53 protein-coding genes and 2 pseudogenes (2 of these 55 cut by a window edge) are annotated in these 56400 nt (G+C 59.5%); 32 read left to right on the top strand and 23 right to left on the bottom strand.

Annotated features, from left to right (window positions below; all coding sequences use genetic code 11):
• On the top strand, positions 1–804 hold the 3' portion of the coding sequence (gene amaA / locus BLT86_RS12800) for an L-pipecolate oxidase (protein ID WP_092377154.1). Its footprint begins 483 nt before the window's first position; 804 of the gene's 1287 nt are visible here — the last part of the coding sequence; its start codon lies beyond the left edge, outside the window; the stop codon is at positions 802–804.
• Between the two features lie 284 nt (positions 805–1088).
• Here the strand turns inward: amaA and BLT86_RS12795 are convergent.
• Positions 1089–1358 (bottom strand): annotated as a pseudogene (locus BLT86_RS12795) (hypothetical protein); the annotation flags it as partial.
• 4 nt (positions 1359–1362) lie between these two features.
• Here BLT86_RS12795 and BLT86_RS12790 point away from each other — a divergent pair.
• Positions 1363–1884 (top strand): annotated as a pseudogene (locus BLT86_RS12790) (LysR substrate-binding domain-containing protein); the annotation flags it as partial.
• Between the two features lie 452 nt (positions 1885–2336).
• Here BLT86_RS12790 and BLT86_RS12785 read toward each other — a convergent pair.
• Both BLT86_RS12785 and BLT86_RS12780 read right to left on the bottom strand, forming a co-directional pair.
• On the bottom strand, positions 2337–3767 hold the full coding sequence (locus tag BLT86_RS12785; protein ID WP_023108662.1) for an IS1182 family transposase: 1431 nt from the start codon (positions 3765–3767) through the stop codon (positions 2337–2339).
• 113 nt (positions 3768–3880) lie between these two features.
• Positions 3881–7231, bottom strand: a complete 3351-nt coding sequence (locus BLT86_RS12780; protein WP_231976597.1) for a VPA1262 family protein — start codon at positions 7229–7231, stop codon at positions 3881–3883.
• 317 nt (positions 7232–7548) lie between these two features.
• On the opposite strand from BLT86_RS12780, the gene BLT86_RS12775 reads away from it, so the two are divergent.
• Entirely contained in the window at positions 7549–8919 is a 1371-nt protein-coding gene (locus BLT86_RS12775; protein WP_092374357.1) for a transposase, read from the top strand.
• 207 nt (positions 8920–9126) lie between these two features.
• Positions 9127–10872, top strand: coding sequence for a methyl-accepting chemotaxis protein (locus BLT86_RS12770; RefSeq protein WP_017678244.1), 1746 nt, complete (start codon positions 9127–9129; stop codon positions 10870–10872).
• A gap of 44 nt (positions 10873–10916) precedes the next feature.
• Here the strand turns inward: BLT86_RS12770 and BLT86_RS12765 are convergent, their stop codons facing one another.
• Complete coding sequence (locus BLT86_RS12765; protein ID WP_026088704.1) at positions 10917–11579, bottom strand: GntR family transcriptional regulator; 663 nt, start codon at positions 11577–11579, stop codon at positions 10917–10919.
• 387 nt (positions 11580–11966) lie between these two features.
• Here BLT86_RS12765 and BLT86_RS12760 point away from each other — a divergent pair, with 387 nt between their 5' ends.
• Both BLT86_RS12760 and BLT86_RS12755 read left to right on the top strand, forming a co-directional pair.
• The gene (locus BLT86_RS12760; protein ID WP_092377148.1) at positions 11967–13313 is read left to right on the top strand and encodes a nucleobase:cation symporter-2 family protein; all 1347 of its coding nucleotides are present in this window, start codon (positions 11967–11969) and stop codon (positions 13311–13313) included.
• 318 nt (positions 13314–13631) lie between these two features.
• A complete protein-coding gene (locus BLT86_RS12755; RefSeq protein ID WP_048330399.1) occupies positions 13632–14429 on the top strand; it encodes an outer membrane protein OmpK in 798 nt (265 codons plus the stop codon).
• Positions 14430–14523: 94 nt separating this feature from the next.
• Here BLT86_RS12755 and BLT86_RS12750 read toward each other — a convergent pair whose 3' ends face one another.
• The 6 genes from BLT86_RS12750 to BLT86_RS12725 all read right to left on the bottom strand — a co-directional run bounded on the left by BLT86_RS12750 (position 14524) and on the right by BLT86_RS12725 (position 21188).
• Positions 14524–15513: an isopenicillin N synthase family dioxygenase gene (locus BLT86_RS12750; RefSeq protein ID WP_017678248.1), complete on the bottom strand. Its 990-nt coding sequence runs from the start codon at positions 15511–15513 to the stop codon at positions 14524–14526.
• A 133-nt stretch (positions 15514–15646) separates the two neighbouring features.
• Positions 15647–16285, bottom strand: a complete 639-nt coding sequence (locus tag BLT86_RS12745) for a glutathione S-transferase family protein (RefSeq protein WP_017678249.1) — start codon at positions 16283–16285, stop codon at positions 15647–15649.
• Positions 16286–16295: 10 nt separating this feature from the next.
• Complete coding sequence (locus BLT86_RS12740; protein ID WP_033377565.1) at positions 16296–18053, bottom strand: Rieske 2Fe-2S domain-containing protein; 1758 nt, start codon at positions 18051–18053, stop codon at positions 16296–16298.
• A 23-nt stretch (positions 18054–18076) separates the two neighbouring features.
• A complete protein-coding gene (locus tag BLT86_RS12735; protein ID WP_017678251.1) occupies positions 18077–18922 on the bottom strand; it encodes an aromatic ring-hydroxylating oxygenase subunit alpha in 846 nt (281 codons plus the stop codon).
• Between the two features lie 58 nt (positions 18923–18980).
• On the bottom strand, positions 18981–20063 hold the full coding sequence (locus BLT86_RS12730; protein ID WP_017678252.1) for a TIM barrel protein: 1083 nt from the start codon (positions 20061–20063) through the stop codon (positions 18981–18983).
• Positions 20064–20120: 57 nt separating this feature from the next.
• The gene (locus BLT86_RS12725) at positions 20121–21188 is read right to left on the bottom strand and encodes an aromatic ring-hydroxylating oxygenase subunit alpha (protein ID WP_017678253.1); all 1068 of its coding nucleotides are present in this window, start codon (positions 21186–21188) and stop codon (positions 20121–20123) included.
• A gap of 292 nt (positions 21189–21480) precedes the next feature.
• Between BLT86_RS12725 and BLT86_RS12720 the strand changes: the two genes are divergently transcribed.
• The 3 genes from BLT86_RS12720 to BLT86_RS12710 all read left to right on the top strand — a co-directional run bounded on the left by BLT86_RS12720 (position 21481) and on the right by BLT86_RS12710 (position 24696).
• On the top strand, positions 21481–22428 hold the full coding sequence (locus BLT86_RS12720) for a LysR family transcriptional regulator (RefSeq protein WP_026088706.1): 948 nt from the start codon (positions 21481–21483) through the stop codon (positions 22426–22428).
• 97 nt (positions 22429–22525) lie between these two features.
• Entirely contained in the window at positions 22526–23521 is a 996-nt protein-coding gene (locus tag BLT86_RS12715) for an isopenicillin N synthase family dioxygenase (RefSeq protein WP_017678255.1), read from the top strand.
• An 89-nt stretch (positions 23522–23610) separates the two neighbouring features.
• On the top strand, positions 23611–24696 hold the full coding sequence (locus BLT86_RS12710) for a BMP family ABC transporter substrate-binding protein (protein ID WP_079456520.1): 1086 nt from the start codon (positions 23611–23613) through the stop codon (positions 24694–24696).
• Between the two features lie 109 nt (positions 24697–24805).
• Here BLT86_RS12710 and BLT86_RS12705 read toward each other — a convergent pair whose 3' ends face one another.
• The 4 genes from BLT86_RS12705 to BLT86_RS12690 form a co-directional block, all read right to left on the bottom strand.
• Positions 24806–25096 carry an AMP-binding enzyme gene (locus BLT86_RS12705; RefSeq protein WP_017678257.1) on the bottom strand — a complete coding sequence of 97 codons (291 nt, stop codon included), beginning with the start codon at positions 25094–25096 and terminating at the stop codon, positions 24806–24808.
• A gap of 74 nt (positions 25097–25170) precedes the next feature.
• Positions 25171–25428, bottom strand: coding sequence for a hypothetical protein (locus BLT86_RS12700; protein ID WP_017678258.1), 258 nt, complete (start codon positions 25426–25428; stop codon positions 25171–25173).
• Between the two features lie 517 nt (positions 25429–25945).
• Positions 25946–26206, bottom strand: a complete 261-nt coding sequence (locus BLT86_RS25940; protein ID WP_092377145.1) for a LasR-specific antiactivator QslA — start codon at positions 26204–26206, stop codon at positions 25946–25948.
• Complete coding sequence (locus tag BLT86_RS12690) at positions 26203–26472, bottom strand: hypothetical protein (RefSeq protein WP_092377142.1); 270 nt, start codon at positions 26470–26472, stop codon at positions 26203–26205. Before BLT86_RS12690 ends, BLT86_RS25940 begins: the two co-directional genes overlap by 4 nt.
• Positions 26473–27256: 784 nt before the next feature.
• On the opposite strand from BLT86_RS12690, the gene BLT86_RS12685 reads away from it, so the two are divergent.
• On the top strand, positions 27257–27883 hold the full coding sequence (locus BLT86_RS12685; RefSeq protein WP_092377140.1) for a hypothetical protein: 627 nt from the start codon (positions 27257–27259) through the stop codon (positions 27881–27883).
• A gap of 521 nt (positions 27884–28404) precedes the next feature.
• Positions 28405–30528 (top strand): TonB-dependent siderophore receptor, encoded by a 2124-nt coding sequence (locus BLT86_RS12680; RefSeq protein ID WP_092377137.1) that lies wholly within the window; start codon positions 28405–28407, stop codon positions 30526–30528.
• Positions 30529–30618: 90 nt separating this feature from the next.
• On the opposite strand, the gene BLT86_RS12675 is transcribed toward BLT86_RS12680, so the two are convergent.
• Both BLT86_RS12675 and BLT86_RS12670 read right to left on the bottom strand, forming a co-directional pair.
• Positions 30619–31128, bottom strand: a complete 510-nt coding sequence (locus tag BLT86_RS12675) for a hypothetical protein (protein ID WP_092377134.1) — start codon at positions 31126–31128, stop codon at positions 30619–30621.
• 2 nt (positions 31129–31130) lie between these two features.
• Entirely contained in the window at positions 31131–31595 is a 465-nt protein-coding gene (locus tag BLT86_RS12670; RefSeq protein ID WP_157719679.1) for a hypothetical protein, read from the bottom strand.
• 195 nt (positions 31596–31790) lie between these two features.
• On the opposite strand from BLT86_RS12670, the gene BLT86_RS12665 reads away from it, so the two are divergent.
• From BLT86_RS12665 to BLT86_RS12655, 3 genes are read left to right on the top strand one after another with little or no spacing between them, the layout of a single operon-like run.
• Entirely contained in the window at positions 31791–33164 is a 1374-nt protein-coding gene (locus tag BLT86_RS12665; protein WP_092380410.1) for a multicopper oxidase family protein, read from the top strand.
• Between the two features lie 55 nt (positions 33165–33219).
• Entirely contained in the window at positions 33220–33696 is a 477-nt protein-coding gene (gene tadA / locus BLT86_RS12660; RefSeq protein ID WP_092377128.1) for a tRNA adenosine(34) deaminase TadA, read from the top strand.
• Between the two features lie 33 nt (positions 33697–33729).
• Positions 33730–34185 carry a hypothetical protein gene (locus BLT86_RS12655; RefSeq protein WP_092377125.1) on the top strand — a complete coding sequence of 152 codons (456 nt, stop codon included), beginning with the start codon at positions 33730–33732 and terminating at the stop codon, positions 34183–34185.
• A gap of 4 nt (positions 34186–34189) precedes the next feature.
• Here BLT86_RS12655 and mltF read toward each other — a convergent pair whose 3' ends face one another.
• Positions 34190–35656: a membrane-bound lytic murein transglycosylase MltF gene (gene mltF / locus BLT86_RS12650; RefSeq protein WP_167377323.1), complete on the bottom strand. Its 1467-nt coding sequence runs from the start codon at positions 35654–35656 to the stop codon at positions 34190–34192.
• Positions 35657–35823: 167 nt separating this feature from the next.
• Between mltF and purL the strand changes: the two genes are divergently transcribed.
• The 3 genes from purL to BLT86_RS12635 all read left to right on the top strand — a co-directional run bounded on the left by purL (position 35824) and on the right by BLT86_RS12635 (position 40764).
• Positions 35824–39720, top strand: a complete 3897-nt coding sequence (gene purL, locus BLT86_RS12645) for a phosphoribosylformylglycinamidine synthase (RefSeq protein ID WP_092377119.1) — start codon at positions 35824–35826, stop codon at positions 39718–39720.
• Positions 39721–40020: 300 nt separating this feature from the next.
• Positions 40021–40290 carry a CDGSH iron-sulfur domain-containing protein gene (locus BLT86_RS12640; RefSeq protein ID WP_164676935.1) on the top strand — a complete coding sequence of 90 codons (270 nt, stop codon included), beginning with the start codon at positions 40021–40023 and terminating at the stop codon, positions 40288–40290.
• 156 nt (positions 40291–40446) lie between these two features.
• Positions 40447–40764 (top strand): Nif3-like dinuclear metal center hexameric protein, encoded by a 318-nt coding sequence (locus BLT86_RS12635; RefSeq protein ID WP_064495709.1) that lies wholly within the window; start codon positions 40447–40449, stop codon positions 40762–40764.
• Positions 40765–40894: 130 nt separating this feature from the next.
• Here BLT86_RS12635 and BLT86_RS12630 read toward each other — a convergent pair whose 3' ends face one another.
• A complete protein-coding gene (locus BLT86_RS12630; RefSeq protein ID WP_092377117.1) occupies positions 40895–41398 on the bottom strand; it encodes a L,D-transpeptidase family protein in 504 nt (167 codons plus the stop codon).
• Between the two features lie 17 nt (positions 41399–41415).
• Positions 41416–41970 (bottom strand): NUDIX hydrolase, encoded by a 555-nt coding sequence (locus tag BLT86_RS12625; RefSeq protein WP_064495710.1) that lies wholly within the window; start codon positions 41968–41970, stop codon positions 41416–41418.
• Positions 41971–42119: 149 nt separating this feature from the next.
• Here BLT86_RS12625 and BLT86_RS12620 point away from each other — a divergent pair, with 149 nt between their 5' ends.
• Genes BLT86_RS12620 through BLT86_RS12600 form a run of 5 tightly spaced genes read left to right on the top strand, consistent with a single transcriptional unit; the run spans position 42120 to position 45401 of the window.
• The gene (locus BLT86_RS12620) at positions 42120–42725 is read left to right on the top strand and encodes a CoA pyrophosphatase (protein ID WP_021488833.1); all 606 of its coding nucleotides are present in this window, start codon (positions 42120–42122) and stop codon (positions 42723–42725) included.
• 21 nt (positions 42726–42746) lie between these two features.
• Positions 42747–43274 (top strand): gamma carbonic anhydrase family protein, encoded by a 528-nt coding sequence (locus tag BLT86_RS12615; protein ID WP_017675140.1) that lies wholly within the window; start codon positions 42747–42749, stop codon positions 43272–43274.
• The gene (locus tag BLT86_RS12610; protein ID WP_092377114.1) at positions 43267–43467 is read left to right on the top strand and encodes a DUF1289 domain-containing protein; all 201 of its coding nucleotides are present in this window, start codon (positions 43267–43269) and stop codon (positions 43465–43467) included. Before BLT86_RS12615 ends, BLT86_RS12610 begins: the two co-directional genes overlap by 8 nt.
• Positions 43468–43488: 21 nt before the next feature.
• Positions 43489–44670 carry a formate-dependent phosphoribosylglycinamide formyltransferase gene (gene purT, locus BLT86_RS12605; RefSeq protein WP_021488832.1) on the top strand — a complete coding sequence of 394 codons (1182 nt, stop codon included), beginning with the start codon at positions 43489–43491 and terminating at the stop codon, positions 44668–44670.
• Entirely contained in the window at positions 44667–45401 is a 735-nt protein-coding gene (locus BLT86_RS12600; RefSeq protein ID WP_092377111.1) for an SGNH/GDSL hydrolase family protein, read from the top strand. The genes purT and BLT86_RS12600 overlap by 4 nt, the downstream gene beginning before the upstream one ends.
• Here BLT86_RS12600 and BLT86_RS12595 read toward each other — a convergent pair.
• Both BLT86_RS12595 and BLT86_RS12590 read right to left on the bottom strand, forming a co-directional pair.
• Positions 45373–46659, bottom strand: a complete 1287-nt coding sequence (locus BLT86_RS12595; protein WP_092377109.1) for an HlyC/CorC family transporter — start codon at positions 46657–46659, stop codon at positions 45373–45375. The two genes, BLT86_RS12600 and BLT86_RS12595, sit on opposite strands and share 29 nt — an antisense overlap.
• Positions 46660–46669: 10 nt before the next feature.
• Complete coding sequence (locus tag BLT86_RS12590) at positions 46670–47470, bottom strand: cytochrome C assembly family protein (RefSeq protein ID WP_092377105.1); 801 nt, start codon at positions 47468–47470, stop codon at positions 46670–46672.
• A gap of 157 nt (positions 47471–47627) precedes the next feature.
• Between BLT86_RS12590 and ffh the strand changes: the two genes are divergently transcribed.
• The 7 genes from ffh (at position 47628) to xerD (ending at position 52585) form a co-directional block, all read left to right on the top strand.
• Entirely contained in the window at positions 47628–49007 is a 1380-nt protein-coding gene (ffh, locus tag BLT86_RS12585) for a signal recognition particle protein (RefSeq protein ID WP_017675134.1), read from the top strand.
• 141 nt (positions 49008–49148) lie between these two features.
• Positions 49149–49400, top strand: a complete 252-nt coding sequence (gene rpsP, locus BLT86_RS12580; RefSeq protein WP_003246162.1) for a 30S ribosomal protein S16 — start codon at positions 49149–49151, stop codon at positions 49398–49400.
• Between the two features lie 8 nt (positions 49401–49408).
• Positions 49409–49945, top strand: coding sequence for a ribosome maturation factor RimM (gene rimM, locus BLT86_RS12575; protein WP_003462707.1), 537 nt, complete (start codon positions 49409–49411; stop codon positions 49943–49945).
• Positions 49946–49950: 5 nt separating this feature from the next.
• On the top strand, positions 49951–50694 hold the full coding sequence (gene trmD / locus BLT86_RS12570; RefSeq protein WP_092377102.1) for a tRNA (guanosine(37)-N1)-methyltransferase TrmD: 744 nt from the start codon (positions 49951–49953) through the stop codon (positions 50692–50694).
• 42 nt (positions 50695–50736) lie between these two features.
• Positions 50737–51087, top strand: coding sequence for a 50S ribosomal protein L19 (gene rplS / locus BLT86_RS12565; RefSeq protein ID WP_045734872.1), 351 nt, complete (start codon positions 50737–50739; stop codon positions 51085–51087).
• Between the two features lie 81 nt (positions 51088–51168).
• Positions 51169–51582, top strand: a complete 414-nt coding sequence (locus tag BLT86_RS12560) for an acyl-CoA thioesterase (RefSeq protein ID WP_092377099.1) — start codon at positions 51169–51171, stop codon at positions 51580–51582.
• Between the two features lie 106 nt (positions 51583–51688).
• On the top strand, positions 51689–52585 hold the full coding sequence (gene xerD / locus BLT86_RS12555; RefSeq protein ID WP_092377096.1) for a site-specific tyrosine recombinase XerD: 897 nt from the start codon (positions 51689–51691) through the stop codon (positions 52583–52585).
• 85 nt (positions 52586–52670) lie between these two features.
• Here the strand turns inward: xerD and BLT86_RS12550 are convergent, their stop codons facing one another.
• Both BLT86_RS12550 and BLT86_RS12545 read right to left on the bottom strand, forming a co-directional pair.
• Entirely contained in the window at positions 52671–52931 is a 261-nt protein-coding gene (locus BLT86_RS12550) for a DUF2790 domain-containing protein (protein ID WP_092377093.1), read from the bottom strand.
• Positions 52932–52990: 59 nt separating this feature from the next.
• Entirely contained in the window at positions 52991–53416 is a 426-nt protein-coding gene (locus BLT86_RS12545) for an organic hydroperoxide resistance protein (RefSeq protein WP_092377090.1), read from the bottom strand.
• A gap of 313 nt (positions 53417–53729) precedes the next feature.
• On the opposite strand from BLT86_RS12545, the gene dsbC reads away from it, so the two are divergent.
• The 3 genes from dsbC to thrC form a co-directional block, all read left to right on the top strand.
• Entirely contained in the window at positions 53730–54458 is a 729-nt protein-coding gene (gene dsbC, locus BLT86_RS12540) for a bifunctional protein-disulfide isomerase/oxidoreductase DsbC (protein WP_092377087.1), read from the top strand.
• Positions 54459–54560: 102 nt separating this feature from the next.
• Positions 54561–55865 (top strand): homoserine dehydrogenase, encoded by a 1305-nt coding sequence (locus BLT86_RS12535; protein WP_092377084.1) that lies wholly within the window; start codon positions 54561–54563, stop codon positions 55863–55865.
• A 57-nt stretch (positions 55866–55922) separates the two neighbouring features.
• Positions 55923–56400, top strand: the start of a protein-coding gene (gene thrC / locus BLT86_RS12530) for a threonine synthase (protein WP_092377077.1). The gene runs 932 nt beyond the window's last position; only the first 478 of its 1410 coding nucleotides appear in the window; it begins with the start codon at positions 55923–55925; the stop codon falls past the right edge of the window.

Raw genomic sequence — 56400 nt, 5'->3', positions numbered from 1 at the left:
ATCGATCATTGCGGTACCGACAAGGTCACTGGCGCGCTGCTCGACCGCCGTGCCGGCGTCATTAACCCAATGGCCTACACTGTCGGCCTGGCGCAGGCCTTGCAACGCCTAGGCGGCGCGTTGTACCAGCATTCGCCTGTCAGCCAACTGCAGCGGCAGGGCGGTGACTGGCTAGTGCGCACCGAGAATGGCGAAGTCCGCGCCAGCCAAGTGGTAATCTCTACTGGTGCCTACACCGAAGGTGAGTGGACCGAGCAGCGTCGTAGTTTTTTCCGTGGCTACTACTACCAGGTGGCCTCAGTACCTCTGAGTGGCGCGGCGGCTGACGATATTCTCAGGCACGGCCAGGGCTCTTGGGACACCCGTACGGTACTCAGCAGCATCCGCCGTGATGCCGAAGGTCGCCTGCTGCTGGGCAGCCTGGGCAAGGCGAGCAACAAGCCTGACTGGTTTATCCGGCGCTGGGCCGACCGCATCCAGCAGCACTACTTCCCTGCATTGGGTCGCGTGGAGTGGCAGATGCACTGGACCGGCTGCATTGACTTCACGCCGGATCACCTGATGCGCGTATTCCAGCCAGCGGCTGGCCTGGTGGCTGTGGCTGGCTATAACGGTCGGGGCAATACTACCGGAACGATAATTGGTAGGGCATTAGCAGACTTCCTGCTTACGGATAATTCCGAATCGCTTCCGCTGCCTTTCGAGCCGTTTCAGAAAGTATCGATGCCGGCGTTGCGCAGTTACTTTTACGAGACGGGTTTTTCTCTCTATCACGCCGGGCAGTGTTTGAAAGTGGTGCTTTGAGCTGCTTGCTAGACTCGTGCCTGCTTCAGTCATCAGTACAGACTTGGTCGGATGACCGAGCTCAGGCGCCACGCAAGACGGAAATTTGTAGATCTGATCGATCGATTAGATCGAACGTTGTTGTACAAGGCTCTACATATGACCTAACGAGCTCGACCTTTAGGGGCCGTACTTCTTGGTTTGATGGAGCGTATTGATGTAATGCGTCCTACCTGTCAAAAACCGGCGCCCAGTAGGGCGCTCGGATACGTTGGCTGAGGCTACCGCCTTAAAAGAGCAGTAGCTCAGCTATCCCCGGCAGGATCTACAATCGGTACACTGAGATCGTAGACATCAAGCATTGAAGCGTCGCGATGTCCACTCGCTTCCTGCTTTTCTGCCCGGTTGCCAGCAGTGTCCGTAATTCCTCGTCTTTTGAAGTCATGAAGGCCGAAGCGCTGCTCGGTAGTCATTATTCCGTTCTCAAGAGCCTGGTGCACCAGACGCTGCCAGGCGGTATCCAAACTCGACTTCTGTAGTGCGCCTCCGTGGGCTGCCACGATAATTCTGCGCTGTACCCCCATCGAGGCAGTCAGGCTGCATTCGGACAGCATGGCGGTATGCGAACAGATGCTGACTCATGGTCAGGTGCAATTCTTGCTCTGTCACCGCCATCCTGAGGTCCCCCCCCGTTTACCCCTGGATCAGTTCGTCAGCAAGAAAATCGGTGAAGACATTCTGTTGCCTCTTGCGGGCACATCCGCTGAATTCGGATCGTCTCCGGCATCCCTTCCCTATCTCGCTTACACAGACGAGTCGGGGCTAGGTCGAATTGTTTCTCACCGTCTTCAGGGCAGGGCTGACTACCTTCACTTAAAGCCTCTCTTCAGCAGCCACCTGGCAGCCGTGCTGATGTCGATGGCCTTGGAAAATAAAGGTATAGCCTGGCTACCCAAAAGCCTCAGTGAGCAAGAGGTGGTCGACTTAAGGCTCAGTCGGACCCTGGACGAGAGCTGGGATATACCTTTGGAAATTCATCTGACACGGCCGATTGCCCCGTTAAGTCCGTTCGCAGAAGCCTTTTGGGCAAACCTATACTAGCGGGTAGCCTCTTAAAGATCACAAACTCGGCCTGTATTGACTGGTCTTAACGTCAATGAGTCATTAGCGAAAGACCGCTACTGACTAATTCTGTTGAAAAAGTCGGCTGCTGAGAGAGCGGCTTAACGACAGCGCAAAAAAACGCTCGATTTCGGCGTTGCTCCGTAAAAATCAACGCAGCTCTGTCTTATGAACGCACCAGACGTCGCTCACGCTCTTTCATGGGGAAAAATCGCGACGGGACTTTTTCAACAGAATCGACCGATACCAGATTCTTACTACGTCCACTTCCGGCACAGAGTGTGTAAAAACTCTTTCTTATCGTGCGTGCTTCAGCCCATTGCTCCTGGGCGTGGCGACTTCCCGATTATTTACCAGGATCAGCGCCGGTAACGCTTCAGAGCGCGTATGAAGCGCTTTGGCACCTCTTTGGGGCAGTAAAAGCCGGGCTTTTACGCCGCCATCGCCTTCAACAAGCCTTCGGTGCCGATGATTTTCATCACCCGCTTCAAGTTATAGGCGAGCACATTCAAGCTCATTTCTGCGCTCACCCCGTTCAGTTTTCGAGTCAGGAAGTGCGTTGCCCCCATCCATTGTTTGAGCGTCCCGAATGGATGCTCAACAGTCCGCTTTCGAACCCGCATCATCTCCGGTGCTTGGTTCAGCCGGCGTTGCATTTCCTCCAGCACAGCTTCATGTTCCCAGCGCCTTACTCGACGATTTGTGCTTGGCGTGCACTGGGTTTTCAGCGTGCAACTCTGGCACTTTGAACTCCAGTAGCAGTGCATATTCATGCCTTTCTCAACGCTGGAGAATCGCCAGATCAGTGCCTCTCCCGCCGGGCAGGTGTATTCGTTTTTCGTCGAGTCATACACGAAGGCATCTTTGTTGAATCGGCCATCAGCCTTGGCGCTTGAAGTCATTGGCTTAGGCACGTAGGCCGTGATGTTTGCGTCGTGACAGGCAAGGATTTCTTCACCCTTGAAGTAGCCTCGGTCAGCCACCACGGACAGCGTTTCTGCGCCGACAGCTTCACGAGCCTGCTTCGCCATTGAACTGAGTTGGTCACGGTCTGAACCGCTGTTGGTGACCTCATGAGCAACTATTAAATGGTGCTGCGTATCGACAGCCGTCTGCACGTTGTAGCCAACGATACCGCTGCCGCGCGTCATCATCGAACGGGCATCCGGGTCGGTCAGCGAAACCTGTTTGTCAGGGGAATCGTTGAGCTGAGTTTCGATCCCCTCAAGCTCTTTCATCTGCGATTTGAGCTTGGCGATTTTATCTTCCAGGCTGGCAATGTCTGGCGCGGAGGCGCTAGGAATCTGTCGATCAGCCGCATCGAGCGCAGCCAAATAACGGCTGATGCTCGCCTCGATTTCTTCCATGCGCCGCTTCAGTTTGGCGCTGGTGAAATTGCGGTCACGGTTGTTCACTGCCTTGAATTTGCTGCCGTCGATGGCAACCAGGTTTTCGTCAAACAACCCCAACTGCTGGCAGAGCAAAACGAACTGGCGGCAGACGCCGCGAATGGCCTTGCTGTTGTCTTTTCGGAAGTTGGCGATGGTCTTGAAATCGGGCGTCAAGCGCCCGGTCAGCCACATCAGTTCAACGTTGCGCTGAGCTTCTCGCTCAAGACGGCGACTCGATTGGATGCGGTTCAGGTAGCCGTAGATATAGATCTTTAGCAGGACAGCGGGATGGTAAGCAGGTCTGCCGGTTTCGGCTGGAATGACGCCATCAAAACCTAGCTTGGCCAAGTCGAGTTCATCGACGAAAACGTCAACCACCCGAACCGGATTGGTATCGCTGACGTAGTCGTCGAGGCTTTCGGGAAGTAAGGTGCTTTGACCTCGGTGTTCACCCTGGATAAACCGTTTCATGGGCATCCCTTGCGATGAGACTCTTGGAAATTATAGCAAGGGTTTACCGGGGGCGTTTTTACACACTCTGGGCCAGAAGCGGACAGCCTGATTACAGGTAATCCTCCCGTTTCTTACTTGGCACTTGAGGCTAAAAGTTCCTCCACTTGATCAAGGAACAAAGCAAGATTGCCGTCGCCGGCCCCCCCCGACCGCCATTCGTCCATCGGTCTAACCATCGCTAACTCGCGGGTGCCCAACGACAGTCGTTCAAGTTCGTTATCAGTAATACCGCGCTCACGCAAGTAGTACTCACTCCAACGGGCAAAGGTCAGTATCCACATCGATACCACTAAAGCATCGTGCCATCTTGTCCAATCGGAAGTGCTAGCGAGAGGCTGCCGCACGATCCGTTGCTGCCGCCTCAAGATGTTCCACATCTCTTTCAGACAGCCCTGCTGCTGCTCGTGGCCGCTATAAGCAAAGAGAAAAGCAGCTGTGTTGGTCATCTGGCCCTCACGTGAAAGCTCAAATAGCCTTGACTGATTTTTAAGCTTTGGCTCCAGTAAACTCGTCAGTTCCTGAACCCAGATACCGCAGGCATCGTCGGTATTGGCGCGATCATTTTGCAGCAAGGGGAAAATTACATCCTGAGGGAGCCACGGCTCGGCCCAAGTTAGGTGCCGCATATGTCCGCGCATGGAGTCAACTATATGCCTTAGTTCTTTTCCAGAGATGTTCGCTGCCAGTACCCCATCGAGCGCCGCGATTAGGCCTTTGTATATCTCACCTCTATCTCGTCTCCCGGCCGCGTGGCAAATCATCCAGCCTAGAGCTCGCACCTGTTCGTCGTAAGGAAAATCGGACACCAACTGCAGTACGCTGTCGAGCCCCCCAGAGTTTTCCAACTTCATCTCAATTGCGTTAAGTCCCATCCATTGCAGCAGACCGCTACTGCTATGGACGAGCCGACGCTGTTGTGCCTCACTGATTTGGAACTGCAGTGACAGTGCAATTTCGTTGATGACCTGGCTTAAGAGGGACAGTCTCACTGCATCAGACTCTTGCGGCTCCATCGGTACGTCGACCATCTGCGTCTCGACAATTTCCAGCAGAGCGTCTGAGGCATACCGCCAAAGAAATTTAATGGTGAAATACTCTGCCCAGGTTAGAGCTGCATACTTTGTTGCATGAAAAAAGTGGTGTGGTTGATAAGAGCCGCGTAGAAAGGTCTCAATCGGCTCCTGAAAGAACCGAGTGTCTGCCACAGCCAATTCCTCATCCACCCGCTCATGCGTTCGGTTGAACGATGAATTAAGGAACTGTACCAAGCGCTCCAGAATGCCGCGCTCGGATTCGAGTTCATGAAAGTGGCTGTTCTCAGTGCGTGAATGTGCAAGCAACTCGCCGAGCACCTCCCAAGTTGCTGTGAAGCTTTCTAAATCGTCAGCTTGCCGATGCAGGCAATTACGCAGGCTTTCCGTCTCAGGCAGGGCGAGCGAGTTCCCCTTGAGTATGTTCAGTGTCACCATCCGTTCCCTCAACGGATCGCCACTCAACCCTTGTAGTGATGGTTCTCCGGCCCATACGCTGAGTACGTCACCTGCCTGAGGCTTTTCTAAGAAGCGCAGTGGTTCATAACGGCGCGGTGCCAATGGCAACGCTGAGGAGTCGAATAGAATCCGCATGGAAGGATTCCCGGTTTCGCCCTCAGACAGTACGGTCTCCGCTTCCCGTAACAGTACGGACTTGTATTGTTCAACCTGCAGCAGGACATCCGCTGGAATTGGAGTAACCAGTAAGGGGTAGTTTTCGGCGGCGTTCTGAAATGAGTTGGATAGATTGAAGCCCGCGACCGGTAGCCCATCTGATCCCATGACTAAAATGTAGCGGTCATGCAGCCGGCCTTCCTTAAGCCCGTAGATACGTAGCTTGACGCGCGCCATGAGATGGCGGTTCTGTTCGCAGTTTGCCAGCAAGTTATTAACACCTTCCTGGCCTGTCTTATCGGACTTACGACGTAGGGGTTTATCTTCCTTGACGGGCTTTGGAAGGGATCTGAAGACGATGCAGTCAGTCTGCTGTGCTGCACAGATCAATACCAATCCCAAACCGGCGGAGTCGAAATACGGATCGAAGATAATCACCTGATGCCGCTGGTATTTGGTTAGCAGCGTCTTGAACCACTCTACAAACTGCAGCCGTCCCTCGCCACTGCCTTGGCTAAAACGTTGGAAAAAACGCCCCTCTGACTTAGGTGGATGGAGCCGCGTAAACAAAGATGCGAGGTCGCGGTTAGCCGGGACCCAAGGATCCGCCTCGCGTCCGCCTACACGGCTGGCGATATCCATATTTCCGCGGCTGATCGTCAGGGCAGCTTTCACCCGGGGTGACGTGGCGGGGCGAGTAGTTCTTTCTAGCCAATCGAACTTGACTGGGTTGGCTCCTTGACCCACCGCATGCCCCTGAAAATGAATCTCTCTAACGTATCCGGTTCCCCATCGGCAACACAGCGTGCTCCCGCGAAGAGGGTCATCATGAAAGCCGAAAACCTCTAGCTCTGTGCCGTCGACCCTGGCATGCAACTGGTCGCCCAGAACGAACTTGCACTCAAATATTCCTTCTGCATCACGTTCCGCAGTGATGATATTTGAGTAGACAATTTGGTCGCCGTTCGTGACTTTCAGGTGGAATTGGAAGCTTTTGAAGTGCGGTATCTGAGTCGGATTGAAGCGGGCAATCAAGGCACGAGGTGTATCAACCCAGGTCACGCTCAGTAAGCACCGCTCTAGGTCGTCCAGCGCAGGAAAAACTAGCAGCTCAAGATCGCCAAACCTGACGGTATCAGCCCCTCCAAAGTCGAGGCCTGTATCTGCGCTCAGGTGATTAACTACTAATTCGGTCAAGGCGACATCGTAACCCTGCCCCAGATAAAACAGCGCCCCCTTGTCTCTCTGAGAGATCGATGCACTGAAAGCGCCAGAGCCACCGTGAGGGCTGGAGAGTGAATGGCGGTCATGCGCATCTCTATTGAGCAAATAGGCTACGGGTCGATAAACCAGATTATCTGCAGCGAGTGTGGTCGTGCCGAACCGCGCTTTTAATTGGTCCGCTAGCCCAATATTCAGGTTTTCGCTGATTGTTGAGATGGAGTGGCCGACGCTTAGTTGTCGTAAAAGCTCCGCACAGTGGACGCTGCTTACGTACAGGTTGAGCCGGACAACCTGAGCCTGGAACAACCCGAAGTCCTGAAATTTATTGTCGTCGCTGTATGACCAGCTATTACTGGAGTAACTGTAGGGGAGCAAGCGGCCGTAGACGATGCGATTTTCGATCTGTTGCTCGGACCTGATCTGCAAGATCCACAGCTGCAAGGCGCAGTGGCGAGCATCCGTTGAAAACAGCCGCGCCAGCCGATCATCGTTGAGCAGGTCATCTAGCGTAGGAGCCATTGATTCCTTTCGAGTATCTTTCCGTATTCTCATGTGAACTCCAACGCTGGAATAAGCCACCTTGAGGGAGACTTATCGACGTCCGCGAGCATTGAGCTCAATCCCGCATGTTTGTAGAGGCCGCGCACATATCAGATGACTCACAGATTGTCGGCGCGGAGACTCAAAGCTGAGTCGTGCCAACAGTATACTGTTGGCCTCAGGTCGGCACCGGCTATAAGTAGATGTCCGCTTCTGGCCGATAGCTGCCTGTCACCATCGTCCGCTACCGGCCGACTCTGTTGAAAAAGTAGCTGTCACCCCATGCCGTTGGCAAAATTGCTCTGTCAGCGAGCGTGGGGGCAAACAGCATGATGGGACAGTTACCGGGAGGACAGCATCGCCTGTTCTACTCGTTCAACCTGGAAGATCACGTCCCAGCCCAGCATCTCCTGCGTAGCATCGATCAGTGCCTGGATCTCAGTGATCTGCGCGCCTACCTGGCGGATTTCTATAGCCCCATCGGGCGACCCTCGATTGACCCGGAATTAATGGTGCGCATGCTGGTCGTTGGCTACTGCTATGGCATCCGTTCCGAGCGGCGATTGTGCGAAGAGGTGCACCTGAACTTGGCCTATCGCTGGTTCTGCCGGTTGGGTCTGGAAGACGAAGTACCCAATCACTCCACCTTCTCAAAGAATCGCCATGGACGTTTCCGCGACAGCGATCTGTTCCGCTGGTTGTTCAATGAAGTGCTGCGCCGCTGCATGGCGACCGGACTGGTCAAAGGCGAAGGCTTCGCTGTGGACGCCAGCATCATCAAGGCCGACGCTAGCCGCCAACGTGGCGTGGCGGGTGATGAGGTCGATTGGAACGATCCAAAGCTCAGCAGCCGCGCAGTGCGCGAGTACCTCGAAGCCCTTGATGAAGAGGCGCTGGCAGAAACTCTTCCCAAGAAAATTTCGCTCACCGATCCTCTGTCCCGTTGGACAGCAGCGCCAGGTGGGCCGGCCTTTTTTGCCTACTCCACGAATTACCTGATCGACACTGAGCACGGTGTGATCATGGACGTGGAAGCTACCCCGGCGCACCGTACCGCCGAAGTCGATTCGACCAGGACGATGGTCGAACGTGTCGAAGCGCAGTTCGATCTCACACCGGAACGCCTTATCGGCGATACCGCTTATGGCACCGCCCCGATGCTGGCCTGGATGGTCGAAGAAAAGGACATCGAGCCGCATGTGCCGGTGTGGGACAAGACCGAGCGCAAGGACGACAGCCTCTCCAGTAACGACTTTCACTGGAATCAGGAAGCCAATGAATACCGCTGCCCAGCCGGTAAACCACTACGCAGTGAATGGCGCGCCTTCACCCATAAAAGATCGCGGGTGACCAAGGCCAACACCATCATTTATCGCTCCAGCCAAACCGACTGCGCCACCTGCCCGTTGAAAGCGAAATGCTGTCCCAACACGCCAAGTCGGAAGATCGTCCGCAGCATCCATGAGGCTGCCCGCGACGTGGCTCGACGCATCGCCAAGACACCGGAGTACCTCGTCTCTCGCTGCGAACGAAAGAAGGTGGAGATGCTTTTCGCCCACCTCAAACGGATCATGAAACTCGACCGTTTACGACTGCGTGGCCTGACAGGTGCCACTGACGAATTCACTTTGGCGGCGACGGTGCAGAACCTGCGACGCATGGCCAAGCTTTTGCCTCAAGGGCCACCATTAACGGGATAGGTACGCCTGCTGCAAGCAGAAACCCTCAAATTACCCCCCAAACCTGAGCAAGGACGCTCAGCGAAACGCCGGAAGACAACTTGAAGTGGCTTGCAGCCACTTCGACAGCAGGCACACGTGATCGGCAGGCTGCCGCTGAAGCTACTTTTTCAACAGAATCGGCCAGAAGCGGACGCTTGGAATTATCGAAAACCTGAGCGAATTCTGATGCAACCGCTGACGGCAGCGGACGATATTGCCAGCAACACAATGGTGCGCGACTGGTTGGCGGAGAGCGAAAATGGTGCCGATCTACCACGCTTTGTCAGCTACCTGAGTGGAGTGTTGGAGCAGCACAAGGCCGCCACGGCTTTCGTGATTTCTTCGGCAACCAGTCGCCATTACAGTGAAAAGGGGCTGGAGCGCACGCTGAGCCGCGCTAACGCCCAAGACGCCTGGTATTACCGTTTCCTCGACAGTGCGCAGCGCCGCGTCGTCGAAATTGGTACCGACGGCAATACCGGCGCCCTCACGCTGTTTATCGATCTGCGCGTGGAAAAAGCTGGTCAGTTGCTGGGCGTTGCCGGCCTCGGTTTGCGCATGGACGAGCTCTCAACTCTGATCAAAAACTTCAGTTTCGGCGAGCGCGGCAAGGTGTACCTGGTGCGCAACGACGGCCTGATTCAGATCCATCCGCAAACCGATTTGAACGGTGATCGCCAACTCGCCGAGCAGATTGGCGCACCGGCAGCACGGGCCGTACTGGGCAAGTCTGCGCTGTCATCGGCGGCTTTCGAGCGCGAGGGCGAGCCCTATCTGGCGATCAGCTTGCCATTGCGCGATTTGAATTGGACGTTAGTTGCTGAGGTGCCGGAAGCACAAATCTATGCGCAAGCGCACCAGGCGCTGTGGTTGACCAGCCTGATCGGTGCGGGTGTGGCGCTGGTGTGTCTGGCATTGGTGGTTTGGTTGGCGCAGAGCCTGGTCAAGCCTATCCAGCAGGTTACCCGTGCCTTGGTGGCAATTGGCAGCGGCGGCGGTGACCTTACCCATCGCCTGGATGACAGCCGTGCTGATGAGTTGGGGGATCTGGCCCGTGGCTTCAACCGCTTTTTGCTCAGCCAGCGCGAGATGATCGCGGACGTGCTGAATACCAGCGAGCGGCTGCGCTCCACGGTTGGCCAAGTGGCGAAGGTGGTGGACAACACCGCCACGCGTGCCGACCGCCAACAGGAAATGACTGAGATGGTGGCCACTGCAGTTCATGAAATGGGGCTGACGGTGCAGGAGATTGCGCGCAACGCCGGCAGTGCGGCTTCTGCGTCGCATGGCGCTCGGGAGGAGGCGTTGCAGGCCCGAGAGGTGGTGCGCGGCTCCATTTCCCATATTGAAAGCATGTCTGACGATATCGGCACGGCTTCGGGCGCGGTGGGCGAGCTGGCCCGGCAAGTGGCCTCCATCGACCAAGTGCTGGCAGTGATCCGTGGCGTCTCCGAACAGACTAATCTGCTCGCCCTGAACGCAGCGATTGAAGCGGCGCGGGCCGGCGAAATGGGCCGCGGCTTTGCAGTGGTGGCGGATGAAGTACGCACATTGGCGCGTCGTACGCAGCTGTCCACCGACGAGATTCAGAGCATGATCGCCGGCCTTAAGCAGGGCGCGGAAAACGCTGTGGCTTCGATGCACAAGGGGCAGGCGGCTACCGGGACAGGGGTTGCCTCCAGCCAGCGCACGGGACGTTCACTTGAGGCGATCACCGAGCAGGTGAACCGCATCAGCGACATGAACCATCAGGTGGCGGCCGCTACCGAGGAACAGTCGGCGGTGACCGAGGAGATCAACCGCAACGTACAAGGCATTTCCGATCTGGCGCGTGCTACCGCGGGGGAGGTGAATGATTGTCGTCAGGAGTGCCGCACCTTGAGCGGCCTGGCCGACGACCTGGCGCGGCAGATGGGCGGGTTCAAGCTGTAGGCAGCGCGGGCGGGAGAGGCAGTTAAGGCTTCTCCCGCGTCGGGTTACAGACCCAGCACCGCTTTAAGGTCGATATCCGGCGGCACCGCCGTGTTGAACTTGTAACCCTTGATCACCAGGTTGTAGTGCGAGGCCAGCAGGTTCTTGGCAGACGCCGCGTCGCGGCGCTCGAAGCAATCCACCAGGCGGGTGTGCTCGTCACGCAGCTGGCAGTAATCGAAGCCCGAGCGGTATAGCGCGTTGATCAGCGCTTCCTGCCGGCGCAGCTGGTTGTGGATGTTGTTGAGAATGTCGTTCTTCAGGAACGAGATCAGCAGCGAGTGAAACTCACGGCCCAGTTTGTCGCCCAGATCATGGTCGTGGGCTTGGTGCGCGGCCTGCTCCTTGAGGGTGTGGGCACGCAATATCTCCAGCTCGTTCTGGGTGATCGACTTGGTCAATTGGTCAATCACACCGCTCTCCAGTACCAGGAGCATCTGGTAGAGCTGGTACGCATCGTCGAAGGTCGGGCAGGCCACGGATGACGAGCGTTTGGGTGACACCTCCACCAGGCGATCCTGCGAAAGCCGGATCAGCGCCTGCCGGACCACCGTCCGGCTTACATCGAACAACTCCGCAATATCCCGCTCATTTAGCTTTGTGCCTGGCGGCAAGCGCCGGTGGTAGATCGCATCCGATATGGCAGAGACAATTTTCTGGGTGAGCATGGCACCAGCTATCAATAGACGTTCGCAGCCGCGAAGCCTACCACAGGCCTTTATCCGCCTTCACTGAGCACCATCTTGGGGATGGGTAGCGGTCTGGCGATCGTATGTGGGGCATATTCCCCGTGGTGGGTCACGCCTTTTCAGAAAATTCACCGCGAGTAACCTGACCAATAAGACAAATTGTCGATCTGGCATGGAGAATGCTTTTTGTCATCGCTCTGGTATACCAGTTGCTCAATATTGGTACTCCAGTAATGAAAACTGGTCATATTTCAGGATTCGACCAACGACCTTTGTGATGACGGATCAGGCCGCGAGGCGGGGGCACCCCGCCGACGTTCGCAGGAAGCGCGGACTGCTCCGTCCCAGCCACCAGTGCAGGGTTTTATGAAGACAATCTCGGCTCCAAACAAGGCGCAATACCTGCGCATGCTTCTGCTGGCGTGCCAGCATGTGATGGTGATGTATGCCGGGGCAGTGGCCATTCCCCTGGTGCTTGGCGCGGCGCTGGGTCTGTCCAAGACCGACATCGCCTTTCTGATCAATGCCGACCTTTTCGCCTGCGGGATCGTGACCATCATCCAGGCCATCGGTATCGGGCCGGTCGGTATCCGCATGCCGGTGATGATGGGCGTGACCTTCACGGCCATCGGCCCAATGATCGCCATCGGCTCCGATCCCAGCGCTGGTTTGTCGGCTATTTTTGGGGCCACCATCGCTGCCGGCTTGTTCGGCCTGGCCATGGCACCTCTAGTGGGCAAGCTGCTGCGATTCTTTCCGCCGGTGGTCACAGGTACCGAGATTGTCGCGGTGGGGCTGTCGCTGATGTCAGTTGCCGCGGCATGGTCCGCCGGTGGTTTTGGCAACGCCGAATTCGGCCGCCCGCTGTACCTGGCAATCGCCTGTGCGGTACTGCTGTGCATCTTGCTGATCGTTCGTTTCACCAAGGGTTTCCTCAACAACATCTCGGTGTTGCTGGGCCTGATATTCGGTTTTGCCCTGTCGGCTGGCGCAGGTTTGGTCAGCCTGGACGGCATCGAGGACGCCCCGGTGTTCGGTGTGATCCTGCCGTTCCATTTCGGTATGCCGACGTTCCATTTGTGGCCCATGGCGGCCATGTGCATCGTGATGCTGGTGACCTTTATCGAGTCGACAGGCATGTTCATGGCCTTGGGCGAGATCGTCGACAAGCCCATGGATGAACGCACCCTGGTTCGTGGCTTTCGTGCCGATGCCCTCGGCACGGCGGTGGGTGGCATCTTCAATACCTTCCCGTACACCTCGTATGCGCAAAATATCGGTCTGGTCAGCATCACGGGCGTGCGCAGCCCCTGGGTGTGCGCGTTGGCCGGGGCGATTCTGATTGTGCTGGGTCTGTTTCCCAAGGTGGCCTACTTCGTGGCGTCGATTCCGCCCTATGTGCTGGGCGGTGCCGGCATCGTAATGTTCGGCATGGTTACGGCCAGTGGCATGAAGGTGCTCGGCCGGGTGGATTTCAAGAATGTCGGCAATCTTTATATCGTCGCCATAAGCCTGGCGGTGGGCATGTTGCCCGTGGTCTCGCCGCACTTTTTCAGCAAGTTGCCTTCCTCGTTGGGGCCGATCCTGGAAAGCCCGATTCTGCTCACGGCAATTGTCGCGATCACCTTGAATATCTTTTTCAACGGTATCGGTTTGAGAAAACCGCAGAACGACGCCGCGACTGGCGAGGGTATTGGTCAACACTCCAACTGATATCTCTGATTGTTTGGTGATAATTAAGTGAAACGCTACCTGTCTTGATAGCTACCAGGGGGCAGGTAATACACTAGAGCGACCTTATAGGTCGCTTTTTTTTGCGCTGATAGTTACCTTGGTAAGTGCATTTAATAATACAAAAAAACACGCACTAAATTACTTGACCACACCAAAAACCGCCCCCAATAGCAGCAAAAATGCATTTCAAGAGCTTGTAAACTCCTGCAAAGTCTGCGCAATTCGTGCATTTATTGGCCCATTACTTGCTATATGTAAATGCTGACTATTCGATCAGCTTTATATATGGGGGATAAGATGAAAGTTAACAATAAGTCCACTGTTTTTGCAGCAAGCTTTTTGGGGTTTTCGTGTTTGCCATCGGTATCGCATGCCGATATGAATTGGCACAGCGAAAGTCTCACTTATCAATACGGCAAAGAGTTCAAGGTGGATGCACGCACCGTACAAACCATTACCTTCGAACATGCCAGCGACTGGTCGTGGGGCGATGTGTATTTATTTATGGACAACAATTGGTACCCAGGCGGTGGTACTTACAATGATGGACACCATTCCATTTACAGTGAATTGGCGCCGCGACTTTCGTTGGGCAAAGTGTTTGATAGCAAACTGTCGTTCGGTCCCGTCAAGGACGTATTGATTGCGTCGAGTTTTGAATGGGATAAAAACGAAAAGCATGGAACGCACGATCAGGTTAACTATTTGCTCGGCCCGGGCTTTGATCTCGATCTACCGGGTTTCGATTATTTCCAGCTTAACTTCTACTACCGCAAACCAGACGGCGGTGTAGCACCTAGTGGGCAATGGCAAATCACGCCGGTCTGGTCGTATACCATTCCGATCGGCCGCTCCGACGTGGTGATCGATGGTTATATGGACTGGGTGGTCAATAATAAAGGCACGTATCACAGTAATCTGCTGTTCAACCCGCAGATCAAATATGACCTGGGCAAGCACTTTGGTTATGAGCCCAAGCGCTTCTACGCCGGGGTCGAGTACAACAACTGGACAAACAAATACGCGATCAAAGACACCCGCGCATTCGACACCGATCAGAATGTGACCAGTCTGATTGTGAAGGTGTACTTCTAAAACAACACCGGGCGGTTATCCGCCCGGTTCAGCCTTGCCAAAAGCGAGGCATGAAAAAGGCCACTCGCTAGTGGCCTTTTCCGCTGTCGGCGCGTTATGCCGTGGCTTTCTTGACCCCGAAGGTCTTGTCGAACATAGCCGCGATATGACCGCCGACAGTGATGGGCGCCGGATAGACCTCATCGGCCTTGCGCAGCGTGGGCACCACCGAGGCTTCGTAGTAGTAATCCAGGTCGAAAAAAGTTGGCACCGAGTAGCGCGGGGTGTCTTTTTTGGAGTTGAACACGCGGTGCATGGTCGAGTGATAGAGGCCATTGGTGAGCACCGGCACCATATCGCCGAGGTTCACCACAAAGGTGTTCTCGATAAACGGCGCTTTCAGCCACTCACCGTCGGCATTGCGCACCTCGAGACCGCCGACTTCATCCTGCAGCAGCAAGGTAATCAGGCCCCAGTCGGTATGGGCACCGGCGCCAATCTGGTTTTCACGGGCATCGGCCGGCTGGCTGGGGTAGTGCAGCATGCGGGTAATGATCATCGGCTCTTTGAGGCCCTGGTCGAAAAAGTCTTCGGGCAACTGCAGCGACAGGGCAAGCAAGCGGACGATCTTGCGACCGAGCAGATCCATGTAGCGCATATAGTCTTCGGTCTGCTGGCGGAAACGGGGGTTGCCCGCTGGCCATTGGTTCGGGCCGTGATAGGGTGTTTTGCGAATAACGTGCGGATGTGCGTCGTCCAACTCGCGACCCAGCAGAAACCCTTCTTTCAGATCGGGCGGCGAACCTTCATCGAGAATTTGCGCCGCAATCGGTTCATACCCTCGCAGGCAACTGGAGTTTTTCGAGTTGACCAACATTTTTTCGTGCAGCGGCGTTTTGAAATATTCCTTGGCTACATCAAACTGCGCTTTCTGCAGTTCTACCGGTACGCCATGGTTTTTAATATAAAAGAAACCGGTCTGCCGTGCCGCCTTATGAATTTCCCAGGCTACTGCCTTGCGCTTCTCGATATCGTGGGAAAAGCTGTCCGCCAGATCGATAACCGGAATGTTTTTGGCCACTGAAGGCGGGGTATATATGACCATCTGCAAAACTCCTGTTGATTACTAAGTGGTGTAACAAGGCAGAGTGGTAGGGCAACGTGCTGTCAGAACCGCTGTTATGGTTATAGTGCGGGGCAAGTAGCCACGTCTTTTGATGTTCTGACGATAAGAGTAATCAGGGTTTGCCGGCCGGGAATATGCCGGCCATTACGGTAAAGCCTGGAATACGTCTGACTTCATCCAGCCAGAGACGCACCGAGGGATAATCCTGCAACGAAAGCCCGGCTTCATCGGCCATGGCCACATAGGGAAAGCAGGCAATATCGGCAATAGTCGCGTGCGCCAGTGGACAGAGAAACTTGAAATCCTGTTGGCGATTGATCCACAGATGTTTATCCATCACCTCCAATAATGTTTGAGCACGCGCGCGACAGGCGTCGGCGTCGAAGTCATACATGAACAACTCATGTAAACGTGCGGCAGAAAGTGATCCGGTCAGACTATCGGCAAATGCCAGCCACACCTGGATATCACCCAACACCTCCGGTTGATCCAGCGGATACCATTTGCGACTCGGATCAAATATTGATGCCAGATAAACCAGAATGGCCTGGGAGTCGCGAATGATCTTTTCGCCATTCTGCAAAACTGGTAATTGACCCATAGGATTGATGCGCAGAAATGCAGGGCGCTTATGTTCACGCCCCGGGTGGAACTCGACCACTTCGGTTTCGTATTGCACGCCCAGAATCGATAGCAGCAAACGCACCTTGAAGCAGTTTCCGGATAACTCGTAATCGTAAAGTTTCAACATCAGACACCCATTAGATATCCAGAATCAGCGTTTCAGAGCGGCAACCCGATACACACGGCATGATCAACGTGCCGCTGTCTTTTTCTTTGGCCGAAAGATAAACATCGCCGTGCTGCAGTTCGCCGCTGACCACCTTGGTCATGCAGGCGCCGCATACCCCTTGCTCGCAGGAGTAATCGATGGCTACCCCGTGATCGAGGCAGGCTTGCAGCAGGGTCTGCCCGGGGCTGACGGTGAAGGCTTTGCCGCTGGACTTGATGGTCACTTGGTAACTGCCCGACTCGGCAGCCGGCGGCTTGCTGCTGGGGGCCAGCGCAAAGTACTCGAAGTGAATCTGCTCGCTGGCAAAGCCAGCTTCGCGTGCCAGCTCGACGACCAGATCAATCATCGGCTGCGGCCCGCAGACATAGACGTCATGCCGTGCCGGTTCCCGGTCCTGGAGCAATTCACGCAATGTCTGCTGCGTGCCTTCGATATCGAGGCCCAGGTAGGTCGCCGCTTGTTTACCGAGCGCGGCAAGCCGCTGGGTAAAGGCCACATGTTCCTCACTGCGCGCCAGGTAATGAAAACTGTACGGGCGCTTGGCGCGTTGCAGATGCAGGCCCATGGCCAGAATCGGGGTGACCCCGATGCCACCGGCGATCAGCAGGGCGTGACGGCCCGGCGGCTGCAGCTGGAACTGATTGCGTGGCAGCGTCAGCTGCACCTGGGTGCCTACCTGAACATCCACGTGCATGCTGCGCGAGCCGCCGCGTGATTGCGGCTCGTGTTTGACGCCGATCACCAGTACATCCTGCTCGTCAGGCGTGTTGACGATCGAGTACTGGCGTAGGTGGCCAGAGGGCGTGGTCAGGCTCACGTGCATACCCGGTTCCAGCGCCAACAGCCGCCCGTCATCCGGTTTCAGCCAGAACGAAGCGATGTCCGGGGTTTCGTTTTGGCGCGCGATGACGGTGCACGAGAACGGCTCGCCCGGCTTATCGGCGGCGGGTGGGTTGGGAGTCTTCAGAGGCACCGCGTCCGAGGCGATAAGCCGCGCGGTCGGCGCTGGCGTGGGGCTTTGCAGTACGCGGGCAAACAGCTCGTCGAGCAGTTGGGTAAAGACGATTTTGCGTTGCAGGGGCAGGGCAGCAGCGGCGTAAAGGCGGGCATGCACCACGGCCTTGGAGTCCGATTCCGGCTGGACAAAAATCCGCACGCTGTCGAGCAGCCCGGCGCAGCTCAGGTCAATGCTCAGGCCGCTTACCAGCGTTTGCACGCGGTCGGCCTGATCTCCCAGCAGCGGCGCGAACGAGGGGGCGGCCTGCTGGATGGCCTCGACGACGGCCTTGGCGTTCATTGCCACTGGATGGCTGCGCAAATTGGTGGACAGCGCGGCACCGAGCGGACGCTGTCTCCCGGGTTTGGCGTTGCCAACCGGGGCTTCGAGCTGGGCGAACACCAGGCCGTCCACCTCGGCGCAGGGGAAGGTGCGCACACAGGCGGCGCTGGGTTTTGCCGTGCGGTGAGCGGGCACAAAGGCACAATGGCCCGAGCCGCTTTCATATTTCCAGCCATGGTATTGGCACTTCAGCTGGTTGCCGATGTTCACCCCAAGGCTCAGGCGTACACCGCGGTGCGGGCAGCGGTTTTCCCACACATTTACAACACCGTTGTCGTCACGCCAGACCGCCAGCTCCTGACCGAGCAAGCGCGTTTGGTACACGTGGCGAAACGGAAGGTCTTCGGAGCTGGCGATCACATGCCATTCCTGATGTAACGAACCCATATCTGATTACCTGCTAATACGGCTCAGCGAGCGGTGCCGAACGTGACGTTGCGTGCTTTGATCCAGCGGCGGTAGGCACTGGACAGTGCATCCGCGCGCACGGGCGTTTCGTGCCGGGGATCCAGCGGCAGGCCCTTGGGCACCTGATTGAGCAAAATCATGATGTCCTGGCCAAAGATGCGTTGCTGGAAGTCGCGCAGCTGCTTGTCGGTGTTGATGTCGTCGAGGTAGCACATGATCGCGTGGGCGATGCAGCTCTCCTCATCCACGGGCTGCACGTACAGGCCGAGCACATCCAGGCGATTGGCGTCGATGACGCAAGTCTTGTAGAGGATGGCGATAAAGGGGCGGGCGATGCGGTACACGTACTGCATCTCCACCGGTTCGCTGGCCGCCGCCGAACCCTTGGGCTGCGGAAAGCGGCAATTGACTGCCAGCACCTCATCAGCCTGTTCGTCGATCTCGACGTCATAGGCGGCCACTTCGGTGAGCGGTTCGGCGCCGAGAATATCGGTGTGCACGAACGGGAAGTGAGCCATGTCGAGGAAGTTTTCCACCACCCGCAGCCCAGAGGTGGCAACGCGGATCGAGCCGGCGCTGACGACGCGGCGGTCCGTTTCTTCGAACTCGGGAATGGCCAGAATTCGGCGTGGTTGCGCGGACAACGACACCCAGAGCAAGCCGTAGACGATCAAGGTTTTCAGCGGCTGAGAACTGTCGGCAAGGTGCGCGATCAGCCCGTCGGGGGTGCGGGTGTAGCAGATGGCCTGACCCAGAATCCGGGTATGGCATGGCTTGCCAACGACGGCCTCGGCCAGCGCACCAACCGGATGCCAGTCGTCGTAGACAAAGCTGTTTTCTTTTAACATAACGGTGGCCCGTACAAGGCTTGGCGGCGCCGTGACGACGCCAAGCGCAGAGGAGGTATTACGCCCGGTACTGAGCAACGAATTCAGCCGCCGACTTGGCGCTGCGCGCCTCGTGCACAGCCGCGCGCTCGGCGTACAACTCGCGGACGAACTGCGCGTAGGCACAGCTGTCGGCAAACATGTTGTACATCCAGCCCAGGCCGTAGGCGTTTAGGTTGATGTTGTCGATGGTCATCAGCGACAGGTTGGTAGCGGGGTTTTGCAGGTAGGCATCGATGACTTTGCGGGTGACTTCCTTGGTGCACGCCAGCTTGTGCGCATGCCACATGTCGGTATGCCATTCGCCTTCGGCAGGACGCCGGAACGGGTACTGAATGGAGCGCCCTGGACGGTCGATACCTTTGGCATCCCAAGGGCCGGTTTCAAAGCCCCACCAGTTCAGCGGGCCGTTAGGCGCGGCCGGGCGCATCTGGGCCCAGTGCACCAGGTTGCGGTTCAGCCATTCGTCCGCGTAACTGTCGTCGTTGAACGGGTCAAGTTTGGCGATGGCATCGTTGTCGCCACGCATCTGCGAGACGGCGTGCTCCACTTCGTTTTCAATCTTGAAAATGCAGTGGCTGTAGTCAATGGCCACGTTGAACTTCGCGCCGCGGGCTTCCACCAGATCGGCTACTTGCGAGACCCGGCGATAGTCTTCGGACCACATGTCCACATGGTTTTCGAAGGTGATGATCACCCCGGCTTTTTCCGCGTACTCGTACGACTCCAGGTAACACTCGGCGACCTCTTCGTTGGTCACGTAGTGGCGGTCCTTGTGCTTAGCCCAGATCATGAAATTGTGGTACTTGCCGCCGACCTCGACGGTCAGGTCGATGTTCTCTTTGATCAGGTGATCATCCAGGCCCAGGGTGTACAGGCCGCTCCCCGACAGCACCGGCAGGTCGTAAAGTTGGCTGCCCTTGATGTACTCGTCCAGCTCCTGGCGGTTGTTGGGAATGCGATCGATGAAGTCCCAGACCTCGGCTTCCTTGACCAGTTTGAATTGCTCGAGAATCGGCAACTCGGTCAGTGACACCGGGTTCTCACGCGACGACGCCTGGATACCCAACCCGGCACAGCCCAACTTGAACATCTTTTTCATGTACTGCTCCTGCAAAAACGTAGCTTCGAAAGGGCGCTTGGCCCATGGGTGTAGGCCTTAACGCTCCTCGAGCACTTCGCTGAGGAGGGCCGCTTTGAATTCGTCCTTGCCGCCCAGCGCCGCTTGCGACAGTTCGCGGTGCCATTTGCGGTACTGGATGGAGATCTTGTCGGTGCCTACCGACAGTTCGGCGCTATCGAGCTCGATAGGCCATTGGGACTGGATCACCGGGCGGTCTTCTTCCAGCACGCGTTTCTGGAAAGCCAGGTGCACGTGGTCGGGCTGCTGGTCTTCGGTACGCACGATGACCATGAAGTTGCGGCAAGTTCTGTCGTCCACCGGGCTGGCGGTGGTCCAGAGGATGAATTTGGAATCGTCCTTCCACAGTTTGATTTCCAGGTTCACCGAGTACGGCATCGAGCAGCGGTAGGTGAAGTCGCCCATGGGCGCTTCTTCCGGCAGCGTTTCGTACATCTCTTTGGGCGGCGCCAGCTGAAAGCGCAGTTCACCGTGGCTGCGATCGACGTTTACCGTGGGGTGACTGGCGAAGAAGGGGTCGTACAGAGTGCCGGGGTGAACGAAGGCGAAATGGGAGAAGTCGGTGAAGTTTTCCCAGCGGCGCTCGGCCGAGGTTTCCCACACATACGACTCCGCCACCACGACTTTCATGCCTTCGCTGTCCCAATCGCCCAGGTAAGGGATTTCGGTGCAGTCGAACGAATTGTCCAGGCGCACCCAGACGATGCCGTAGCGAATGGCGCAGTCGTATTTGGCGATTTTTGCGCGCGGCGGAATAGGGCGGTCGGGGCAGGCCGGCACCAGCGTGCATTCGCCGGCGTCGTTATAGCGCCAGCCGTGGTAGGGGCACTGCAGGGTGTCTTTGCCCTGGTGCTTGCACACGCTCCCCAGCGACAGGCGCGCCGAGCGGTGCACGCAGCGGTCATCGGCGGCCATCATCTGCCCGTCCAGACGGGCCAACACCAGGTTCTCTCCCAGCAGCTTCACCGACATCGGGCCATGCCCGGATGCGTTGGCTTTCTCGAACTCGCTCAAGGTACACACCGGGTGCCAGAAATGGCGGAGGTAACCTTTGTGTTCTATCAGGGGCTTCCATTGAGCGGACATCGCCGATCCTCATTACGGTTGATCACATTGCTGGCTTTTCAGAAATACAATCTGGTATACCAGTCTCGGCATCGCTAAAGCACGTCTTGTGCCAACGCGAAGAGGCGATCAGAAAAATGCTCGCAATGCCTCGTAGTTGACTGCCTGGACAGTTTTTAGACGAATTTTTTCAGCAGTTGGCGGGCGTGTTTTTCGCTCTGGCATGGTGCGCAGCGGCAGCTCGATGCACTTTCCTGGCGCGAAAAGAATCCGCGTTGGGCAACATTTCGAAGTGAGGAAGTCAGGTAAAACCATGGTTCGGCGGTTACGGTTTCATTCGGTGTCGGTCAGCTACTTCGACATGGTTCAGCACTGCGGCTCGATCCGCGAAGCGGCCCGGCGCCTGAACGTGGCTTCGTCGGCGGTCAATCGGCAGATCCTCAAACTGGAGGACGACATCGGTGCGCCGCTATTCGACCGGCTGAGCTCCGGACTGAAACTCACCCCCGCCGGCGAGTTGTTCGCACGCCATATCGGTGTGGTGCTCCACGACGTAGAACGGCTGCGCTCGGAACTCGAAGCCATGGAAGGAATCCGGGCAGGGCATGTCGAATTGATCGTTGCCGAGACCCTGGCTGTGGACCTGTTACCCACCGTGCTCGAACACATGCACGCGCGTTATCCACGGGTGTCTGTCGGTGTCACCGTTTCCGGCTCGCAAGGCATTCCGCAGGCGATCATCTCCGGGGCGGCGGACCTGGGTCTGGCTTTCGCGTTGCCTAAACACGAGCAGCTCCAGCAATTGGCCCTGGGGCATTTCCGGCTGGCGGCGATCGTGCCGCCCAATCACCCGTTGGCCGATAAAAGCCAGGTCAGTTTTGGCGCCTGCGCCGACTACGACCTGATCCTCAGCAAGCCGGAAATCTCGACGCGGCAACGACTCGCGCCACTGCTCAAATCCGCCCATTTTTCCGGCAGGACCCGCCTGGAAACCGCATCGCTTGAACTGGCCAAGCAGATGGTAGTGCGCGGCAGGGGCGTGGCGTTTCAAACCGCGTTCGGCATCGAGGCGCAGGTGGCCGCCGGTGAACTGAAGATGCTTCCGCTCACCGACAGCGGCGGTATTTTCTGCGACCTGGGCTTGTACATGAGCAGCGGCCGCTACATTCCGGCTGCCGTGGATGCCTTCGCCAGAATTCTCACCGACGAGATTTTGCGTCGCGAGCGGCACGAGGCCAGTCAGTTCGGGGCTCTTGGCTAGCGCTGCCAAAAAGGCATCAGGCCTGGCGATATTCGATGCTTTCCGCGCTCTGCCTGAGCAGATAACACTCCGGCCCATTCAAGTAGGAGTCGCTCACATGGCACACGCCCAACTCGCACCGTCACCTCTGGAGGCCTCGCAGGCCACCACGCTTCCAGTTATCGACATCTCGGGCCTGCGCTCGGCATCACTGATCGAACGCACCCGGGTCAGTCAGCAAATCGGCCAGGCCTGTCGTGACAAAGGTTTTTTCTACGTCATCGGTCATGGTGTACCGGCAGCTTTGCAGCAGCAGGTGATCGACCAGGCGGCCACGCTGTTTGCTCTGCCGCCCGAAGAAAAGCGCAAGGTCGACAAGTCACTCTCCATGGCCAATCGGGGCTACGAACCGTTGCGTAATCAGGTGCTCGAAGCCGGCGCGCCACCGGACGTCAAAGAAGGCTTTTACATCGGCCAGGACAAGCCGCTGGATCATCCCGATGTGCTGGCTGGCAAATTCAATCAGGGGCCGAACCTGTGGCCGGCAGACCTCCCCGAGTTTCGCCAAACCATGGAGGCCTACCAGCGGGAACTGGAGTCAGTGGCTCGCCTGCTGATGCAGGGCGTGGCTCTGTCGCTGGGCCTGCCGGAGCAGCACTTTGCCGCGTTCTGCGAGGACGCCATGACCACGCTGCGCCTGCTGCATTACCCACCGCAGCCGACCACTGCGGCACCGGGCGAGAAGGGCTGTGGTGCGCATACCGACTGGGGTGGCCTGACTCTGCTGTTGCAGGATGAAAACGCCGGGTTGCAGGTGTGGGATCAGGAGCGCAATGGCTGGATCTGGGCCACACCGGTTCCCGAGGCCTACGTGGTCAACCTCGGCGATCTGATCGCGCGCTGGACCAACGATTTGTACAAATCGACCCTGCACCGCGTGGTCAATGTCTCGGGTAACGAGCGCTATTCGGTGCCTTATTTCTACTCCGGCAACATCGCCCACGAAATCGCCTGCATCCAGGCCTGCCTGGCACCCGGCGAGTCACCCAAGTACCCGGTCATCAGCGTCGAAGACCACTACAAAAACATGTTCCGCAAAACCTATTCGATGTGATCACAGCCGCGCAGACGGAGCCTGTTTCAATGCCTGCCTTTATCCCGGGCTAACCGCCTAACCAATAACGTATGGGGAGCAATACGCGCATGAACATGCCTGGATTCAGGAAAGTACTGGCAGGGTTATTGAGTGGTATCGGTCTGGCAGCAGCCATCACCGCATACGCCGACGAGCCGCTCAAGGTCGGCTTCGTCTACACCGGTCCGATTGGCGACCACGGTTGGACATATCAACACGAGCAGGGCCGTAAGGCGTTGGAGCAGGCGCTGGGCGAGAAAGTCCAGACCACCTACGTCGAAAACGTTGCCGATGGCGCGGACTCCGAACGGGTGATCCGCAACATGGCAAAAAGCGGCTACGACCTGATCTTCGGCACCTCGTTTGGCTACATGAACCCGATGGCCAACGTGGCCAAGCAATTCCCCAAGACCGCGTTCGAACACGCCACTGGCTACAAGCGCAGCACGAACCTCGGCACCTACCTGTCGACCTCGTACGAAGGGCGCTACGTGGCCGGCTACCTGGCCGCGAAAATGACCAAGAGCAAGACCGTCGGTTATGTCGCGTCCTTTCCGATTCCTGAGGTTATCCGCGACATCAATGCTATTCAGGTCGCGTTGAACAAGTACAACCCAGGGGCGGTGGTTAAAGTGGTGTGGCTGAACACCTGGTTCGATCCCGGCAAGGAATCCGACGCCACCAACACGCTTATCGACCAGGGCGCCGATGTGATCTTCCAGCACACCGCCAGCCCAGCACCGATTCAGGCAGCCGAGCGCCGCGGGGTGTACTCGGTGGGCTATGCCTCCAACATGGCCAGCTTCGGCCCCAAGTCGGTAATTACCTCCATCGAATACAACTGGGCGCCGTTCTACATCCGCACTACTGAGTCTGTACTGAACGGCACTTGGAAATCGGCTGACTACTGGGGTGGGCTGGCCGATGACGCCCTGACCATGCCGATCAGCGATATCGTTCCCGCTGAATTTAAGGCCGAGGCGCAGCAGATCATTGCCTCGATCAAGAGCGGCACGTTCCACCCCTTCGATGGCCCGGTTGCCGACCAATCCGGCAAGGTCAGAATTGCGCCAGGAGCCACGGCCAGCAATGCGGATCTGGCAGGTATGGACTACTACGTCCAGGGCATCGCTGCGGAGTTTCCGAAGCAGTAACGTTGCGGGTCCCGCTCGCTAACCGGGCGAGCGGGGTGGCTGAATACCTGAAACGGATCGACATCCTCGATCCGCCTGTGCCGCTCCTGTGCAACAACACCTAAGAAGCTCAGGCAAGCAACTGTCTTTTCAACACCTTGCCCACAGAGCTGCGGGGCAGGGCCTCAAGCATGTGCACAGACTTCACGCATTTGAAGCCCGCCAATCGCTGGCGGCATGCCTCGACAATCGAGGCCTCGTCGGTAGCGCCTGGTTGGGTCGCGACCACAAATGCGATCGGCACCTCGCCCCAGCGCTCGTCGGCCTTGCCCACCACGGCAACCTCGGCCACGCCGGGCAGCGACGCGATCACCGCCTCCAGTTCTGCGGGATAGATGTTTTCGCCACCGCTGATGATCATGTCCTTTAAGCGATCCACCACGTAGAGGAAGCCCTGTTCGTCCAGACGGCCAATGTCGCCGGTTCTGTACCACGTCAGTGTTTTCCACCGGTGTGCTCGTCATCCTCTTCGCCATCTGCACGAGTCTTCGTTTTCAGCTGCGAGAGCGCCTGCTCATTGATGATGGGTAGAACGCCTTGCTCGGTGTCGACTACCCACATCTGCTGCTGCTCGCAGTAATACCCAGGTAGTTGGTCTTCGCCTGTACGAAGTGTGCTGGCACTTGCCAGGAAGGGCGAAATGTTCGCATGACGATGGCGGGCGCGCGCGTCCCTATCGGTGGTGTTTTCCATGCATCAAGTCCATTTAGATCGGTTTGGTGTGCAGATTGATACTACTTTGCCATCAATGACCGAACAACATAGTTTCCGCATGCTGGTGGGCGGTCGTAGCATGCTTACATCAAAGATTCGCTACTAAAAAATAAGGTTCCGCTCGCGACGACGGCAAGCAGTCAGGTTGCTTGATCTGGTAGTCGCCTGATCCACTTGCGATTTGCGTTTGCGACCTTCCTGGTAAGGCTGACAGAGCCGGTATGAGCGCCGACGCAGAGAACATCGAATCGGTGCGTTGGCGAGGCAGTAACAAAGCCCTCATAGAGCCAGCCGAGCAGGTCATCAAATAGGCCGTCATTCACTAGGACTGAATCGGCCCTAACAGTCCGCTATTGGCCGCTTTCGGCCTGTTCTAGGGTGCCCGCGTTATGGAGGAGTCCCCAAAATTTGCCGGAATGTTACGGTTAGCGAGAGCCGGCGGGGCCGGCTCACGAACATCCGCTTACAGCTGGAAGGAAAGGGGGGCTGGCTCGCCTCAGCACCTGGGTGAACATATGCGCTGGTGGACGCGGCTGAGGAAGCCCACTTCAAAGGCTCTCCGCTCTATTGCACATGGTAGTAAGTCGCGCTCGGCGATCATGACTGCCCAGAGCCAGCCGCTGCGGGCGTTGTCGAGCCAGGTCTGGGCTAGCTTCACGCCTTGGTTGAACGCTTCCCTGCAGTCGGCAGCCCAGATGATTTCGACACCTGGGTGGCCATCGTGAGGTGGCAGGCACGTCATAACGCCCTTGCTCATCTGGCACCTCCTCGTACTTCGGAGAGAGCGCGGCGATAGAGCACCACCATCTCGTCCAGCAGATCCAAGGCTGAATAGGCGGCGATCCGTACGCGTAGATCTGCCGGCTGCAGCCCATCAGGTTCAGCCAGTTGATCCAGCAGATTGCTGAGCATTACGCCGCGTAGTTCAGCCGCAGCTTCAGAGGGGTGGGGAGAGCGTTCGGATTCATGCAGCGGGCTTCGCTGCAGCGGAAAAGGTACAACGCAGGATTCGAACTCAGCCATGGCGCACCTCCAGATCAGAGGTGGACAGCAAGACCAGCAGCCCAAGGCGGAGCTCTCGGGTAAAAAGGGGGTAGCGCATTTTCCTTATGCTCCTTCGTGAGATTAAGGAGCCGCAGCCATTCGCTACCACACGAATGGAGGCGGACCGTGCAAGGGTGGTAGACCGACCCACGAAGGAAGGCCGGCCAGGCCGAAGCCTGCCTCACACGGCCCGCCATAAATGCACGAGAAAACAGCAGATCCTGAGAAGGGCCTGCTCTCGTTTATGACGCAACCGCGCCTTCGTGTGAATCGGGCTACCACACCCGGCCGTGGGATTGACCACGACGGGCGCACTCTAGCCCGAGGGTTTCACGATGGCAACCTACTGTGGCGTAGGTGAGATTGAAGACGGGTAACGCCTCGGCCTCTGATTCGGCGGCGGCATGTTCGGGCTCGTCTCGAGGGCAGGGTACGGATAATATGAGAGCTGATTGATGGTGCCGCCAGAGCCGTCGCCCCGCAAATCGATCTATCTCCCGCGTCAGCAAAAGCTCTGCGCGATTGACGGTAAAAGTGACGGTAGGGCTCCATTGCAAATACAACGAATCCCTTTAGCCAAGCGGGCTCGGGCGGCTTGTTGATGATCGAGTGGGAATGATGTCCATCCTGGCGTCGCCCGTCTGACGAAACCCCGGCCCTGGTGCCGGGGTTTTGTTTTTAGGCCTTATGTGGCGTGTTTTCTGTCGCCCGCAGAAAGCTTTGGCTAGGGTTAGGTTTTCATTTCGTTAAAAAGGAAGCCTCCATGCCCGGTAACTCGCTACCTGTCTCGTGTTCACGCACTTTGCTGACAGCGCTGCTGTTGTTCCTTGCGCCCTGCGGATTCGCTCAGGACATGATCGAGCGCTTCGGTGAGCGCCCTTACACAGGTCGAGTCGACTTCAAGGTGGCGCCTCCCTCCGGCAAACCGGTCACGCACTACGGAGGGGGAAGTGTGTTGCTGGAGCGCAGCGCACCGGGCAAGGCGGTCCTGCAGTTACGCGGCAAGGTTCCGGACAGCACCACGCAGACCGAGCTGACGATTCCCGGCATTTATGACGACGCAGGCTGGCGCAGCGAGCCGGATGACGTGCAGATGAGCATCGCAGCCGACGGGCGTGTCAGCGGTGGCGGTATCAGCGACGGGCGTACCTTTCTCTTTTCGGGCACTTTCAGCCCGGCTGAGGTGCGCCTGGAGGTGCGTGTCACGATGGCTCGTGAAGAAGGTGGTGCGCCTGCCGGAACCACCCTGACGTTTGATTACCGGGTCAAACGCGAATCGTTCGAGGCACAGGCCGGCCAGGATGTAGAGGACGGCTGCCGTCTGGTCATGCGACCCATTGCCAATTTCGGTGGGGACATGACCATGGCTCAGGTACCTGAATGCGACTGAGCAGGGAAATTTTTCCGGCGTAGATGGGTGATCCGCCCGTAAACGCCTGAGCGCTTCAGCCCTGAAGCAAAGACAGAGTCGCCAGAAGCACGAACAGGCTCGGGCTCAGACAACGCAGCAATTGGGAGTAGCCGTCGTCGCTCAATCGGCAGGTGACAGGGGGCGCAGGCAGATCGTGCGTGGGAAACGGCTCAGTTCTTCGTACCTCGATGCTTCTAGAGATATCCCGTAACCCTGCCCATGACGCTCGCCATCCAGATCAAGGTGCACTTACGAATGCTCTGTGTAGCTGCACGCTCTATCTAGCAGGTGGTCCGAGACCGCTCTGTGCTCCGAACAAGTAATTGAGATGGATTGCGCCTGGTGCATAACGGGCTCGGTATCACAAGAGATCAGTAAATCTATATGTAAGTCATTATCGTTTTGATGTGTGTTTTCTGCTATGTTGCCGCCGCCAACCAGGCGGTACCGCCACATAGAAAGGCCGCTGACACGCCTCTTAACCGATAAGGACCATGAGCATGACCGATAGTAAGAACGGGGTTCTCAATGCACGAGCGCCCTGGCGGCGCGTTACCAGCGCTGCTCTGTTTTGCACGCCGCTGGTTGCCGCGCCTCTATACGTTCACGCGCAAGAGGCAAGCTCTGCCAAAGAGGATGAACCCTTCCGCCTGGCGCCAATTATTGTCAACGCCAAGGCCTCGGCAGGTGATGACGCCAGTTCGGTGGTTGCCCAGGAGCTCTGGGTCGGCGGCAAGGTCGCCACCAGCATCCTCAATACCCCGGCCTCTGTTTCCGTGGTGACCCAGAAGGAAATCGAGCAGCGCAGCGTCAACACCACAGAAGAACTCCTGCAATACACGCCAGGCGTGATCACCGACTTCTACGGCAGCGATGACCGCAACGACTACTTCAAGATTCGTGGTTTCCAGGCCACCACCTATCGCGATGGTTTGACACTGAGTTCCATGCGTGGTGTTCGCGAAGATCCGTTCGCCTTCGAGCGCGTTGAAATTCTGCGGGGCGCCAACTCAACGCTGTTTGGCGCAGCTGACCCGGGTGGTTCGGTGAACTTTGTGACCAAGAAGCCGCGCTTCGAGAAATTCGGTCAGATCTACGGCACTTACGGTTCCTTCAACCACAAGGAAACCGGCATCGACGTTGGTGATGTACTGAATGCGGATAAGACCTTGGCTTATCGTTTCACCGGCAAGTTCCAGGACAGTGATCGTGAGTACGATCACTCTCAGGACGACAATCAGCTCCTCATGGGCGGCCTGACGTGGGCACCGACGGCCTATACCTCAGCAACGCTCGTCGTGGATCACCTCAAGACCAAGAGTACCCCCAACAGTGGCGGCTACCCGACAGACAGGGAATATGACCGCGATGAATTCTTCGGTGAACCTGGCTACAACTTCCACGATGTGGAACGCACCAATATCAGTGGTAGTTTCAGTCACGATTTCGACAACGGTTTCATCCTGCGCAGCAACCTGCGGTACAGCGAGCTGACGGATGACTTTGCATACCTGTATCTGAGTGGCACAGGAACGGGAACGCTTCGCGACCGTGATGCTTTTGGTACCGATACTGACGCCGAGCAGGTCAACGGTAATCTGATGCTGCAATACGATGCTCGTTTCGGAAATATCGATAGCAGCACCATGATGGGAGTCGAGTACGGCGATTCCACGACCGACGCCAGTTCTATCTACGCCCGAGTGACGCCCATCGATATTGCCAATCCGGTCTACAGTGGTGCTCCAGGCGGACTGTCGCCCTATCGTCACGTCAAACAGGAGTACACGACCAAGGCTGTATTCCTGCAACAGAACCTGTCCTTCTACGACCGCGTTATCGTCACTGCAGGCGTGCGTAACGATTCGATGGACCTGGCTGAAACCAACAAGCTCAACACCGTCAAAACCTCCGATAGTTTTTCTGAGACGTCTTACCGTGGCGCATTGACCTTCATCGTCACTGACGAGGTTTCGACCTACGTAAGCATGGTGGAATCCGTTTCTCCGCCCGAGATTGGCGTCACTCCGAAGCGCGGCAAGCAGTATGAAGTAGGCGCGAAATATTCACCTGCTGGTATGAACGCGCTCTTTTCCGCAGCTATCTATGACTTGACTCAGGAAAATGTCTCCATTGCCGTTGTTGTACCTGGCGGAGGTATTCAGCAGCAGACGGTTGGTGAGACAAGGGTGCGAGGCCTGGATCTGGAAGCCAAGGCTGAGTTGACCGAGAACCTGAGCTTGGTGGGTGGTTACTCCTACATGAAGTCAGATGTGCTTCGCGGCTCGCTGTGGGATGGTACGTCTCTCAAAGGTAATGAATTTGAAGTCACTCCACGGCATAGCGCTTCACTCTGGAGCTACTACAGTGTGCCGGGCACGAAGGTGAGCGTAGGCCTGGGTGCCCGTTACATTGGTGAATACTATTTTGGCGCCGCCAACACCGATAAAAGTGATGCCGCTACAGTGTTCGACGCCGCCTTCACCTACAACATCGTCAAGGGCACTGATCTGGCTCTGAACGTCAGCAATCTGCTGGATGAGCAGCATGTGGTCGGCTCCGGTACGGCTGATTACTACAACCCGGGCCGTGAGGTTACCGCCAAGCTGAGCTACAGCTGGTAAGTCGGCCCAAGTGCCCTGGGGGGCGGTCAGGTTCCATTGGTTGGCATTGGCTCCAGGGCTCAATGAAAAAACCGGCTTCGGCCGGTTTTTTCATGTCTGCAGCAGTGCCAGTAAAACGATTGTGCCAAGCGCGAGCAGTGCCGCAACCAGCATCTCGCGCTTGGCACGTACCTGGCTGGTCAGGATCGCCTCGGTTCGCCCGGGGTCGCAGGCGACTGTAATCCAGCGTCCCTGCAGCAACTGTTGCCAGTCTTCGCTGGTCATCCAGCAGGCAGCGCGATGCACCGGTTGATCGAGTGCTGCAAAAAGCTCCTGGCATGTCAGCGGGCCCAGGTTGAGCCTGAAATGCTGGCCGTGTCGTTCGCAGTCCAGTTCCAGGCGGATCAACGGTCGGGCATCTTCCGCGTCGTCTTCCTTCAGGTCCGGGGTCCAGATTTCATAGGCGGTAATCTGGGCGGTGCCAGGTCGGAGAAATGCCTGCCTCATGCTTTTCAGTATGAGGCGCCCGAGCAGGTAGTAGGCTCCCAGCGCAATGGCGATCAAGCCGAGCCATAACAGCCCTCCGACCACCAGCAGGAGCGTGAAGAAAATGATTTCCATGACTATTGCCAGAACACAAGAAAGGGCGCTGTCAGCCAGCTGCCGTAGGCCATCGCACCAACCAGTATGAGCCCGTAAATGAGTTGGCTTGGGTGGTGTTCCGCTTGCGCATGAGCAGGCCGGTCGTGGGGGACGTAAAGGTTGAAGGTACCCGCATCCTTGTCGAGCATGACCTGCGCTTCGTCTCGGACCAGGTACTCGATTTCATACGTCTGGCCAGCGTACTCATAGCGCAGCCTGTAGATGGTTCGTATGCCGATCCAGCTGATGCGGTTGCCGCGAATGCGTGTATCGATCTGACGTTGATCGATGATCCGGGCCTCGACCAGGCTATGAGGACGGCCTAGGTTGCGTGCGCCCTCGTATAGCCATTGGCCGATGCCTGCCATCAGTACCACCCAGAAGAGCAGAAGCAATGGGGTAAGCAGTGTAATTGCGAGGCTCATTGCCAATTCGAACCAATCCATGTCGTACCGATATCCCCCTTAGTGGGCGCCCATTCTACCGAGGCGTTGGCAGGAGGTGAGGGTGGTCGCGGTCGCCTGTGACATTCTGCGCATTCACCTGCGGCAATAAGCCCCTTGGCCAGGCTCGTCTCCCTCTGCATGAAAATGAGAAGATAGTGCGATTGGGTATGCCCCTTGGAAGCGTCGAGGATGAAGATGTCGTTTACCCGTAGACAGGTGCTCGCCGGTCTGGCTGGCCTGGGTGTTGCCGGTCTGGGCGCTGGTGGTGTGCGTTATTGGCTCGGGCGCCCGGAGAATGTGGCGACCCATGACTACGAGCTGATCGCCGCGCCGCTGGATCTTGAGCTGGTGCCGGGACATGTGACGCCGGCCTGGGGCTATGGCGGCCAGGCGCCCGGGTTCGAGTTGCGCTGCCGCCAGGGCGAGCGCCTGCGGGTGCGCTTCATCAACAAGCTGGAGCAGCAGAGCACCATCCACTGGCATGGCATTCGTCTGCCGCTGGAGATGGACGGCGTGCCCTACGTCTCCCAGGCGCCGGTGCTGCCGGGTGAATACTTCGACTACGACTTCATCTGCCATGACGCCGGCAGCTTCTGGTATCACCCGCACACCACCAGCGCCGAGCAACTGGGGCGCGGCCTGGTCGGGCCGCTGATCATCGAGGAGCGTGAGCCGACGGGCTTCCTCCATGAGCGCACGCTAAGCCTGAAGACCTGGCATATCGACGAGCAGGGCGCCTTCACCGACTTTCTAGTGCCGCGTCAGGCAGCGCGCGAGGGAACTCGCGGGCGGCTGACGACCATCAATGGTGAGCCGAATCCAACGCTCGAACTGCCGGAAGGGCAGGTGGTGCGCCTGCGCCTGATCAATGTCGACAATACCATCACCTACCGTCTCAACCTGCCGGGCGGGGAGGCGCGCATCTATGCCCTGGACGGCAATCCGGTGCAGCCGCGGCCGCTGGGTAAGGAATACTGGCTGGGGCCTGGCATGCGCATCGACCTGGCGCTGAAGGTGCCGGCAGCCGGCGAGGAATTGTCGCTACGCAACGGGCCGCTGCGCCTGGCCACCCTGAAAGGTGTCGCCAGTAGCGAAGTCGCAGGCGACTGGCCACCGCCTCTGCCGGCCAACCCCGTCGCCGAACCGGACCTGGCCCGCGCCGAGACGCTGCGTTTCAACTTCGAGTGGGCCGCCGCGCTGGCTTCGCCTGCCGATGAGGCCGCCGGTCGCTACAAGTACTGGCAGATCAACGGCCAGGCCTGGGACATCAATGACAAGACCTGCGCCGATCGTCCGATCGCCACGTTGAAGAAAGACGGCCACTACGTTTTCGTGCTGCGCAACATGGCGCAGTATCAGCATCCGGTCCATCTGCACGGCATGACCTTCAAGGTGCTGAGCTCGGACCGGCGCAAGATCATTCCATATTTCACCGACACCTATCTGCTGGGCAAGAACGAGACCGCGCGCATCGCCTTCGTTGCCGATAATCCTGGTGTGTGGATGTTCCATTGCCACGTGATCGACCATATGGAAACGGGGCTGATGGCGGCCATCGAAGTGGTGTAGGGTAGGCGCCGTTTTCAGGTCCGCCTGGCAGGCGGTCACCCTTCGGATTGATGCAATGAAACGACCGCAGATCATCGACCGCTCGCGTGACGAGCACTTCATGCGCCTGGCGCTGGCGCAGGCACGCCTGGGCGCGGAGCAGGGCGAGGTGCCGGTCGGCGCCGTGCTGGTGCAGGATGGCGAAGTGGTCGGGCAGGGCTTCAACTGCCCGATTCTGCGTCACGACCCCAGCGCCCATGCCGAGATGGTGGCGATCCGCGCGGCAGCGGAAAGTGTGCAGAACTATCGACTGCCAGGCAGCACTCTCTACGTCACGCTGGAGCCCTGCAGCATGTGCGCGGGTTTGATCGTGCATGCACGCATCGCTCGTGTGGTTTACGCCGCCAGCGAGCCGCGTGCGGGAGTGGCGATCAGTCAGGGGCAATTCTTCGACCAGGGCTTTCTCAACCACCGCGTGCGGGTGGAGGGTGGCTTGCTGGCCGAGGAGAGCGGGGCGCTGCTGAAAGATTTCTTCAAGGCTCGGCGAGGCTGAGCGTTATTACAGGGAATGAGCATGAATAAACGGATGTTGAGTCTTCTGGCGCTCCTGGCGGCGCCTGCGTTCGCTGGTCAGTCAGAGGTGTATCTGGTCGCCAGCGTGCAGTTGGGCGGCTCCAACCTGGCGCAGAGCATTTTTCTGCACGAGCCGCAGATCACCACGCTCGAAGAGTGTCAGGAGGCCGTGCGTATCGGTCAGCGTGATCGCGACTGGCAGCGTTATCACCACATCTTCATGCGTGATCGTTTTCAGGGCTTTACCGGGCATCTGGACTATCGCTGCGTGTTCAGCACCCAGCGCTTCAGCGCCTGGAACGACCGTGCGCGTTACAACCATCCCTATCTGATCAGCATCGACGAGCAGGCCAATCTGCAGGTCGAGCGGATATCGAGTCAGGCGCAGTGCGCCACGCGCCTCAAAGGCTTGCCACAGGCGCGGCAGGCGATCAGCCGCTGTGCGGTGGGGAGTCAGAGTTTGCTCTGACCGCTCAGAGCGGCGGGGTTTCTTCTTCGGGCTTGCGCTTGTCGATGCCGGGCAGGTGAATACCGCTCTCGGCCACTTGCGTGCCTTCCAGCTGCGGCTGGGTGACCCAGGTGAGAATGTCGTAGTAACGACGGATGTTGCGCACGAAGTGCACCGGCTCGCCGCCGCGCGCATAGCCGTAGCGGGTCTTGCTGTACCACTGCTTTTGCGCCAGACGCGGCAGGATCTTCTGCACATCGGCCCACTTGTTCGGGTCCAGCCCTTCGGCTTCGGTCAGCTTGCGCGCGTCTTCTAGGTGGCCACCGCCGACGTTGTAGGCGGCCAGGGCGAACCAGGTGCGATCCGGCTCGACGATGCCTTCCGGCAGTTGCTGGTGAACCTGGATGAAGTAGCGGGCACCGCCGTCGATGCTCTGTTTAGGGTCGAGACGGTTGGAGACACCGACCGACTGGGCGGTGCGCTGGGTCAGCATCATCAGGCCGCGTACGCCAGTCTTGGACGTGGCGTTGGGTTGCCACAGCGACTCCTGATAGCCCATGGCGGCGAGCAGGCGCCAGTCGACCTGATTGGCGTGACCGGCCTGGCGGAACATCTTCTCGTAGCGCGGCAGGCGCTGCTGCAGGTGCTGCGCGAAGGTGTAAGCACCGACATAGCCGAGCACGTCGACATGGCCGTAGTAGCGTTCCTTCAGGCGCTGCAGGGTGCCGTTAGCCTCCGAGCGTTCGAGGAAGGCGTCGATCTCCACCAGCAGGCTGTCATCCTCGCCAGCGGCTACCGCCCAGCGCATGGTGTTGGTGTCGCCCAGGTCGAAGGCCACCCGCACATTGGGAAAGTACACCTGGTTCATCGCCAGCTCGTTGGAGTCGACCAGGGTCAGGTCGATCTGTCCTTCATCGACCATGCGCAGCAGGTCGACCACCTCGACGGCGTCGGATACCTCGAACTCCAGCTCCGGCTGTTCCAGCTTGAGGGCGGCCAGCTGTTCGGCATGGCTGCTGCCGGCCAGCACCAGAATGCGTTTGCCGACCAGGTCTTCGGGTTTGGTCGGCCGGCTCTCGCCCTGGCGGTAGATGACCTGTGGCGTGACTTCCAGATAGGGAATCGAGAAGCGTGCCTGGCGCTGGCGCTGTGGCGTATCCACCAGGCCGGCGGCAGCCATGACCGGGCCGTTGGCGAGGTCGAGGCTGGAAAACAGACTGTCGAGGTTGTCTGCGGTTTCGATCTTCAGTTCCAGGCCGAGATCGGTGGCGAAGCGCTTGGCCAGTTCATATTCGAAACCGGTGGCGCCGTTGCGGTCCTGGAAGTAGGTGGCGGGGCTGTTACGAGTGACCACGCGCAGCTCACCCTCCGCCTTTGCCTGCTCGAGTACGCTGGGCTTGGGGTCTTCGCCACAGCCAGCAAGCATCAGGAGGGTTCCAATCGCCAACAGCCCTGTGGCGCAACGCATGCGTATCGCAGGTCGTGCAAACATCGGCGCAGTATACGCAAAGCGCAGGCGGTGCCATATCTCGACAGCGCTTCGCTTCTCTGCTAGTACGCGTTCGTCCTTTAAGCGCCAGGCTACAGGTGCCGCGGGCCAACGCTTTAGGGTAGAATGCCCGGCCTCCAGCACACCCCTTCCCAGAGGCTGTTCCGACGATGTTGATTCTGCGCGGCGCTCCCGCCCTTTCCGCTTTCCGCCACGGCAAATTGCTTGAGCAACTGACCAGCAAGGTGCCGGCCGTGACCGGGCTGTACGCCGAGTTCGCGCATTTCGCCGATGTGACGGGCGTACTCAACGCCGATGAAGAACAAGTGCTGGCGCGGCTGCTCAAGTACGGCCCGAGCGTGCCGGTGCAGGAGCCCAGCGGCAAACTGTTCCTGACCATTCCGCGTTTCGGCACCATTTCGCCCTGGTCGAGCAAGGCCAGCGACATCGCCCGTAACTGCGGCCTGGCCAAGGTCCAGCGCCTGGAGCGCGGTATCGCCTATTACGTCAGCGGCGAACTGAGCGAAGCCGACAGCGCTGCCGTCGCCGCCCTGCTGCATGACCGCATGACCCAGCTGGTGCTGAGCGCCCTTGAGGACGCTGCCGCGCTGTTCAGCCATGCCGAGCCCAAGCCGCTGACCGCCGTGGACGTGCTCGGTGGTGGCCGTGCCGCGCTGGAGCAGGCCAACCAGGATCTGGGCCTGGCCCTGGCCGAGGACGAAATCGACTACCTGGTGAAGAGCTTTAATGACCTGGGGCGCAATCCGCACGACATCGAACTGATGATGTTCGCCCAGGCCAACTCCGAGCACTGCCGCCACAAGATCTTCAATGCCAGTTGGGACATCGACGGCGAGAGCCAGGACAAGTCGCTGTTCGGCATGATCAAGAACACCTACCAGATGCATAGCGAAGGCGTGCTGAGCGCCTACAAGGACAACGCCTCGGTCATCGAAGGCTTCACCGCCGGGCGTTTCTTCCCCAATCCGGACACCCGCGAGTACGGTGCGAGCGTCGAGCCGGTGCATATCCTGATGAAGGTGGAGACGCACAACCACCCGACCGCCATTGCACCGTTCCCGGGCGCCTCCACCGGCTCCGGTGGTGAGATTCGTGACGAAGGCGCTACCGGCCGTGGCGCCAAACCGAAGGCCGGCCTGACTGGTTTCTCGGTCTCCAACCTGAATATCCCCGATTTCCTCCAGCCCTGGGAAAAGCCCTACGGCAAGCCCGAGCGCATCGTCAGCGCGCTGGACATCATGATCGAAGGCCCGCTGGGCGGCGCCGCGTTCAACAACGAGTTCGGTCGTCCGGCACTCAATGGCTACTTCCGTACCTTCGAGCAGGCTGTCAGCAGCCCGCGCGGTGAGGAAGTGCGTGGCTACCACAAGCCGATCATGCTCGCCGGCGGTCTCGGCAACATCCGCGAGAACCACGTACAGAAGGGCGAGATCTCGGTCGGCGCCAAGCTGATCGTGCTCGGCGGCCCGGCCATGCTCATCGGCCTGGGCGGCGGCGCCGCCTCGTCGATGGCCACCGGTGCCAGCTCGGCCGATCTGGATTTTGCCTCGGTGCAGCGCGAGAACCCGGAAATGGAACGCCGTTGCCAGGAGGTCATCGACCGCTGCTGGCAGCTGGGCGAGGCCAACCCGATCAAGTTCATCCACGACGTCGGCGCCGGTGGTATCTCCAATGCCCTGCCGGAACTGATCAACGACGGCGGTCGCGGTGGCCGTTTCGAGCTGCGTAACGTGCCCAACGATGAGCCGGGTATGGCTCCGCACGAAATCTGGTGCAACGAGTCGCAGGAGCGTTACGTCCTGTCCGTCGATGCGGCCGACTTCGAGCGTTTCAAGGCCATCTGCGAGCGTGAGCGCTGCCCGTTCGCTGTAGTCGGCGAGGCCACTGCAGAGCCGCACCTGACAGTGACCGACAGCCACTTTAGCAACACCCCGGTGGACATGCCGTTGGAAGTGCTGCTGGGCAAACCGCCGCGCATGCACCGCAGTGTCAGCCGCGAAGCCGAGCAGGGCGATGATTTCAGCGCCGCCAGCGTCGATATCGAAGAAGCCCTGGGTCGTGTGCTGCATCACCCGGCCGTGGCCAGCAAGAGCTTCCTGATCACCATCGGCGACCGCACCATCACCGGTCTGGTTGCTCGCGACCAGATGGTCGGTCCGTGGCAGGTGCCGGTGGCCGACTGCGCCGTTACCGCCACCAGCTTCGACGTCTACACCGGTGAAGCCATGGCCATGGGCGAGCGCACGCCGCTGGCGCTGCTCGACGCACCGGCTTCCGGGCGCATGGCGGTGGGTGAGACCGTTACCAACCTGGCCGCTGCACGCATCGAGAAAATCTCCGACATCAAACTGTCGGCCAACTGGATGGCGGCTGCCGGCCACCCGGGCGAAGACGCCCGCCTGTATGACACCGTCAAGGCTGTCGGCATGGAGCTGTGCCCGGCGCTGGGCATTACCATTCCGGTGGGCAAGGACTCCATGTCCATGAAAACCCGCTGGCAGGATGAAGGCGTCGACAAGAGCGTGACCGCGCCGTTGTCGCTGGTGATCACCGGCTTCGCTCCGGTGCAGGACATCCGTCAGACCCTGACCCCGCAACTGCGCATGGACAAGGGCGAGACCGACCTGATCCTGATCGACCTTGGCCGTGGTCAGAACCGCATGGGCGCCTCGATCCTGGCGCAGGTCTATGCGCAGATCGGCCAGCAGGTGCCGGACCTCGACGACGCCGAAGACCTCAAGGCCTTCTTCGCCGTGATCCAGGGACTGAATGCCGACGGCCACCTGCTGGCTTACCACGACCGTTCCGACGGCGGTCTGCTGACCACCGTGCTGGAAATGGCCTTCGCTGGTCATTGCGGTCTGTCGCTGAACCTCGACGCGCTGGCTGATGACAGCTCCGAGCTGCCAGCGGTGCTGTTCAACGAAGAGCTGGGTGCGGTGATCCAGGTGCGCCAGGACGCCACTCCGGAAGTGCTGGCGCAGTTCAGCGCCGCCGGTCTGGACGACTGCGTGGCCGTGATTGGCCAGGCCGTGAACAACGGCGAGGTCAGCATCAGCTTCAATGGCGAACCGGTGTTCGCCGGTGAGCGCCGTCTGCTGCAGCGTCAGTGGGCCGAGACCAGCTACCGCATCCAGCGTCTGCGCGATAATGCGCAGGGCGCGGATCAGGAGTTCGACCTGCTGTTGGAAGAAGACAATCCCGGCCTGTCGGTCAAGCTCGGCTTCGACGTCAACCAGGACATCGCTGCGCCTTACATCAAGAAGGGCGTACGTCCGCAGGTGGCGATCCTGCGTGAGCAGGGCGTCAACGGCCAGGTGGAAATGGCTGCCGCGTTCGACCGCGCCGGTTTCTCCGCCATCGACGTGCATATGAGTGACATCCTCGCCGGTCGCGTCAGCCTGGAAGAGTTCAAAGGCCTGGTGGCTTGCGGCGGCTTCTCCTACGGCGACGTACTCGGCGCCGGTGAAGGTTGGGCCAAGTCGGTGCTGTTCAACGCTCGCGCCCGCGATGCCTTCCAAGGCTTCTTCGAACGTCGCGACAGCTTCGCCCTCGGCGTGTGCAACGGCTGCCAGATGATGAGCAACCTGCATGAGCTGATCCCTGGCACCGAGTTCTGGCCGCACTTCGTGCGCAACCGCTCCGAGCAGTTCGAAGCGCGCGTGGCCATGGTGCAGATCCAGGAGTCGGCATCGATCTTCCTGCAGGGCATGGCCGGTTCGCGCATGCCGATCGCCATCGCCCACGGCGAGGGTCATGCCGAGTTCGAAAGCGAGGAGGCGCTGCTGGAGGCCGACTTGTCCGGTACCGTGGCCCTGCGTTACGTGGACAACCACGGCAAGGTCACCGAAGCCTACCCGGCCAACCCTAACGGTTCGCCGCGTGGCATCACCGGCCTGACCAGCCGCGACGGTCGCGTGACCATCATGATGCCGCACCCGGAACGGGTGTTCCGCGCCGTACAGAACTCCTGGCGCCCGGACGAGTGGCAGGAAGACGGCGGCTGGATGCGCATGTTCCGCAACGCCCGAGTGTGGGTGGACTAAAAGCGGCCGCGTAGCGGCCTTCTGATGACCCTCTCCCATTTATGGGGCGAAGAGGCGCGCTTTGGAAGCACTGCTTCCTGCGCCGATGAGCGCCTGATCGCGAAGCGATCAGGCCGGGGCGCGGAGCGGGGTGCCCGAAGGGCGGGAGAGGGCGTTATGGCCAATATCGAACCCTCTCCCCAGCCCTCTCCCATAAATGGTAGAGGGAGCTGATCGTGGAGTCCGTAGCCCGGATGCAATCCGGGGCAGTTTCCATCACACCACTAACCCGGATTTCATCCGGGCTACATAGGCCCAGCCATGGCCGATGATCCTCTCCCCATCCTCCCCGAAGTTCGCCTGGTCAAACCCGGTGAAACCCATCGCCTATGCCGCTGCGGGCACTCCGCAGAAGTGCCCAACTGCACACCCGACTGTCAGCAGTCTCTGGAGTTGCGCCCCGAGCGTGAGCAGCGTCTGCTGTTGTGCCGCTGTAGCCGATCCGCAAGCCTGCCCTACTGCGATGGCAGTCACAGCCCGCCGGCCACCGGTCTGGCCGACAAATGGCGGCGCTTTTTCAGCGGTCGCTGAGAACGCCACGCCCGTCGCCTGAGTCGAAAGCAGCGAATCGTTTTAATGCTGCGTATGGAATTGTGCGGGCGATCTCAAGACAACTCCATGGCGAAATGACATCATATTGGTGTCATGGCTTGTCTGTTGTTCGGTTGCCCATCTGCGGAGAACTTGATGTACAAACTGTGTTTCTACGTGCCGGAAGCCCATCTGGAGCCGGTGAAAAAGGCGGTGTTTGCAGCCGGCGGCGGGCGCATCGGGCTTTACGACAACTGCTGCTGGCAGGTGTTGGGCCAAGGTCAGTTCCGCGCCCTGGACGGTAGCCAGCCGTTTATCGGTCAGGTCGGCAGCATCGAGCAGGTTGTCGAGTGGAAGGTGGAAATGGTCGTCGCCGACGAGTTGATCCACGATGCCGTGAAGGCACTGAAGAAGAGTCATCCCTACGAAACGCCGGCTTTCGACGTCTGGCGTTTGTCCGATCTGCAGTTCTGAATCGCTTCAGATAACCCCTTCAACGCAGCCCCTCGTAGGAGCCCCGCCTCGGGGCGAAGCTTTTCGCCTCAGCGCGGCACGGGTTCGCTCCTACAGGTTGGGTGCGTCGGCACCTGTCTCGATGTTTGGCTCAGGGCCTGATTTCGATCAGCGTTCCATCCTTGACCAGGCTCCATACCTCGCGCATGTCGTCGTTCTTCATGGCGATGCAGCCTTCTGTCCAGTCCAGGGTGTGGAAGAACCACTCCGGGTATTCCTCATCCAGCGGCGTGCCGTGGATCATGATCATGCTGCCCGGTGGCACCCCGGCTTCCTTGGCCTTGGCCAGGTCGCGAGCGTTGGGGTAGGAGATATGCAGCGACAGCTGGTACTTGTCGCTCGGCTTGCGCCAATCGATCCAGTAGAAGCCTTCCGGCGTGCGTAGGTCGCCTTCGCGTTGCTTGGCGCCATTGGGCTGTTTGCCCAGCGAAATGCGGTACGACTTGATGGTCTCGCCGCGTTGCTGCAGATGCAGTTTGCGCTCCGACTTGAGCACCAGCACCTTGTCCACGGTGCGGCTGCTGGTCGCTGGCGTGGCGCTGGCCAGGGCGTTGAAGCTGAGAGTCAGGCAAAGCAGGGGAAACAACCAACGCATCGGGAACATCCGCAGGGTCAACGGGGTGTGTAATGGGCACGCAGCGCTTCGAGTGGCTCATTGCGTACCGGAAAGAGATTCTGCCGACGGTCGGCGAAGAAGCATTCTAAGGTACGGCCTATGGTCGGGAAAGCCAGCTCTGACCAGGGGATTTCGCTTTCTGCAAACAGTCGCACCTCCAGGCTCTCTTCGCCTACGGCGAAATCCAGATCGACCAGCTCGGCGCGAAACATCATGTACACCTGGCTGATATGCGGCAGGTCGAACAGGGTATAGAGGCTAAGATCGCGCACGCGGGCGCAGGCCTCTTCCAGGGTTTCGCGGGCGGCGGCCTGCTCGATGGTCTCGCCGTTTTCCATGAAGCCTGCAGGTAATGTCCAATAGCCACGGCGTGGCTCGATGGCGCGTCGGCACAGCAGCACCTGGTCACGCCATACGGGCAGGCAGCCGGCGACGATGCGCGGGTTTTCGTAATGCACGGTGGCGCAGTGAGCGCAGACATGGCGCATGCGGTTGTCGCCGGCCGGGATCATGCGGGTCACGGGGTTGCCGCACTGGCTGCAGAATTTCATGCCCGTTCCTCTTTGTCTGGGACTATCTTGGCGGCCTGCGTCTTGGCCGGCAAGCCTGGCATCGAGGTCGGCTTGTCCTGTCGCCGGGGTTGGGCGGCCGGCTGCTTTCATGCCATGATGCCTGGCAAAACAAGACTCCGAGTATGCCCATGCTGGACGAGTTGCTCCATCGTGTGCGCGGCTACAGCCCGCGTCCTCTGGAGACCGAGCGCAGCTTCCCCGAGGCGGCCGTGCTGGTCCCGATTACCCGCAGTGATGAACCTGAGCTGGTGTTGACTCTGCGCGCCAGCGGTTTGTCGACCCACGGCGGCGAGGTTGCCTTTCCTGGTGGCCGGCGCGACCCTGAAGATCGCGATCTGGTGGATACCGCGCTGCGTGAGGCCGAGGAGGAGATCGGTCTGCCGCCGGGACTGGTCGAGGTGGTCGGGCCGCTCAGCAGCCTGGTGTCGCGACACGGCATTCAGGTCACGCCCTACGTCGGGTTGGTGCCTGATTACGTCGAATACAAGGCCAATGATGCGGAGATTGCCTCGGTATTTTCGGTGCCGCTGGAGTTCTTCCGCAGCGACCCGCGCGAAGTGACCCATCGTATCGACTACCTCGGGCAGAGCTGGTATGTGCCGTCCTACACCTATGGCGAATACCGCATCTGGGGCCTGACCGCGATCATGGTGGTGGAGCTGGTCAACCTGATCTTCGACGATGCGCAGATCGCCCTGCACCAGCCACCCGAACACTTCATACACCTGCGCTGATAGCGCCGAGGACTGACGAGCATGAAATACCGCCTGGGAAGCTCCCGTGTCGACGCCCATCCCGAGAGCTGGGTCGCGCCAAGCGCCGATCTGATCGGCAAGGTTCGCCTGGAGGCCGGTGCCAGCGTCTGGTTCGGTGCCGTGCTGCGCGGCGATAATGAACTGATCCATATCGGCGAGAACAGCAATGTGCAGGACGGCAGCGTCATGCATACCGACATGGGTTTTCCGCTGACCCTGGGCAAGGGCGTCACCGTCGGCCACAACGTGATGATGCACGGCTGCACGGTGGATGATTACAGCCTGATCGGCATCAACGCGGTGATCCTCAACGGCGCCAAGATCGGCAAGTACTGCATCATCGGCGCCAACAGCCTGATCCCCGAGGGCAAGGTGATCCCCGATGGCAGCCTGGTCATGGGCAGCCCCGGCAAGGTGGTGCGCGAACTGACCGAGGCGCAGAAGAAGATGCTGGAGGCCAGTGCCGCTCATTACGTTCATAATGCGCAGCGCTATTCTCGTGACCTGGTACCTGATGACGATGAATGATGTAGAAAAGCCGGTGCGTTCGCCCTGCGTGCATGTCTGCGCGCTGGACGAGCAGGATGTCTGCATCGGTTGTCAGCGCACCGTCGCCGAAATCACCCGCTGGGGCCGCATGGACAATGCCGAGCGCCGTGAGGTGCTGCAACTTTGCCTGGAGCGCGCCCGCGCTTCGGGTCTGCTAATGACTTCTTCCTGATTCACTGTTCGAGGAACACTCATGCCCCGTATTGGAACCCCTCTGTCGTCCTCCGCGACCCGTGTGCTGCTGTGTGGCTGCGGCGAGCTCGGCAAGGAAGTGGTGATCGAGTTGCAGCGCCTGGGCTGCGAAGTCATCGGTGTCGACCGTTACGCCAATGCGCCGGCCATGCAGGTGGCACATCGTAGCCACGTCATCGACATGCTCGATGGCGCAGCGTTGCGTGCAGTGATCGAGAAGGAGCAGCCGCACTACATCGTCCCGGAAATTGAAGCCATCGCCACTGCCACCCTGGTCGAGCTGGAGGCCGAAGGCTTCAACGTGGTGCCGACCGCGCGTGCCGCGCAACTGACCATGAACCGCGAAGGCATTCGTCGTCTGGCGGCCGAGGAGCTGGGCCTGCCCACCTCGCCGTACCATTTCTCCGACACCTTCGAGGACTACGCCGCAGCGGTGAAGTCCGTCGGCTACCCCTGCGTGGTCAAGCCGATCATGAGCTCTTCCGGCAAGGGCCAGAGCGTGCTCAAGAGCGACGCCGACCTGCAGCGCGCCTGGGACTACGCCCAGGAAGGAGGGCGTGCCGGCAAGGGGCGGGTGATCGTCGAGGGCTTCATCGACTTCGACTACGAAATCACCCTGCTCACCGTACGTCATGTCGGTGGCACCAGCTTCTGCGCGCCGATTGGTCACCGCCAGGAGAATGGTGACTATCAGGAGTCGTGGCAGCCGCAGCCGATGAGCCCGAAGGCGCTGGCCGAGTCCGAGCGCGTGGCGCTGGCGGTGACCGAGGCGCTGGGCGGACGTGGCCTGTTCGGCGTCGAGCTGTTCGTCAAGGGCGACCAGGTATGGTTCAGCGAAGTCTCGCCGCGCCCGCACGACACCGGCCTGGTGACGCTGATCTCCCAAGAGCTGTCCGAGTTCGCCCTGCATGCCCGCGCCATTCTCGGCCTGCCGATTCCAGTGATCCGCCAGATGGGGCCGTCGGCGTCGGCGGTGATTCTGGTGGAGGGCAATTCGCAGCAGGCCAGCTTCGCCAACCTTGGCGCCGCGCTGAGCGAGCAAGACACGGCGCTGCGCCTGTTCGGCAAACCCGAAGTCAAAGGCCAGCGCCGCATGGGTGTGGCCCTGGCGCGTGACGAGTCCATCGAGGCTGCTCGCGCCAAGGCGCTGCGCAGCGCGCAAGCGGTTCGCGTCCAGTTGTGAGTCGGCATGCGCTGTGGTGGCTGGCGACCGTGCCACTGCTGCCATTGGCGCTGCCTCTGGCCCTGCACACCCGGCGCACGGCATTGCGTCTGCCGGTTGCGCAGGGCGAGCCAAGCGGCACCGCTGCCGCGCATTTACCGGGTGAGCCGTTACGCCTGCTGCTGATCGGTGAGTCGACCGTGGCGGGCGTTGGTGTCACGCACTTCGATCAGTCCCTGGCGAATTGTCTGGCAGTCGCCCTGGCCGAGCGCCTGGGGCGGCCGGTGCGCTGGCGCGCCTGTGGCGAGAATGGCATCACCGCCTCCGAGGCGCATGAATGCCTGTTGCCGCTGGCATTGGCGGAGCCGGCCGACCTGGCGCTGCTGGTATTCGGCGTCAATGACACCACGCACCTCACCCCGAGCAAGCGCTGGCTGCAGGCGCTCGCCGCGATGGCAGATGTATTGGGCGAGCGGGGCTGTCGCGTGGTGTTCAGCGGCGTGCCGCCGTTGCAGCATTTCAGCGCCTTGCCGTGGTTGTTGCGGCAGTTGATGGGCTGGCGGGCCAGCTTGCTGGATCGTGAGTTGCAGAGTCTGGCGCAGCGGCTGGGCGTGCTGCACTGCGTGCTGGACATGCCGTTCGAGGCGCATTATCTGGCCGAGGATGGCTATCACCCGTCGGCATTGGGCTATCGGCAATGGGCTGCAGGCCTGGCCGAACGCCTCACTCCGGAGCTGCTTCGTCCGCTTTGACCTTTGCCACCTGCCAGACGCGCACGCTCTTCACCCGGTTCTCCGCTGCCTGGAGAATCTCCAGGCGATAGGGGCCGATCTTCAGGCAGACGCTGCTGTCCGGGATGCTCTCCAGGGCTTCGGTGATCAGGCCGTTGAGGGTCTTGGGGCCGTCGCTGGGCAGATGCCAGCCGAGGGTCTTGTTCACTTCGCGAATGTAGGCGGCGCCGTCGATGACCAGGGTGCCATCTTCCTGCGGGTGGATATCGGGGCTGCGCAGGCTGTCCTGGTTGCTGAAGTCACCGACGATCTCTTCGAGAATATCTTCCAGAGTGACGATGCCTATCACGTCGCCATATTCGTCGACGACGATGCCGATGCGCCGCTTGTGCTTCTGGAAGTTGATCAGCTGGGTCGCCAGGGGCGTGTTTTCCGGGATGAAATAAGGCTCGTTGCAGGCTGCCAGCAACGCGTCCTTGGTCAGCTGGTTGTGGCTCAGCAGGCGGGCGATCTGGCGCATGTGCACCACGCCTTCGATCTGGTTGATGTCGCCACGAAACACCGGCAGGCGCGTGTGCGAGGTGCTACGTAACTGACCGATGATGATTTCCAGGTCGTCGTCGAGGTCGATGCCGGTCACTTCGTTACGCGGGATCATGATGTCGTCGACCGTGACCCGTTCGAGGTCGAGGATGCTCAGCAGCATGCTCTGGCGGTTCGTCGGCAGTTCTGAGCCGGACTCACGCACCACGCTGCGCAGCTCCTCGGTGGAAAGACTGTCGCTGGCGCGCTGCGACGGATCGATGCCGAGCAGGCGCAGCAGACCGTTGCTGATCACGCTGGTCAGCCACACCACCGGGTAGAGTACGCGCAGCAGCAGGCTGAGCAGGCGACTGGCGGGGAAGGCCACCAGTTCCGGGCGCAGTGCAGCCAGGGTCTTGGGCGTGATTTCGCCGAAGATCAGCACGATGATGGTCAGGCCTGCCGTGGCAATGGCGATACCGGCTTCACCCCACATGTCCACCGCCAGCACCGTGGCGATGGAGGCGGCGAGAATGTTGACCACGTTGTTGCCGACCAGGATGGTGCCGAGCAGGCGATCCGGGCGATCCAGCAGGCGAATGACGCGCTTGGCGCCGCTGTGCCCTTCCTTGGCCAGGTGCTTGAGCCGGTAGCGGTTGAGGCTGAGCATGCCGGTCTCGGAGCTGGAGAAGAACGCCGAGCAGAGAATGAGGAAAATCAGCAGGCCGAGCAGGTAGCTCGAATGTAGGTCGTCCACGAGGTCTGCCTCAGATGTGCAGGATGAATTCGCGTACCAGCTTGCTGCCGAAATAGGCCAGCATCAGCAGGCAGAACCCGGCGAGGGTCCAGCGAATGGCCTTGTGGCCGCGCCAGCCGAGCTGGTGACGCCCCCACAGCAGCACAGCGAAAACCACCCAGGCGAAGCAGGAAAGAATGGTCTTGTGTGCCAGGTGCTGAGCGAACAGGTCGTCGATGTACAGCGCGCCGGACAGCAGCGACAACGACAAGAGCAGCCAGCCGGCGAAGAGGAAGCCGAACAGCAGGCTCTCCATGGTCTGCAGCGGTGGAAAGTTGCGGATCAGCCCGGACGGGTGCTTGTGCTTGAGCTGATGGTCCTGCAGCAGCAACAGGATCGACTGGAACACGGCGATGGTGAGCATGCCGTAGGCCAGGATCGAGAGCAGGATATGGGCGAGGATGCCAGGGTGCTCGTTGATCGGATTGATGGTGCCGCTGGGCATGAACTGCGCTGCCAGTACGGTCAGCGTGCCGAGCGGGAACAGGAGTAGCAGCAGGTTTTCCACCGGTATGCGCAGGCAGGCCAACAGAATCAGGCCGATGACCGCGCAGGCGATCAGGCTGGCCGCATTGAAAAAGTCCAGGTTGAGGCCGTGTACGTCATACAGCTGGAAGAACAGGCTGACGACATGCAGGCACAAGGCGAGCGCACCAAGCGACGCCAGCAGGCGTTTGTCGGGGATGCTGCGCTGCGTAAGGCGCAGTCCTTGGTAAGCGGCGGCGCCAGCGTAGAGGAGTGCGGCGGCGAGGCTGGGCAACAGAGGGTGCATAAATCCGTGTAAGGCGAGCCCGAAAGGCGCTGAGTGTGGCACAGAAGGGCGTCAGCACGAAAGACTGCCGGCGGTGTCGGCAGCTCGGCGACTTCGCTATAATCCGCCGCCTGTCGCACACCCGGCGCGCCGGGTCGCACCTATCAAAGGAACGCGCATGTTCGAAAATCTTACCGATCGCCTGTCCCAGACGCTGCGTAATGTCACGGGCAAGGCCAAGCTGACCGAAGACAACATCAAGGATACGCTGCGCGAAGTGCGCATGGCCCTGCTCGAGGCCGACGTGGCTCTGCCGGTGGTCAAGGACTTCGTCGGCAAGGTCAAGGATCGCGCCGTCGGCACCGAAGTCTCCAAGAGCCTGACGCCGGGCCAGGCTTTCGTGAAGATCGTCCGCGCCGAGCTCGAAGAGCTGATGGGCGCGGCCAACGAAGACCTGTCGCTCAATGCGGCTCCACCTGCCGTGGTGCTGATGGCCGGCCTGCAGGGCGCGGGCAAGACCACCACCGCTGGCAAGCTGGCCAAGTTCCTCAAGGAGCGCAAGAAGAAGTCGGTGCTGCTGGTGTCGGCTGACGTCTATCGCCCGGCGGCGATCAAGCAGCTGGAAACCCTGGCGGGCGATCTCGGGGTGACCTTCTTCCCCTCCGATGCCAGCCAGAAGCCGGTGGATATCGCCAACGCAGCGATTCGCGAAGCCAAGCTGAAGTTCATCGATGTGGTCATCCTCGATACCGCCGGTCGCCTGGCCGTTGATGCCGAGATGATGGCCGAGATCCAGGCGCTGCACGCAGCCGTCAAACCGGTCGAAACGCTGTTCGTGGTCGACGCCATGACCGGCCAGGACGCCGCTAACACCGCCAAGGCGTTCGGCGAGGCGTTGCCGCTGACCGGTGTAGTGCTGACCAAGGTCGACGGTGATGCGCGTGGTGGCGCTGCCTTGTCCGTGCGCCACATCACCGGCAAGCCGATCAAGTTCATCGGTATGGGTGAGAAGAGCGACGCGCTCGAGCCCTTCCACCCGGACCGTATCGCCTCGCGCATTCTCGGCATGGGCGATGTGCTCAGCCTGATCGAGCAGGCCGAGCAGACCCTCGATCGCGAGAAGGCCGAGAAACTCACCAAGAAGCTGAAGAAGGGCAAGGGCTTCGATCTCGAAGACTTCCGTGATCAGCTGCAGCAGATGAAGAACATGGGCGGCCTCGGCGGCCTGATGGACAAGCTGCCGTCCATCGGTGGCGTCAACCTGTCGCAGATGGGCAGCGCTCAGGGCGCAGCCGAGAAGCAGTTCAAGCAGATGGAGGCGATCATCAACTCGATGACGCCGGCCGAGCGCCGCGATCCCGACATCATCAGCGGCTCGCGCAAGCGCCGCATCGCTATGGGCTCCGGTACCCAGGTGCAGGACATCGGTCGCTTGATCAAGCAGCACAAGCAGATGCAGAAGATGATGAAGAAATTCACCGCCAAGGGCGGTATGGCCAAGATGATGCGCGGTATGGGTGGCATGCTTCCAGGTGCCGGCGGAATGCCGAAATTCTGAGGCCTGTACCCCGGCCGATGGCCGTCCGGAAAAAGAGATTTGCAAACCGCCGCATAATCCTTAAAATATGCGGCCTTTCGGGCCTAGGCCCATTTTTAATGTGTGCCTCAAGTTAGCACCGACTACAGGAACGATGTTCACATGGTAACCATCCGTCTTGCTCGTGGCGGCTCCAAAAAGCGCCCCTTCTACCACCTGACCGTGACCAACAGCCGCAATGCGCGCGATGGTCGTTTCGTTGAGCGTATCGGTTTCTTCAACCCGATCGCTGCTGGTGGCGAAGTGCGTCTTTCCGTCGACCAAGAGCGTGCGACCTACTGGCTGGGCCAGGGCGCTCAGCCGTCTGAGCGTGTTGCTCAGCTGCTCAAGGAAGCTGCCAAGGCTGCTGCCTAAGCACCTTTATGAGTACGACGCCGGCCGTCGCCGAGGATTTGATCGTTCTCGGCAAGATTGTTTCGGTGCACGGCGTCAAGGGTGAAGTGAAGGTGTACTCCTTTACCGATCCCATCGATAACGTGCTCGATTACCGCAACTGGACGCTCAAGCGTGACGGTGAGGTAAAGAAAGTGGAACTGGCCAGCGGCCGCCTTCAGGGCAAGGTGCTGGTAGCCAAGTTGAAAGGTCTGGATGATCGCGAAATTGCGCGTACCTACGCCGGTTTCGAGATCTGCGTGCCGCGTAGCGAGCTGCCAGAGCTGGAAGATGGTGAGTTCTACTGGTACCAGTTACAGGGCTTGAAGGTCATTGATCAGGCAGAGCAACTGCTCGGTGTGGTCGACCACTTGTTCGAGACCGGTGCCAACGATGTGATGGTGGTCAAGCCCTGCGCGGGCAGTCTGGATGATCGCGAGCGTCTGTTGCCCTACACGGGGCAGTGCGTGCTTTCGATTGACCTGGCAGCTGGCGAGATGCGGGTCGACTGGGATGCGGATTTCTAAGGCTCATGCGCGTAGAAGTCATCACCCTGTTCCCGGAAATGTTTGCCGCCATCGGCGAGTACGGCATCACCAGTCGAGCGGTCAAGCAGGAGCTGCTAAAGCTCAATTGCTGGAACCCGCGAGACTACACGACTGATCGTCACCACACGGTGGATGACCGCCCTTTCGGCGGTGGTCCGGGAATGGTGATGAAAATCAAGCCTCTCGAGGATGCCTTGGCCAGTGCCAAGCAAGCCGCGGGAGAGACGGCGAAGGTGATCTACCTATCGCCGCAGGGCCGTAGCCTGAATCAGGCGGCGGTCCGCGAGCTGGCGCAGGAGGATGCACTGATCCTGATCGCCGGTCGTTATGAAGGCATCGACGAGCGTTTCATTGAGGCGCATGTCGATGAGGAATGGTCGATTGGTGATTACGTCCTGTCTGGCGGTGAGCTGCCGGCCATGGTGCTGATCGACGCGGTGACGCGCCTTTTGCCTGGTGCATTGGGTCATGCCGATTCGGCCGAGGAGGACTCCTTTACGGATGGCCTGCTCGACTGCCCGCACTACACCCGCCCGGAGGTGTATGCGGATAAACGTGTTCCCGAAGTGTTGCTTAGTGGCAACCACGAACACATCCGGCGCTGGCGTTTGCAGCAGTCCCTTGGTCGGACCTGGGAACGTCGCGCTGATCTTCTGGATAGCCGCTCGCTTTCTGGAGAAGAGAAGAAGCTGCTGGAGGAATACATCCGCCAGCGGGACGATAGTTAACGTATCGATGATGGGCCGGGAGGCTTGTCTTAGGAGCGCAGCATGACCAACAAGATTATCCAGATGCTCGAAGCTGAGCAGATGAACAAAGAAATCCCGACTTTCGCACCGGGCGACACCGTAGTCGTACAAGTGAAAGTAAAGGAAGGCGACCGTCAGCGTCTGCAGGCCTTTGAAGGCGTCGTTATCGCCAAGCGTAACCGCGGCCTGAACAGCGCCTTCACCGTGCGCAAGATTTCCAGCGGTGTTGGCGTTGAGCGTACCTTCCAGACCTACAGCCCGCTGGTTGACAGCCTGGCAGTCAAGCGTCGCGGTGACGTGCGCAAAGCCAAGCTGTACTACCTCCGCGATCTGTCCGGCAAAGCCGCACGCATCAAGGAAAAGCTGTCCTAAGTTCGGACGCTTCTCTGACAAAAGCAGCCTAAGGGCTGCTTTTGTCGTTTCTGGCTTGCAGTAATCATGAGTGGCAGTGAGATGACCCCGAGAGAGCAAGAGATCCAGCGACGCATCGCGCTGTCGGAAACCCGCGTGACCAAGGCGGTGTTTCCGCCGACCACCAATCATCACAACACCCTCTTCGGCGGCACCGCGCTGGCCTGGATGGACGAAGTGTCGTTCATCGCTGCTACGCGGTTCTGCCGTCTGCCGCTGGTCACCGTTTCCAGCGATCGCATCGATTTCAAACACGCGATACCGGCGGGCTCCATCGTCGAGTTGGTTGGGCGGGTGATCAAGGTGGGCAATACCAGCCTCAAGGTGGAAGTCGAAGTATTCGTCGAGGGGCTGTATCAGGAAGGGCGCGAGCGGGCGATCAGCGGCAGTTTCAGCTTTGTCGCCGTCGATGATCAGCAGAAGCCGGTGCCGGTACTGCCGGGATTCTCTAGCTAGCCATTTGCCGGCCGTGGGCGAGGGCCGCTGATCGTCAGGCCGGTCTACTGGTGCGTCGGGTGTTGGCTGTGGAACACTTGCCTACCCTGTAATTGAAGGTCAATCGATGCCTGCGCTGACTCACCCTCTGATCGAGCGCTTTCTCGAAGCGTTATGGTTGGAAAAAGGGCTTTCCGCCCATACTCAGGCCGCCTATCGCAGTGATCTTGAGCATTTCAATGGCTGGCTCGATGGGCGTGGCCTGGCGCTGCAGCATATCGGTCGCGACGCCATTCTCGATCACCTGGCCTGGCGTCTCGAGCAGGGCTATCAGGCGCGCTCCACGGCGCGCTTTCTCTCCGGTGTGCGCGGCTTCTACCGTTTTTTACTGCGTGAGACGCTGATCAACGAAGACCCGACGCTGCAGATCGAGTTGCCGCAGATCGGCCGGCCGCTGCCCAAGTCATTGTCCGAAGCGGATGTCGAAGCGCTGCTGCAGGCACCGGATCTGGATGACCCCATCGGTCTGCGTGATCGCGCCATGCTCGAGGTGCTCTACGCCTGCGGTTTGCGTGTCAGTGAGCTAGTGGGGCTGACGCTGGAGCAGGTCAATCTGCGCCAGGGGGTACTGCGGGTGTTCGGTAAGGGCAGCAAGGAGCGCCTGGTGCCGCTGGGTGAAGAGGCCATCGCCTGGATCGAGCGCTACATGCGCGAAGCACGCCCGCTGTTGTTGGGTGGTAAACCCAGCGATGTGCTGTTTCCCAGTCTGCGCGGCGAACAGATGACCCGGCAGACCTTCTGGCATCGCATCAAGCATCAGGCGCAGGTTGCGGGTATCAGCAAGGCGTTGTCACCGCACACGCTGCGCCACGCCTTCGCCACGCATTTGCTCAATCACGGTGCCGACCTGCGTGTGGTGCAAATGCTGCTGGGGCATAGCGACCTGTCTACCACGCAGATCTATACCCATATCGCGCGTGCCCGCCTGCAGGAGCTGCATGCGCAGCACCATCCGCGCGGTTGAGTATTCATGAACGAAACCCCGTCACCGTTGCCGGTGGCGGGGTTTGTTTTTTCAGTTGTCTCGCCCGGCGAGCGGGTCGTGATCATCAGCTCTGGCTGGTGCAGGCGCTGGAGAGCTGTTCGTAGCCGAGCACTTCCACGTCACCCGCGCTGTTGCGGTAGGTCATCGTTGCCGTGACCACTTCGCACTGCGGGGTGTTAGGCACGTCGATGGAAATCACTTTGACGATATCCAGGTTCTGGCCGTAGCGGTAGGGCGTGGCCTCGGCGCTGTGGGCGAGGGTGGTGAGTGACGCGCTGAGGGCGATGGCGGTCAGTGCGGTGGCGAACAGGGTGCGGGTTTTCATGGTGGTTCTCCTCTTGGCACCGCGCTCGGGCTCTGGCCGCGAGCGCTGGCTGCTATCTGTCAGATGATGGTCAAAGTGACGTCGATGTTTCCGCGGGTGGCATTGGAGTACGGGCAGACGATGTGCGCGCGATCCACCAGGGTTTGTGCGGCTTCCGGGGCCAGGCCAGGCAGGCTGATGCGCAGTTCCACTTCGATGCCGAAGCCGGTGGGGATGGCGCCGATGCCGACGGTGCCTTCGATGAAGGTGTCAGCCGGGATGCTCAGCTTGTCGCGGGCGGCGACGAATTTCAGGGCGCCGAGGAAGCAGGCGGAATAGCCGGCAGCGAACAGCTGCTCCGGGTTGGTGCCGCTACCGCCGGCGCCGCCGAGTTCTTTCGGGGTGGTCAGGGCGATGTCGAGGATGCCGTCGGAGGACACAGCGCGGCCTTCACGGCCACCAAAGGCTTCAGCGGTTGCACGGTAGAGAACGTTTTCGATAGTCATGGCATTGATCCTTGTCGGTGAGTTAGGGATGGATTGGCTTGCTAACATTTTGTGCGCTAACCGTTTCCATGAGGTGAACCATATTGTGCAAAACATTAGTGCGCAAGATAAATACATGGAAGATTTAGCTATACCACCTTGCGCTTATTGGCATAAGCGCGGCGCGGGTCGATGTTTGCTCTGGCGCTCGTCGCGGATATTGAGTGTTTCGCCGGCAGGTCGGTGCGCTGTGTGCACCTGATCAGCTGCCTGGGGCGCCATCTGTGGTAGGCTGTGGCGATTTTCACCGGTCCGTCTTTCGACAGGAGTGTTCATGTCCCTGACCCGTATTTCCCTTGCTCTGGCGCTCGCGCTGGGCAGTAGCGTCGCTCTGGCTGCCGACCCCGATCAGGTCATTCGTCAGTCGCTCAAATCGCTCGACGCCAACCTGCCTATCGAGGCCATTGCCGAGAGCCCTATGACCGGTATCTATCAGGTTCAACTGGAGGGAGGGCGTCAGCTCTACACCAGTGCCGATGGTCAGTTCCTGATCCAGGGCTACCTGTTCCAGGTCAAGGACGGCAAGGCTGTGAACCTGACCGAGATCGAAGAAAGCCGTGCGGTGGCAAAGCAGATCAACGCCATTCCGGCCAAGGAGATGGTGGTGTTTGCGCCGAAGGCGCCGAAGACCCATATCACCGTCTTCACCGATACCGACTGCGGTTACTGCCAGAAGCTGCACAGTGAGGTGCCGGAGCTCAACCGTCTGGGCGTCGAAGTGCGTTATGTCGCCTTCCCGCGCCAGGGCCTGAACAGCCCGGCGGCCAAGGAGCTGGTCAGCGTCTGGTGCGCCAAGGATCAGCAGGACGCGATGAATCGCGCCAAGACTCGCCAGAGCGTTGCTGACGCTACTTGCGATAACCCAGTGGCCAAGCAATATCAGCTTGGTCAGATGATTGGGGTCAACGGCACGCCGGCCATCGTCCTGGCCAACGGCAAGATGATTCCGGGTTACCAGCCGGCGCCGCAGTTGGCCAAAATAGCTTTGGAGTCAAACGACTGAGTGCGGATTGACTAACAAACAGCCGCTTCGTAAGGTGCGGCTCTTTATCTGCGGCCGGGGCATGCTCCGGCCGTTTCGTGCAGTGCTGATGGGGAATTGAGTGTGAAGCCGGTCAAAGTAGGCATCTGTGGGTTGGGCACCGTCGGTGGCGGTACGTTGAATGTACTCAAGCGCAATGCCGAGGAGATTACTCGGCGCGCCGGTCGCGGCATCGAGATTGCCCAGATCGCCATTCGCTCGCCCAAGCCTCAGTACGACACCACCGGCATTACCATGACCAGCGATGTGTTCGAGCTGGTCAACAACCCCGAGATCGATATCGTCATCGAGCTGATCGGTGGCTATACCCTGGCCAAGGAGCTGGTGCTCAAGGCCATCGAGAATGGCAAGCATGTGGTCACCGCCAACAAGGCGCTGATCGCTGTGCACGGTAATGAGATCTTCGCCAAGGCACGTGAGAAGGGCGTTATCGTCGCGTTCGAAGCTGCCGTGGCTGGCGGTATTCCGGTGATCAAGGCTATCCGCGAAGGCCTGTCGGCCAACCGCATCAACTGGCTGGCCGGCATCATCAATGGTACCGGTAACTTCATCCTCACCGAGATGCGTGAGAAGGGCCGTGCCTTCGAGGACGTGCTCAAGGAAGCGCAGGCGCTGGGTTATGCCGAAGCCGATCCGACCTTCGACGTCGAAGGTATCGATGCCGCGCACAAGCTGACCATCCTGGCGTCCATCGCCTTTGGCATTCCGCTGCAGTTCGACAAGGCCTACACCGAAGGCATCACCAAGCTGACCACGGCTGACGTGAATTATGCCGAGGCGTTGGGCTATCGCATCAAGCACCTGGGCGTCGCTCGTCGCACCGAGGCCGGCATCGAGCTGCGCGTGCATCCGACGCTGATCCCGGCCGACCGTCTGATCGCCAACGTCAATGGCGTGATGAATGCGGTAATGGTCAATGGCGATGCGGTTGGCAGCACCCTGTACTACGGTGCTGGTGCTGGCATGGAGCCGACTGCTTCGGCAGTGGTTGCCGATCTGGTGGACGTGGTGCGTGCGTTGACCACCGACCCGACCAACCGCGTGCCGCACCTGGCCTTCCAGCCAGACTCGCTGTCCGATCACCCGATCCTGCCTATTGCCGAGTGCGAAAGCGCTTATTACCTGCGCATCCAGGCCAAGGATCATCCGGGTGTGCTGGCTCAGGTGGCGAGCATCCTCTCGGAGCGCGGTATCAACATCGAGTCGATCATGCAGAAGGAGGTCGAAGAGCAGGACGGCCTGGTGCCGATGATCCTCGTGACCCACCGCGTGGTCGAGGCGCGTATCATCGAGGCCATCGCCGCCATGGAAGCGCTGGATGGCGTGACCTCGCCGGTCATGCGTCTGCGCGTCGAACAGCTCAACTAATCCCGTGTCCACCCGCAGGCGCAGGCCTGCGGGTGCAGTCGAACGAAGGTTTATCCCATGCGCTATATCAGTACCCGCGGCCAGGCGCCGGCCCTGAATTTCGAAGACGTGCTGCTGGCTGGCCTGGCCAGTGATGGCGGCCTCTACGTGCCGGAGAATCTGCCGCGTTTCACCGTCGAGGAAATCGCTTCCTGGGCTGGTCTGCCGTACCACGAGCTGGCCTTCCGGGTGATGCGCCCGTTCGTTGCCGGCTCCATCGCTGATGCCGATTTCAAGAAGATCCTCGAAGAAACCTACGGTGTATTCGAGCACAACGCCGTTGCGCCGCTGCGTCAGTTGAACGGCAACGAGTGGGTGCTGGAGCTGTTCCATGGTCCGACCCTGGCGTTCAAGGATTTCGCCCTGCAACTGCTCGGCCGCCTGCTCGATCACGTATTGGCCAAGCGTGGCGAGCGCGTGGTGATCATGGGTGCCACCTCCGGTGACACCGGCTCGGCGGCCATCGAAGGCTGCAAGGCCTGCGATAACGTCGACA

Origin of the sequence: Pseudomonas sihuiensis (assembly GCF_900106015.1) — a bacterium.
GTDB classification, from domain to species: domain Bacteria; phylum Pseudomonadota; class Gammaproteobacteria; order Pseudomonadales; family Pseudomonadaceae; genus Aquipseudomonas; species Aquipseudomonas sihuiensis.
This window is presented reverse-complemented; position numbering and strand designations above follow the sequence as displayed.

Bases quoted from the DNA above. Each gene is read 5' to 3' on its own strand.
- BLT86_RS12785 (WP_023108662.1), bottom strand. From the start codon at position 3,767: ATGAAACGGTTTATCCAGGGTGAACACCGAGGTCAAAGCACCTTACTT.
- BLT86_RS12780 (WP_231976597.1), bottom strand. From the start codon at position 7,231: ATGAGAATACGGAAAGATACTCGAAAGGAATCAATGGCTCCTACGCTA.
- BLT86_RS12775 (WP_092374357.1), top strand. From the start codon at position 7,549: ATGATGGGACAGTTACCGGGAGGACAGCATCGCCTGTTCTACTCGTTC.
- BLT86_RS12770 (WP_017678244.1), top strand. From the start codon at position 9,127: ATGCAACCGCTGACGGCAGCGGACGATATTGCCAGCAACACAATGGTG.
- BLT86_RS12765 (WP_026088704.1), bottom strand. From the start codon at position 11,579: ATGCTCACCCAGAAAATTGTCTCTGCCATATCGGATGCGATCTACCAC.
- BLT86_RS12760 (WP_092377148.1), top strand. From the start codon at position 11,967: ATGAAGACAATCTCGGCTCCAAACAAGGCGCAATACCTGCGCATGCTT.
- BLT86_RS12755 (WP_048330399.1), top strand. From the start codon at position 13,632: ATGAAAGTTAACAATAAGTCCACTGTTTTTGCAGCAAGCTTTTTGGGG.
- BLT86_RS12750 (WP_017678248.1), bottom strand. From the start codon at position 15,513: ATGGTCATATATACCCCGCCTTCAGTGGCCAAAAACATTCCGGTTATC.
- BLT86_RS12745 (WP_017678249.1), bottom strand. From the start codon at position 16,285: ATGTTGAAACTTTACGATTACGAGTTATCCGGAAACTGCTTCAAGGTG.
- BLT86_RS12740 (WP_033377565.1), bottom strand. From the start codon at position 18,053: ATGGGTTCGTTACATCAGGAATGGCATGTGATCGCCAGCTCCGAAGAC.
- BLT86_RS12735 (WP_017678251.1), bottom strand. From the start codon at position 18,922: ATGTTAAAAGAAAACAGCTTTGTCTACGACGACTGGCATCCGGTTGGT.
- BLT86_RS12730 (WP_017678252.1), bottom strand. From the start codon at position 20,063: ATGAAAAAGATGTTCAAGTTGGGCTGTGCCGGGTTGGGTATCCAGGCG.
- BLT86_RS12725 (WP_017678253.1), bottom strand. From the start codon at position 21,188: ATGTCCGCTCAATGGAAGCCCCTGATAGAACACAAAGGTTACCTCCGC.
- BLT86_RS12720 (WP_026088706.1), top strand. From the start codon at position 21,481: ATGGTTCGGCGGTTACGGTTTCATTCGGTGTCGGTCAGCTACTTCGAC.
- BLT86_RS12715 (WP_017678255.1), top strand. From the start codon at position 22,526: ATGGCACACGCCCAACTCGCACCGTCACCTCTGGAGGCCTCGCAGGCC.
- BLT86_RS12710 (WP_079456520.1), top strand. From the start codon at position 23,611: ATGAACATGCCTGGATTCAGGAAAGTACTGGCAGGGTTATTGAGTGGT.
- BLT86_RS12705 (WP_017678257.1), bottom strand. From the start codon at position 25,096: ATGATCATCAGCGGTGGCGAAAACATCTATCCCGCAGAACTGGAGGCG.
- BLT86_RS12700 (WP_017678258.1), bottom strand. From the start codon at position 25,428: ATGGAAAACACCACCGATAGGGACGCGCGCGCCCGCCATCGTCATGCG.
- BLT86_RS25940 (WP_092377145.1), bottom strand. From the start codon at position 26,206: ATGAGCAAGGGCGTTATGACGTGCCTGCCACCTCACGATGGCCACCCA.
- BLT86_RS12690 (WP_092377142.1), bottom strand. From the start codon at position 26,472: ATGGCTGAGTTCGAATCCTGCGTTGTACCTTTTCCGCTGCAGCGAAGC.
- BLT86_RS12685 (WP_092377140.1), top strand. From the start codon at position 27,257: ATGCCCGGTAACTCGCTACCTGTCTCGTGTTCACGCACTTTGCTGACA.
- BLT86_RS12680 (WP_092377137.1), top strand. From the start codon at position 28,405: ATGACCGATAGTAAGAACGGGGTTCTCAATGCACGAGCGCCCTGGCGG.
- BLT86_RS12675 (WP_092377134.1), bottom strand. From the start codon at position 31,128: ATGGAAATCATTTTCTTCACGCTCCTGCTGGTGGTCGGAGGGCTGTTA.
- BLT86_RS12670 (WP_157719679.1), bottom strand. From the start codon at position 31,595: ATGGATTGGTTCGAATTGGCAATGAGCCTCGCAATTACACTGCTTACC.
- BLT86_RS12665 (WP_092380410.1), top strand. From the start codon at position 31,791: ATGTCGTTTACCCGTAGACAGGTGCTCGCCGGTCTGGCTGGCCTGGGT.
- tadA (WP_092377128.1), top strand. From the start codon at position 33,220: ATGAAACGACCGCAGATCATCGACCGCTCGCGTGACGAGCACTTCATG.
- BLT86_RS12655 (WP_092377125.1), top strand. From the start codon at position 33,730: ATGTTGAGTCTTCTGGCGCTCCTGGCGGCGCCTGCGTTCGCTGGTCAG.
- mltF (WP_167377323.1), bottom strand. From the start codon at position 35,656: ATGTTTGCACGACCTGCGATACGCATGCGTTGCGCCACAGGGCTGTTG.
- purL (WP_092377119.1), top strand. From the start codon at position 35,824: ATGTTGATTCTGCGCGGCGCTCCCGCCCTTTCCGCTTTCCGCCACGGC.
- BLT86_RS12640 (WP_164676935.1), top strand. From the start codon at position 40,021: ATGGCCGATGATCCTCTCCCCATCCTCCCCGAAGTTCGCCTGGTCAAA.
- BLT86_RS12635 (WP_064495709.1), top strand. From the start codon at position 40,447: ATGTACAAACTGTGTTTCTACGTGCCGGAAGCCCATCTGGAGCCGGTG.
- BLT86_RS12630 (WP_092377117.1), bottom strand. From the start codon at position 41,398: ATGCGTTGGTTGTTTCCCCTGCTTTGCCTGACTCTCAGCTTCAACGCC.
- BLT86_RS12625 (WP_064495710.1), bottom strand. From the start codon at position 41,970: ATGAAATTCTGCAGCCAGTGCGGCAACCCCGTGACCCGCATGATCCCG.
- BLT86_RS12620 (WP_021488833.1), top strand. From the start codon at position 42,120: ATGCTGGACGAGTTGCTCCATCGTGTGCGCGGCTACAGCCCGCGTCCT.
- BLT86_RS12615 (WP_017675140.1), top strand. From the start codon at position 42,747: ATGAAATACCGCCTGGGAAGCTCCCGTGTCGACGCCCATCCCGAGAGC.
- BLT86_RS12610 (WP_092377114.1), top strand. From the start codon at position 43,267: ATGAATGATGTAGAAAAGCCGGTGCGTTCGCCCTGCGTGCATGTCTGC.
- purT (WP_021488832.1), top strand. From the start codon at position 43,489: ATGCCCCGTATTGGAACCCCTCTGTCGTCCTCCGCGACCCGTGTGCTG.
- BLT86_RS12590 (WP_092377105.1), bottom strand. From the start codon at position 47,470: ATGCACCCTCTGTTGCCCAGCCTCGCCGCCGCACTCCTCTACGCTGGC.
- ffh (WP_017675134.1), top strand. From the start codon at position 47,628: ATGTTCGAAAATCTTACCGATCGCCTGTCCCAGACGCTGCGTAATGTC.
- rpsP (WP_003246162.1), top strand. From the start codon at position 49,149: ATGGTAACCATCCGTCTTGCTCGTGGCGGCTCCAAAAAGCGCCCCTTC.
- rimM (WP_003462707.1), top strand. From the start codon at position 49,409: ATGAGTACGACGCCGGCCGTCGCCGAGGATTTGATCGTTCTCGGCAAG.
- trmD (WP_092377102.1), top strand. From the start codon at position 49,951: ATGCGCGTAGAAGTCATCACCCTGTTCCCGGAAATGTTTGCCGCCATC.
- rplS (WP_045734872.1), top strand. From the start codon at position 50,737: ATGACCAACAAGATTATCCAGATGCTCGAAGCTGAGCAGATGAACAAA.
- BLT86_RS12560 (WP_092377099.1), top strand. From the start codon at position 51,169: ATGACCCCGAGAGAGCAAGAGATCCAGCGACGCATCGCGCTGTCGGAA.
- xerD (WP_092377096.1), top strand. From the start codon at position 51,689: ATGCCTGCGCTGACTCACCCTCTGATCGAGCGCTTTCTCGAAGCGTTA.
- BLT86_RS12550 (WP_092377093.1), bottom strand. From the start codon at position 52,931: ATGAAAACCCGCACCCTGTTCGCCACCGCACTGACCGCCATCGCCCTC.
- BLT86_RS12545 (WP_092377090.1), bottom strand. From the start codon at position 53,416: ATGACTATCGAAAACGTTCTCTACCGTGCAACCGCTGAAGCCTTTGGT.
- dsbC (WP_092377087.1), top strand. From the start codon at position 53,730: ATGTCCCTGACCCGTATTTCCCTTGCTCTGGCGCTCGCGCTGGGCAGT.